This window comes from Chryseobacterium rhizosphaerae, assembly GCF_003385455.1.
GTDB classification, from domain to species: domain Bacteria; phylum Bacteroidota; class Bacteroidia; order Flavobacteriales; family Weeksellaceae; genus Chryseobacterium; species Chryseobacterium rhizosphaerae.
Genome location: NZ_QNUF01000016.1, coordinates 57,672 through 108,442, shown reverse-complemented (window position 1 = coordinate 108,442; position 50,771 = coordinate 57,672). Strand labels below are relative to the sequence as shown.

At 37.3% G+C, this 50,771-nt stretch carries 33 protein-coding genes and 6 tRNA genes (1 of these 39 only partly in view); 20 read left to right on the top strand and 19 right to left on the bottom strand.

Annotated features, from left to right (window positions below):
- Window positions 1–221: 221 nt before the first annotated feature.
- Entirely contained in the window at window positions 222–497 is a 276-nt protein-coding gene (locus DRF57_RS14365; protein WP_115919245.1) for a GIY-YIG nuclease family protein, read from the top strand.
- 227 nt (window positions 498–724) lie between these two features.
- Here the strand turns inward: DRF57_RS14365 and DRF57_RS14360 are convergent, their stop codons facing one another.
- Window positions 725–1,636 carry an alpha/beta hydrolase gene (locus tag DRF57_RS14360; RefSeq protein ID WP_115919243.1) on the bottom strand — a complete coding sequence of 304 codons (912 nt, stop codon included), beginning with the start codon at window positions 1,634–1,636 and terminating at the stop codon, window positions 725–727.
- Between the two features lie 63 nt (window positions 1,637–1,699).
- On the bottom strand, window positions 1,700–2,548 hold the full coding sequence (locus DRF57_RS14355) for a helix-turn-helix domain-containing protein (RefSeq protein ID WP_157969896.1): 849 nt from the start codon (window positions 2,546–2,548) through the stop codon (window positions 1,700–1,702).
- Between the two features lie 227 nt (window positions 2,549–2,775).
- Between DRF57_RS14355 and DRF57_RS14350 the strand changes: the two genes are divergently transcribed.
- Window positions 2,776–4,227 carry a serine hydrolase gene (locus DRF57_RS14350; protein ID WP_115919239.1) on the top strand — a complete coding sequence of 484 codons (1,452 nt, stop codon included), beginning with the start codon at window positions 2,776–2,778 and terminating at the stop codon, window positions 4,225–4,227.
- Between the two features lie 163 nt (window positions 4,228–4,390).
- On the opposite strand, the gene DRF57_RS14345 is transcribed toward DRF57_RS14350, so the two are convergent.
- Window positions 4,391–4,915, bottom strand: a complete 525-nt coding sequence (locus DRF57_RS14345) for a thermonuclease family protein (RefSeq protein WP_084087867.1) — start codon at window positions 4,913–4,915, stop codon at window positions 4,391–4,393.
- Between the two features lie 438 nt (window positions 4,916–5,353).
- On the opposite strand from DRF57_RS14345, the gene DRF57_RS14340 reads away from it, so the two are divergent.
- The 4 genes from DRF57_RS14340 (at window position 5,354) to DRF57_RS14325 (ending at window position 5,775) form a co-directional block, all read left to right on the top strand.
- Window positions 5,354–5,428 (top strand) — tRNA-Pro (locus DRF57_RS14340).
- 14 nt (window positions 5,429–5,442) lie between these two features.
- Window positions 5,443–5,516 (top strand) — tRNA-Arg (locus DRF57_RS14335).
- A 96-nt stretch (window positions 5,517–5,612) separates the two neighbouring features.
- Window positions 5,613–5,687 (top strand) — tRNA-Pro (locus tag DRF57_RS14330).
- A gap of 14 nt (window positions 5,688–5,701) precedes the next feature.
- Window positions 5,702–5,775: transfer RNA gene (locus tag DRF57_RS14325), tRNA-Arg, on the top strand.
- Window positions 5,776–6,060: 285 nt separating this feature from the next.
- Here the strand turns inward: DRF57_RS14325 and DRF57_RS14320 are convergent.
- Together DRF57_RS14320 and DRF57_RS14315 are read right to left on the bottom strand one after the other, a co-directional pair.
- A complete protein-coding gene (locus tag DRF57_RS14320; RefSeq protein WP_115919237.1) occupies window positions 6,061–6,744 on the bottom strand; it encodes an MBL fold metallo-hydrolase in 684 nt (227 codons plus the stop codon).
- A gap of 56 nt (window positions 6,745–6,800) precedes the next feature.
- Window positions 6,801–7,388, bottom strand: coding sequence for a Crp/Fnr family transcriptional regulator (locus DRF57_RS14315; RefSeq protein WP_115919249.1), 588 nt, complete (start codon window positions 7,386–7,388; stop codon window positions 6,801–6,803).
- A gap of 323 nt (window positions 7,389–7,711) precedes the next feature.
- On the opposite strand from DRF57_RS14315, the gene DRF57_RS14310 reads away from it, so the two are divergent.
- The 3 genes from DRF57_RS14310 to DRF57_RS14300 all read left to right on the top strand — a co-directional run bounded on the left by DRF57_RS14310 (window position 7,712) and on the right by DRF57_RS14300 (window position 10,216).
- On the top strand, window positions 7,712–8,308 hold the full coding sequence (locus tag DRF57_RS14310) for a TetR/AcrR family transcriptional regulator (RefSeq protein WP_047493374.1): 597 nt from the start codon (window positions 7,712–7,714) through the stop codon (window positions 8,306–8,308).
- A 61-nt stretch (window positions 8,309–8,369) separates the two neighbouring features.
- Window positions 8,370–9,650 carry an MFS transporter gene (locus DRF57_RS14305; protein ID WP_084084965.1) on the top strand — a complete coding sequence of 427 codons (1,281 nt, stop codon included), beginning with the start codon at window positions 8,370–8,372 and terminating at the stop codon, window positions 9,648–9,650.
- 5 nt (window positions 9,651–9,655) lie between these two features.
- A complete protein-coding gene (locus DRF57_RS14300; RefSeq protein ID WP_115919235.1) occupies window positions 9,656–10,216 on the top strand; it encodes a cysteine hydrolase family protein in 561 nt (186 codons plus the stop codon).
- 152 nt (window positions 10,217–10,368) lie between these two features.
- Here DRF57_RS14300 and DRF57_RS14295 read toward each other — a convergent pair whose 3' ends face one another.
- Both DRF57_RS14295 and prmA read right to left on the bottom strand, forming a co-directional pair.
- Window positions 10,369–11,208: an SH3 domain-containing protein gene (locus tag DRF57_RS14295; protein WP_115919233.1), complete on the bottom strand. Its 840-nt coding sequence runs from the start codon at window positions 11,206–11,208 to the stop codon at window positions 10,369–10,371.
- An 18-nt stretch (window positions 11,209–11,226) separates the two neighbouring features.
- Window positions 11,227–12,054 (bottom strand): 50S ribosomal protein L11 methyltransferase, encoded by an 828-nt coding sequence (gene prmA / locus DRF57_RS14290; RefSeq protein WP_115919231.1) that lies wholly within the window; start codon window positions 12,052–12,054, stop codon window positions 11,227–11,229.
- A 269-nt stretch (window positions 12,055–12,323) separates the two neighbouring features.
- Here prmA and DRF57_RS14285 point away from each other — a divergent pair, with 269 nt between their 5' ends.
- Both DRF57_RS14285 and DRF57_RS14280 read left to right on the top strand, forming a co-directional pair.
- On the top strand, window positions 12,324–13,202 hold the full coding sequence (locus DRF57_RS14285; protein ID WP_115919229.1) for a helix-turn-helix domain-containing protein: 879 nt from the start codon (window positions 12,324–12,326) through the stop codon (window positions 13,200–13,202).
- A 91-nt stretch (window positions 13,203–13,293) separates the two neighbouring features.
- Window positions 13,294–15,234, top strand: a complete 1,941-nt coding sequence (locus DRF57_RS14280) for an oleate hydratase (protein WP_115919227.1) — start codon at window positions 13,294–13,296, stop codon at window positions 15,232–15,234.
- 88 nt (window positions 15,235–15,322) lie between these two features.
- Here DRF57_RS14280 and DRF57_RS14275 read toward each other — a convergent pair whose 3' ends face one another.
- The gene (locus DRF57_RS14275) at window positions 15,323–16,996 is read right to left on the bottom strand and encodes a glutamine--tRNA ligase/YqeY domain fusion protein (protein WP_115919225.1); all 1,674 of its coding nucleotides are present in this window, start codon (window positions 16,994–16,996) and stop codon (window positions 15,323–15,325) included.
- 142 nt (window positions 16,997–17,138) lie between these two features.
- Here DRF57_RS14275 and DRF57_RS14270 point away from each other — a divergent pair, with 142 nt between their 5' ends.
- Together DRF57_RS14270 and DRF57_RS23645 are read left to right on the top strand one after the other, a co-directional pair.
- Complete coding sequence (locus DRF57_RS14270) at window positions 17,139–18,269, top strand: alpha/beta hydrolase (protein WP_157969895.1); 1,131 nt, start codon at window positions 17,139–17,141, stop codon at window positions 18,267–18,269.
- A gap of 582 nt (window positions 18,270–18,851) precedes the next feature.
- Window positions 18,852–19,001 (top strand): hypothetical protein, encoded by a 150-nt coding sequence (locus DRF57_RS23645; RefSeq protein ID WP_156126094.1) that lies wholly within the window; start codon window positions 18,852–18,854, stop codon window positions 18,999–19,001.
- Here DRF57_RS23645 and DRF57_RS14265 read toward each other — a convergent pair.
- Entirely contained in the window at window positions 18,994–20,013 is a 1,020-nt protein-coding gene (locus DRF57_RS14265) for an o-succinylbenzoate synthase (RefSeq protein WP_115919223.1), read from the bottom strand. The two genes, DRF57_RS23645 and DRF57_RS14265, sit on opposite strands and share 8 nt — an antisense overlap.
- 10 nt (window positions 20,014–20,023) lie before the next feature.
- Window positions 20,024–21,040 carry a class 1 fructose-bisphosphatase gene (gene fbp / locus DRF57_RS14260; RefSeq protein ID WP_047493402.1) on the bottom strand — a complete coding sequence of 339 codons (1,017 nt, stop codon included), beginning with the start codon at window positions 21,038–21,040 and terminating at the stop codon, window positions 20,024–20,026.
- Window positions 21,041–21,343: 303 nt separating this feature from the next.
- Between fbp and DRF57_RS14255 the strand changes: the two genes are divergently transcribed.
- The 6 genes from DRF57_RS14255 (at window position 21,344) to DRF57_RS14230 (ending at window position 27,403) form a co-directional block, all read left to right on the top strand.
- Window positions 21,344–22,582, top strand: coding sequence for an aspartate kinase (locus DRF57_RS14255; RefSeq protein ID WP_047493405.1), 1,239 nt, complete (start codon window positions 21,344–21,346; stop codon window positions 22,580–22,582).
- Between the two features lie 22 nt (window positions 22,583–22,604).
- The gene (locus DRF57_RS14250; RefSeq protein WP_047493407.1) at window positions 22,605–24,446 is read left to right on the top strand and encodes a lysophospholipid acyltransferase family protein; all 1,842 of its coding nucleotides are present in this window, start codon (window positions 22,605–22,607) and stop codon (window positions 24,444–24,446) included.
- A gap of 109 nt (window positions 24,447–24,555) precedes the next feature.
- Window positions 24,556–24,628: transfer RNA gene (locus DRF57_RS14245), tRNA-Phe, on the top strand.
- A gap of 256 nt (window positions 24,629–24,884) precedes the next feature.
- Window positions 24,885–25,595 (top strand): potassium channel family protein, encoded by a 711-nt coding sequence (locus DRF57_RS14240; protein WP_115919221.1) that lies wholly within the window; start codon window positions 24,885–24,887, stop codon window positions 25,593–25,595.
- 6 nt (window positions 25,596–25,601) lie between these two features.
- The gene (locus DRF57_RS14235) at window positions 25,602–26,618 is read left to right on the top strand and encodes a bestrophin family protein (protein ID WP_115919219.1); all 1,017 of its coding nucleotides are present in this window, start codon (window positions 25,602–25,604) and stop codon (window positions 26,616–26,618) included.
- A 50-nt stretch (window positions 26,619–26,668) separates the two neighbouring features.
- Window positions 26,669–27,403 (top strand): hypothetical protein, encoded by a 735-nt coding sequence (locus tag DRF57_RS14230; protein WP_115919248.1) that lies wholly within the window; start codon window positions 26,669–26,671, stop codon window positions 27,401–27,403.
- Between the two features lie 217 nt (window positions 27,404–27,620).
- Here the strand turns inward: DRF57_RS14230 and DRF57_RS14225 are convergent, their stop codons facing one another.
- Both DRF57_RS14225 and DRF57_RS14220 read right to left on the bottom strand, forming a co-directional pair.
- Window positions 27,621–28,607 carry a terpene synthase family protein gene (locus DRF57_RS14225; protein WP_084084980.1) on the bottom strand — a complete coding sequence of 329 codons (987 nt, stop codon included), beginning with the start codon at window positions 28,605–28,607 and terminating at the stop codon, window positions 27,621–27,623.
- A 55-nt stretch (window positions 28,608–28,662) separates the two neighbouring features.
- Entirely contained in the window at window positions 28,663–29,676 is a 1,014-nt protein-coding gene (locus DRF57_RS14220; RefSeq protein ID WP_115919217.1) for a terpene synthase family protein, read from the bottom strand.
- A gap of 446 nt (window positions 29,677–30,122) precedes the next feature.
- On the opposite strand from DRF57_RS14220, the gene DRF57_RS14215 reads away from it, so the two are divergent.
- Window positions 30,123–30,195 (top strand) — tRNA-Phe (locus tag DRF57_RS14215).
- 131 nt (window positions 30,196–30,326) lie between these two features.
- On the opposite strand, the gene DRF57_RS14210 is transcribed toward DRF57_RS14215, so the two are convergent.
- From DRF57_RS14210 to DRF57_RS14180, 7 genes are all read right to left on the bottom strand, one after another.
- Window positions 30,327–31,787, bottom strand: coding sequence for a hypothetical protein (locus DRF57_RS14210; protein WP_115919215.1), 1,461 nt, complete (start codon window positions 31,785–31,787; stop codon window positions 30,327–30,329).
- 2 nt (window positions 31,788–31,789) lie between these two features.
- On the bottom strand, window positions 31,790–33,064 hold the full coding sequence (locus tag DRF57_RS14205) for a hypothetical protein (RefSeq protein ID WP_115919212.1): 1,275 nt from the start codon (window positions 33,062–33,064) through the stop codon (window positions 31,790–31,792).
- 2 nt (window positions 33,065–33,066) lie between these two features.
- Entirely contained in the window at window positions 33,067–34,878 is a 1,812-nt protein-coding gene (locus tag DRF57_RS14200) for a hypothetical protein (RefSeq protein ID WP_115919210.1), read from the bottom strand.
- A gap of 2 nt (window positions 34,879–34,880) precedes the next feature.
- A complete protein-coding gene (locus DRF57_RS14195) occupies window positions 34,881–36,341 on the bottom strand; it encodes a hypothetical protein (RefSeq protein ID WP_115919208.1) in 1,461 nt (486 codons plus the stop codon).
- A gap of 65 nt (window positions 36,342–36,406) precedes the next feature.
- Entirely contained in the window at window positions 36,407–38,077 is a 1,671-nt protein-coding gene (locus DRF57_RS14190) for a hypothetical protein (protein WP_115919206.1), read from the bottom strand.
- Between the two features lie 83 nt (window positions 38,078–38,160).
- A complete protein-coding gene (locus tag DRF57_RS14185) occupies window positions 38,161–44,382 on the bottom strand; it encodes a hypothetical protein (RefSeq protein WP_115919204.1) in 6,222 nt (2,073 codons plus the stop codon).
- An 11-nt stretch (window positions 44,383–44,393) separates the two neighbouring features.
- Window positions 44,394–50,771, bottom strand: the 3' portion of a protein-coding gene (locus DRF57_RS14180; protein ID WP_115919202.1) for a hypothetical protein. Its footprint extends 510 nt past the window's final position; only the last 6,378 of its 6,888 coding nucleotides appear in the window; the start codon falls outside the window, past its right edge; the stop codon is at window positions 44,394–44,396.

The window sequence follows — 50,771 nt, the reverse complement described above, 5'->3', positions numbered from 1 at the left end:
GATCGTTTATCATGAAGCTTTTGATTCTAAATCTGCGGCATACAAAAGAGAACGAGAAATAAAGGCTTGGAAAAGCAAATCTAAAATACAAACACTCATTAATCAAGCTGACAATATAGAGCATCCCGATTTGTAATCGGGACGGTCAAAGGTTCGAATCCTTTCGCGCTCACAACGAACTCACAATTTTTATTGTGAGTTTTTTGTTTTATATTAGTTTCATGTGTTGCTGCTGCGACCTACTTTATTCTCAATCCTTAGAAAAATATTACATTGGTCATTCTTGTGAAGATATACAGGAAAGGCTAAGAAAACATCTATCTGAACATAAAGGATTTACAGCAAAAGCCAAAGACTGGACGATCGTTTATCATGAAGTTTTTGATTCTAAATCTGCGGCATACAAAAGAGAACGAGAAATAAAGGCTTGGAAAAGCAAATCTAAAATACAAACACTCATTAATCAAGCTGACAATATAGAGCATCCCGATTTGTAATCGGGACGGTCAAAGGTTCGAATCCTTTCGCGCTCACAACGAACTCACAATTTTTATTGTGAGTTTTTTGTTTTATATTAGTTTCATGTGTTGCTGCTACATACTTTATTCTCAATCCTTAGAAAAATATTACATCGGCCATTTTTGTGAAGATATACTGGAAAGGCTAGATTACTGCATGTAAAAATTATCAATCAATAGCTATTTCCAAGTAGTAAGAAGCCATCTTAGTCTATTGGCGTATTTAAAAAATATTTTGAAAACCAATCAACGGCAGCATTCGATGCGATGTCAAAATATTGCAGATAAGGCGTAAAGTGTCCCCCTGGAATAGTGATCACACCTTTGGGCTGTAATGCATCTTCATAAGCTTTCATCGACAGATCGGTCGGGGTCACCTCATCATTTAATGCAACAACAAATAAAACGGGTATAGGACTTATCCGGGATACATAGATCCCCGGTTCATACATACGGGTGTATTCGGTGGTCCGTAGCGTTACTTCGTTGCGAAAGGTTGGTGACAGCTTCAATGCCCCTGTATAATAGGCTTCAGCATCTGACATTGGATAAAGCGGGTTTTCTGAAGCCTCTCCAACAATTGTTTTCATCATTGGTTCCCTTCCCTGTAAACGGTTTAACCTATCTTGTTTTATATTTTCCTGACGATCATGTTCCTGTCCGGCAGACATTCTCCTCAATCCGGATGTAAACCCACTAATGGTAGGTACTTGAGAGACTACGCACTTTACCCTGCTATCTGTTGCTGCAGTTACCAGGACATGTCCACCTGAAAAACTGGTTCCCCATATTCCGATTTTTTCAATATCCACTTCAGCTTGTGTACTGGCAAAAGTGATACTGTTTTTATAATCATCAATTTGCATAAAAGGATTAACCTCCTGGCGTGGAAATCCTTCACTTTCCCCAAGATTTCTATAATCAAAGAGGATAACTACAAATCCATTTTCAGCAAATCTCTCTGCAAATTTATCAATATACGCTTCTTTGGTAAGGCCAAATCCATGAGCCATCACGATAGCCGGACATCTTCCTTCTTTTTCCGGTGTATACTTTAAAGCGGCTATCTTTACCCCTTCACTTAGGTAGTATACTTTTTCTGTTTTGTATTTGTGCATTTTAAGGTATTATTACACCGCAAAGTTAGAAGGAAAGAAACAGATTGGTTTGCCTTAAAAGGCCTAAGGTTTGTCGATTTGGTTCACTGCCGACAGGTTACGAAAAGCGGAAGGCGTGATACCATATAGTCGTTTAAATGATTTATCGAGATGGGATAATGATTCAAAACCAGTTTCATCCGCTATTTCAGACATATTTTTATCGGTATTCACAAGGTAGAAACGGACATCAGTCAGTTTACGGGAAAGAATCCATTTTGCAGGAGAGCATTGAAATTTACTTTTAAAATCTCTTTTAAACTTGGACAAGCTGCGATTGGAAAAATAAGCTAATTGGCTGATGCTGTAATTCTCTTTGTACAACTTTTCCATCAAACTTCTCAAATCACTGCTCTGTTGAATGATACTGGTAAAAAAGCGCTGGGTTTGCGGATATTTTTTCAAAAGAAGGTGCGTCAGTTCCACAACCTTTAGCTCCATGATGAGAGCATCATTTTCATTTTCAAGAATGTAATTACAATATTGTACCACAAAGCTATTGATCATCTTATCCGTCCCCACGATCATTATATCTTGGTTTACAATACCTGATTGAGAAGGATCTACATTATCAAACAATCTTGAATGTTTAATAAAGGCATCTGTAAAGTATATGACAATTGCTTCGAAGGTACCATCTTCCGCAAGATATTCTGTCATTTTGTGAACGCCTTTTTTTAATATTAAAAGCTGTTGATTGTTTATTTCTAAAATATCCCCATCCTGAACTATTACCTTTTTACCTTTCAGAACAAATACAAAAGCATTTTCCTGCATCAATATAAATTGCTTGGTAGAGACGGTATTTGTTTTCCATTTAGCGAACAACAGCTTATCATCTTTTAATATCTTTTCCTGCGGAAATGTTTTCATTCTATCTGTTACGTTTTTTAGAAATACAATATTGCTATCATTCATTGATAATATACGCAAAGTACTTTAACGAATATACAAAATGTATATAAAGTATCCGATAACCGATTCACGTAAGGTCACCTATCTGAAGATCCCATAAAGCAAGGTAATGATATACTAGTGTTAACTGTATTACATTGATGTAATAGATTTCATTCCACAATGGTCTTATATATAAATTAAAAATGAAGATCTACCTTTTATGTATTGTGGTACTCCTCTCGCAATATTCTTTTGCCCAGAATACCATTTCCAATATTGATATAATCATTAACAGGGAAATGAAAGAAAAACAGATTCCCGGATTACAAATCGCCATAGTTCAAAATGGAAAACTGGTTTTAAATAAATCATATGGTATCGCCAATGTGCAGGATAATATACCGGTCACAAACAACACAATCTTTCCTATTAATTCCTGTACAAAGGTATTTACTGCTGTAGCAGTTATGCAGCTGGCAGAACAGGGGAAAGTTGATCTGTCCGCCCCTATAGGCAAATATCTCGATCATCTCCCTGCAGAATGGCAAACAGTAACTATTGAGCAGCTGCTCACCCATATTTCAGGCTTTCCGGACATCCAAAAACTATTTGATCCCATTACAGGTAATATTGGTGTGCTGAAAACTGAAGAAGCCGTCTGGGAAAAGCTCAAATCCCTTCCGATGGATTTTAAAACCGGAGAACAATTCAGTTATAATCAGACCAATTATTATTTACTGGGCAAAATCATTGAAAAAGTAAGTGGACAGTCTTTTGCTACCTTTTCCAATGAAAAGCAATTCAAGGTAGTGGATATGAAGCATACGATATTTGGTGATTCCAGAGATGTTATATCTCATTATGCTCCCACTTATCATTATAAAACCAATCTGGACGGGCAGAAACTCAATACAGAAAAATTAACGAATGGCTATTATGAATTTCCTGATTTCACCAGAACGGCAGCTGGTCTTAACAGTACAGCAGAAGATATAGCCCATTGGATCATAGCATTACAAAAAGGAAAGCTTTTGAAAAATGCCGCAACAATAGACAAAATGTGGTTACCAGCAAAGTTTAATAATGGAACACCAACCAACTGGACACGAGGCTGGGGATTGGCAAAGCTTCGTTCAATGCATAAAGCCGTAGGGATGTCTGGAGGGAGCAGGGCTGCATTTTTGGTATATCCGGATGATGGTTTGGCCGTTATTGTCCTTACCAATTTGGGAGGCAGTTATCCGGAAGATTTTTTAGAAGAACTTGCCGGCGTTTACAATCCGGATATTGTTAAGGCTGATCCCATAACTTATCTTAGAATAAACCTAAGAAAAACGGGTTTTGCCAAAGCTATTGAATTAGTAGATACCGAAAAGAAAAAGAATCCTGATTTCAATCCGAATGAATTTGAACTCAATGAGTGGGCATACCGATTGATGGCAAAAAAACAGCTTAAAGAAGCCTTAGAAATTTTCAAGCTCAATATACATCTGTTTCCTGAGAGCTGGAATGCATATGATAGTTATGGTGAAATATTATTAAAAACTGAACAAAAAGATCAGGCTATCAAGATGTATCAAAAATCAATAGAGCTAAATCCTGATAATAAGAATGGAAAAAATATACTAGAGCAACTATCCAGACCTCTACCCTAGCCCCGATAGGAACGGTTACCCCGCAACATGCTATGCTTTTTAGGGAGACGTGAGGAGTATGAGTGGATAGTGGGATAAAGCTCCTTATACTTTTTTATATAGAACTGCTATATGTATTAAAAAAGCCTATGAATCAAAAATTCTTAGGCTTTTCACATTATTTTCAGGCAGCTTCTTTAGGTTTTATTTTAGTTTGGGAAGCTTCATATTTTCTGTTTTTCGATTCTTCGCGTTTCATTTTTCTGTATTCCCAGGGAGCCATAGCACGGGTATCCTGCCAAAGACCAACTTTTTTCTGTTGCGCACGATCCTGCAGCTCCCCCAAAGTAGCATCCTTCGAATAGGAAAAATACCACCATCCGAAACCTGCTTTTATCAGTTCTTTTGAAAGGTATTTACCGTTGTCATAATACACTTTGGCAATAGAACGTCCGTAACGGTCCGTATTGGTTTCAACAAAATTAACAGTCTTTCCAAACACCTGATCTGAGGTAAATTGTCTTGCATTTTTACCAAAAGGCTGTCCTTTCTCCGGACAGTCCACCTCAGCGAGCCGAAGTTTTTTTTGCTGATTTCCTTTTAGAAGTATTGTGATGGTATCTCCATCTGAAATTTTTATTACTTTTCCACTGTTTTGAGAAAAACTAAATAGTGGAAAAAAGAGGCATGCCCATATCAATCGTTTCATGGAGTAAAGATAAGAATTAAGAACTCTGAAAACCTATAATCCATCGCATTTTGAGCCTTTTTTCCAGAAAAAAATTCCCAGATTTAATCCTGAAGTTATTTTTCATACCCAGGCAAAGAACCAGGATTTATAAAACACCACTATTCTGAAGGATTTTTCTGATGCCAGGGGCTATATTTCTTATAACTCCATTTTTAAGTATATCCAATTTTTCTATTGGTCAAAGTGATTTAAGTCACACAACGAAGGGGAAAATATAAAAAAAACTGTTTTTTTTCAATCAATATAACTCAATGGTTATTAGTAATCTAAAATAAATAAAAAAGTGAGCGTAAAAATTAATGAAAATTTATCCTTCATTTTATTTTTTTATTTGAGAAAGTATTGTACCTTTGCAACCGCAAAAACGAAGTAAAATTCGTTATGATGACTATCAATCGGGGCGTAGCGTAGTCCGGTCATCGCGCCTGGTTTGGGACCAGGAGGTCGCAGGTTCGAATCCTGCCGCCCCGACTTTTTAAAATCAAGGGTGCGTAGCTCAGCTGGATAGAGCATCTGCCTTCTAAGCAGACGGTCAAAGGTTCGAATCCTTTCGCGCTCACAACGAACTCACAGAAAATGGAGGGTTCTTTTATTTCACAAAAAAGCTTTGTATCTTTGCAACTGCAATCACAAAGTAATTATGATGACCATCAATCGGGGCGTAGCGTAGTCCGGTCATCGCGCCTGGTTTGGGACCAGGAGGTCGCAGGTTCGAATCCTGCCGCCCCGACTTTTTAAAATCAAGGGTGCGTAGCTCAGCTGGATAGAGCATCTGCCTTCTAAGCAGACGGTCAAAGGTTCGAATCCTTTCGCGCTCACTTAATGAGACAACTTTTAAAAAGTTGTCTCATTTTTTATATCCATAAAAATCTGTGGCCCAAACTTTTACAATTGGGATATTTAGAGTTCGATTTTTGAAGCTGGAATTCTTCTATTACTTATTTGAAATTATCTAGAAGTACCTCAATATATTTTCTACAAGACTTCTTCGCAAATTCGAAATCCCTAAGGTGATAGTGTCTTTTTTTCGGTTTTTTGTAGTTTTTTGAGATGAGATCTACATTGCATCTTCTTTTAACCCGTAATTACAGTACGATCTATCTTTAAATAGCCGCACTGCATTTAGCCACAAATTGTTCAAACTTCCGGTCTGTATTTCGCAGGATCGGTCCGTGACCGAAACAGATAATGGCAGGATTCAGTTTTGCTAATTTCTGGAGCGATTTGATATTGCTCTGTTGATCCGAGGTGAATATGTTTGGCGGAAGCCGCAGACCGGTCGCCGTCGTGATTAGGTTCATGTTGGTCGCCACATCTCCGATGATCAGTACACCATCCCGCTCACGGAATAAAGAAATATGACCTGCCGAATGTCCGGGCGTCTCTATTACCCGAAAATTTCCGATCCTATCGTTTTCAACGACTGTCCGTTCTACTTTATGTCCCTGACCAGCCCAGTATTTCTGCTGAAGCTTTGCTACCCAATGTTGTGGCGTTGGATAATCGTTGGTGACCATACCTGTTTCGGTCCTAAAAACTTCATCGGGATGACAGAGTAAGGGTATCGCGAACTCAGCGCATATCTGATCGCTACAGCCCTGATGATCCGCATGCGCATGCGTCAGTACATGCTGATAAACAGGGACTTTATGGAGAGCTTTTTTTACAGTGGTATACGAACTCCTTATTCCGGAGTCTACCAATACACCTTCAATAATATAGCAGTTGATACTGTTTCGTGGCATCAGTGAAATCTGGAACACTTCGGGAGCAATTTGACGTAACATCGTTTTTTTTTATGCAAATCTACATCACTGATCAGGCCTGCATAAGGACATTTGTCCTATAATACGTTGGGTCTATGTATTTGTCTCTTCACCCGTGTAAGCGATCGCTGCGTAATGCCCAGGTACGATGCCAGATCCTGTGTCGCTATACGCTGGACCAGCATCGGTTCGCTAGACAGAACATGACGGTATTTATCCAGAGCCGATCTATTATTGTAATTCAGAAGATAACGTTCCTTTTGATTATACTCCTGCTCCATCACCGATTTTATAACTCCGTTCCAAGCGGTTACCTGCCCAAGCAGATGCTGATAGTCCGGATAACTTATCCTATAGATTACGCTATCTTCCATAGCCATGATACTTCTTCTGGATTTTTCCTGTTTCACAAATTCCGGAAACGAGGTGACAAATTCCTTTTCAAACTTGAAGCAGGTTATATTTTCCTTTCCTTCTTTGTCGGTAGCGTATGCCTTTACAGCGCCACTAGCGATAAATCCAACATGACCGCAGGATTCATCCTCACGAATAAAAAAATCACCCTTTTTTAAGCGGATCGGTTTGAAGAATTGCGCAGAAAAGTTGATTTCCTCAGCGGATAATCCTCCTGTTGAGGATAGGTAATTTTCAAATACATCCGCCATTTCGCAATTTTTTTGTCCTTTTATTTTCTTCTTAACCATGTATGGATTACATCCCAAATTCGGTGTCCAAATCTAACAATTATTATACATTCAAAAAAGTATTAAAGTTCAACAAAATACCCGTTTGCAATACAGGCAGTCATAGATTAGAATTCTTTCTCAACTTAATGCAAAAATTCATCCGCAATTATAATTTTTTTATTGACTCAATGTCATCTAAAAGCAAGTTGTTCATGGTGTTTGAGTAACAGAATAAGTTTTACAATTTGACAAAATTTGTTTTTTTGTCAGAATTTATTTATTTTTGTACACAAATTTTACTCATGTCATCTACAGAACAAGACCAACTTTCACAACAGATCCTTGAAACTGCTTCAGGGTTGTATCTGAAATATGGTTTAAAGAAAGTGACGATGGATGATATTTCTAAAGCTGTTGGTAAAAGCAGAACATCTATTTATTATTATTATAAAAATCGTGAGGAGGTATTCCAGGCGGTTTTGGATAATTTAATTAAAGAAGTTATCTCCGAGATTGATCTTAGCATGAACAAAAGAAAATCTTTTGAAGAAAAGATTAACGAATTCTGTATCGCTAAAGTAAAAACATCTCAGGAAAGAGCATCATTTTTCAGAGCTATTGAAACCGGAATGGATGCAGAAGAAAAATCAAAACACATGACTGATGCTCACGACAGGATGATGGAAGCAGAAAAAAATCTTTTATTAAAAGTATTTGCAAAAAGCATTACTGATAATGAAATTCCTAAAGTAAGTCTTAAGGAACAAGAAACCGTTATTTTCATCCTGCTAAGCAGTATCAGAGGGATAAGGCGTGAAATGGTTTTAAAAAACAATTTCAAAAATCTGAACCCTATAGTAAACACCTTAACATCAATGGTTATCAGGCATATCAGCTGATTTTTTTTATTTAAAATTTGACGTTTTTACGTTTTTTGTCAAAAAGTTTATTTCAAAGAGCATGAATAAATTAAGTAATATCAATGCATTCCAGGCTTTTAAAAGCACTAATTACACATTATATTTTTTCGGGCGTTCCGTATCTCAATTGGGAACATGGATGCAGCGTACCGCTGTAGTATGGGTCGTATACAGCATGACTCAATCGGCTTTTATGCTGGGGCTCACCATCTTTGCAGAACAATTCCCTTCATTTTTGTTTTCTGCTCTGGGAGGAGTTGCCGCAGACCGGTACAACCGATATAAAATTATACAGATCGCCCAGATTTTATCTTTAATCCAGGCTTCTCTACTTGCTTTTTTGGTTATGACAGGACACCAGAACATATGGAGTTTTTTAATATTAAGTGCATTTCTCGGAATTATCAACGCTTATGATATTCCGGCACGGCAGTCAATGATCAACGAAGTAATTACCAATGATGAAGATTTACCAAGTGCACTCTCTCTAACGGCTGCAATGGCAAGTATTGCAAAATTAGCAGGTCCGGCCCTTTCCGGAATTATTATTCAAAAGTTTGGAGCAGGAACCTGTTTTCTGATTAATGCGGCCAGTTTTGCGGCAGTTATGGGATCTATTTCCATGATGAAAGTGAAAGTCATTCAAAAAAAATCAAACAAAAAAGGAACTTTTACTGAATTGGCAGAAGGTTTCAGATACCTCAGAACGGTGCCCTCAATTAATTTAGTCATCATTATGCTAAGTATTACCGGTTTTTTGATTCTACCTTATGACACGTTAATTCCTGTTTATGCCAAAGAAATCTTTAAAGGGGATGCAAAAACTTTTGGTTATATCTCAAGTTTCATTGGAATAGGGGCAGTTCTTGGGACAGTATTTCTGGCTAGCTTAAAAAAAGGAGCTTCTATGAGAAGTATTCTTATTCTGAGTACAGTCGTCCTGAGTATTGGACTCATATGTTTTTCATATACGACTAACTTTTACTGGTCTATGTTTTTTGCTACCCTTACCGGATTGGGAGGTGTTGCACAGTTTACAACCTGTAATATCATCGTGCAATCTGAAGTTGTTCCTGAAATGCGTTCAAGAGCCATCAGTATCTTATTGACTGCAATATTCGGAATGCTGCCTTTGGGAAGTATATTCATTGGATTTCTTTCAGAAAAAATAGGAGCTCCAAAGACTTTACTCCTGGAAGGGATATCAGGAATCTTAATTGCTTTCATCTTTAGAAACTTATTATTCAAGAAGAGAAAAACCAAACCTGTCAACGAACAGTTATTAGAAGAAGCTGAAGAACAATTTATTAATAAAATATAATTAAAATGGAAAAAGCAAAAACAGCCCTATTGGTGATGGATATGCAATCATCTATTCTAAGCAGGCTAGCTGATGCAACAAAATTGATTTCCAATACACAGGAGGCTATCAAAACGGCAAGAAAGCTACAAATCCCGGTTATATATATTACCGTAGGATTCAGACAGGGAATGCCGGAAATCAGTAAAAATAACAAAGCGTTTTCAGCCATAAAACAACATATGGTTCATGTAAATATGAAAGAATGGGTTTCTATCCATCCTGATCTTTTACCTGATGAACAGGATATCGTTATCACCAAAAAACGTTTTAGCGCTTTTACAGGAAGTGATCTTGAAGTTGTGCTTCGGGGGTTGAATATTGAACATCTGGTATTGACGGGTATATCAACCAGTGGCGTTGTTTTATCCACATTAAGAGAAGCTGCAGATAAGGACTATACATTGACTGTCATTGAAGACTGCTGTAAAGATGAAGATGAGGAAGTGCATCGTGTATTAATGAGTAAAATTTTCCCCCGACAAGCTGATGTCATTACACTCAGCAATTGGACAGAAGGAATTTAAACTCAATCTGGAGTAGGTTGTTTTCAATGTACGTTGGAATTCCTTGCTGAATAAGATAGGTTGGTTTCCGTCCTATTTTTTTTGTGTGTCCAATTATAGAAAAAGTCCTTACTTCATCAGTAAGGACTTCTATTTTTTAAGACCAAAAAAGTTTATTTCAACCTATAAGAACTTCCATTCCAAAGATAAGTTTTGGAAGAACGTTTCTTCTTTTCCCGATCTTTGTCATCTTTTTCCATTTCCTCCACTTTAAAAATAAAAGCATCAGGAATCCCCCCTTTATCATTAGGGAAAATATATTGTTCACTATGGTAAAAAACATCTGCATCCCCTACATTCATCAGCTGTGGAAGAGCAATGAGTTTCTTATCCTTAAAAAGAACATATTGATCATAGCTAGCAATACCACAAGCTTCACCGGAAACCAATGCCTTTAAAGTAAGTTCCACATTCTGCAGTTTATGATTGCTTTCAATATTGAATGTAGCATAGCTCAGCTCCTCTCCTTTTCCGGTATCAAAATAAACCTCATCCACAAGCATATTACCTTCCATTACTTTGATTCCCGCAATATTCTGTTTCTCAAAAGTAGTAACCTCTTTGTTTTTTCTGTCTACAGTTTTTGAAAGTCCAAAAAGAAAATCATATCCGTTTTTATTACGGTATCCTACAGAAAGGTTACCTCCCCAAACATATCCTTCAGAGGTTACATCTCCTTTCTGATAAGAGATCCTGTACCAGTTGGCACCTCTTTCCCCCAGTCTTAGTATGGTTTCTTCTTTTTTAAGGATTAACACCTGTTGATTAGTCTGCAATGAGTCTATAACCTGCGATTTAACATTAGGCTCTTTTCTGATTCTTGTCCAATCTGTAAAAATCTTTTGGCTTTTATTTTCTTCAAAACCAAAAATCCCATCCGCATACACTTCATTTTCCTGTGCTGAAAAAAATTGCAGCATCAGTAATAATAAAGCCGTCCATAAAGTTTTCATATTCGTATTTGTTTTTATTTATTTTTCCAACAGCAGGCTTACCCACTCTTCACGCTGTATCTGTTTTTTAAGTTCAAGACCACTTTCTTTACACACTTCAAGAATATCATCTACATCAAAGAAGCAAAGCCCGGAAAGCAACAGTTTTCCACCTTCATTCAATACGGAAACATATGTTGGAATATCTGAAATCAGAATATTTCTGTTGATATTCGCTAAAATAACATCAAAATTTTCTTTTCCTAAGTTTTCGGCTGTTCCCAGTTCAATATCCAGTTCAACACCATTTCTTACCGCGTTTTCTTTTGAATTTTCTACAGACCATTCATCAATATCAATAGCTTTTGTATCTGCGGCACCCTGTTGTTTTGCATAGATAGCCAATACAGAAGTCCCACAACCCATATCCAATACTTTCTTTCCAGTAAGGTCAAGATCCATCATCTGCTGGATCATCAGGTGTGTGGTAGGGTGATGCCCTGTTCCGAAAGACATTTTGGGCTGAATAATAATTTCATGCATTCCCGGTACAGACTCATGAAATTCTGCTCTGATCAATACTTTATCATCGATATTGATAGGAGAAAAATTCTTTTCCCATTCTTCATTCCAGTTGATATTAGGCATTTCCTCGAAAGAGTACTCAATCTTTACATTTTCATTTTCAAAAATAGGAAGTGCTTTTAGCTGTTCTTCATGAAACAGATCTGTCTGGATATATCCTAAAATTCCGTGAATTTCTTCTGTAAAGCTATCAAAACCTATCTCGATAAGCTCTGCCATTAATATCTCATTCCAAGGTTGCAGTGGAGAAATTTTGAAATTGAATTCTAAATAATTTTGCATGTGACTAATTTGCTGCAAAAATACTAATGTTATTATTGTTAAAAAAATTGAAGCATTAAGTTTTACTCTTACTCAAGAAATTATTCAGCTTTAAAAGGTTGGCATCACGTTCTCTCATTTGTAAAATTTCTTCTATAATATGCTAAAAAGTGAATATTTTTGATATACAAAACATAAAAAGCTCTTATAAAATTTGTAAATTGCAGTAAGAGTCAATATCTCCGGGCCGGAATATCTAAAAAACAACAAAAACTCAAGCAATCCGTAACATGGTAACCTACGAAAATTTACATGATACCCTTTCTTTTTACAGGATTGATTGCCGCCAGTCTTATTATATTTCCTCCGGGAATCCTATTTTCAATTTTCCAAAAGCGCCGTTCAGAATGGATTATTATGCTCTCTGTATTTGTACGGCGGGAGAAATCAGTATTGAAATAGACAGTAAAAAATATAAAGTAACTACCCACAGTTTTTTTATAGCTGCTCCTTCTACCATTGTAAGATTCCTGGAAACCAGTAAGAATTTTATGATGAAGCTCTTATTTTTTGATAAAAATTTTCTCATCAAAAATATATCCAACCCTTTTATCATTGAGAAAATGAATCTCTTCTCTAAGGGCTCCTACAGCATTATAAAAACAACAGAAAAAAATTCTCTGCAGTTACAGAACCTACTGGACTACCTTAAGAAAAAATCCAGAAAACAGGGGAAATTTACCGAAGAGATTATCCGTACCATTATTTTCAACCTGTTGCTTGAGACTGCAGAAATCATAGAAAAAGAAATCAATACGGTTTCTCAGAAAGAGGAAGGAAAAAAAGATCTCTTTCTGAAGTTCAGTAAACTGATCCGGGAAAATATCAGACAGCAGAGAACGGTTCAGTTTTATGCTGATGCGCTTTGTATTTCCAATAAGCACCTTATAGAGATTATTAAAAAAGCCAGTGGAAAAACTCCTCATGAAGTCATTGATGAGACTTTGCTGAAAGAAGCTTATGTCATGCTGGGAAATCCCGACATCACCATTTCAGAAATTGCCTTTGAGCTTCAGTTTAATTCAGTATCAGCTTTCGGCCGTTTTTTCAAAAAACAGACTTCATATTCGCCCTCAGAGTATCGGACAAAAGAAAATATTCAGTCATAAGAATTTGGGGATAATAATTCCGACATTGGGGATATGTACCGCTTTTTGAATAGGTGTACCTTTAACCTGTTAATTAAAAACAAAACAAAAAATGAGTACGATCAATTCAAAATTCGAGAAAGTTTTAAATGCTTCTGAGCAGTTTGGAAAAGTAAACCACGAACCGGATTCAAGTAAAGAAGTTCAGATTAACACTCCTGAAAAAACGATGCCTTTTTCTGACCAGATCGGAAACTATCAACGTAATAAAGGGATTCCTTTACAATCTTATGAAAACAGTAAAATCTATATTGTAGGAAGCGGAATTGCAGGGATGTCTGCCGCTTATTATTTCATCCGTGATGGCCGGGTTCCGGGTAAAAACATCATTTTCCTTGACCAGCTGAATGTTGAAGGAGGTTCTTTGGATGGAGCAGGAAACGCAAAAGATGGCTATATCATCCGTGGCGGAAGGGAAATGGATATGACCTATGAAAATCTATGGGATATGTTCCAGGATATCCCCGCATTGGAATTACCCGCTCCATACAGTGTATTGGATGAGTACCGTCTTATTAACGACAATGACCCTAATTATTCTAAAGCAAGATTGATTCATAACCAGGGGCAGATCCAGGATTTCAGTAAATTCGGACTTGAAAAAAAAGACCAGCTGGCAATTGTTAAGCTTTTATTGAAGAAAAAAGAGGAGCTTGATGATCTGACTATTGAAGATTATTTCGCAGAATCTTTCCTTAACAGTAATTTCTGGTTTTTCTGGCGTTCCATGTTTGCATTTGAGAACTGGCACAGCTTACTGGAACTGAAACTGTATATGCACAGATTCCTGCATGCCATTGACGGGATGAAAGACTTCTCATGTCTTGTATTCCCTAAATACAATCAATATGACACGTATGTGACTCCTCTTAAAAATTTCCTTGTTGAGAAAGGAGTACAGATCCAGTTTAATACATTAGTAAAAGACCTTGATATCCATATTAATACTGAAGGTAAAACAGTAGAAGGGATTACTACTGAACAAAATGGCGAAGAAGTAAAAATACCTGTTGGTAAAGATGATTATGTGATCGTTACCACAGGTTCAATGACTGAGAGTACATTCTACGCAGATAATAATACGGTTCCTGAAATCACTATAGATAACAGCAGTGCGGGACAGAGTGCAGGATGGAAACTGTGGAAAAATCTTGCTGCCAAATCGGAAGTATTTGGTAAGCCTGAAAAATTCTGTAGCCATATTGAGAAATCTTCGTGGGAATCTGCTACATTAACCTGCCGACCTTCTGCTTTCACAGAGAAACTGAAAGAACTCTGCGTGAATGATCCTTATTCCGGAAGAACAGCTACAGGAGGTATTATCACCATCACAGATTCCAATTGGGTAATGAGCTTTACCTGCAACAGGCAGCCACACTTCCCTACCCAGCCGGATGACATCCTTGTCGTATGGGTGTATGCCTTACTGATGGACAAAGAAGGGAATTACATCAAAAAAACAATGCCTCAATGTACCGGAAATGAAATTCTTGCAGAGTTATGTCATCATTTGGGAATGACAGACCAGCTTGATAATGTTATAGAAAATACAATCGTTCGTACCGCATTTATGCCTTATATTACCTCTATGTTTATGCCTAGAGCTCAGGGTGACCGTCCGAGAGTTGTTCCCGAAGGCTGTACCAATCTAGGTTTGGTAGGACAGTTTGTGGAAACCAATAATGATGTTGTATTTACTATGGAAAGTTCAGTAAGAACAGCCAGAATAGCAGTATACAAACTTCTGAACCTCAACAAACAGGTTCCGGACATCAATCCGTTACAATATGACATCAGACATTTACTGAAAGCTACCCAGGCTCTTAATGATTATAAACCATTCTTAGGAGAAGGCATTTTAAGAAAAGTACTGAAAGGAAGTTATTTTGAACACATTCTGGTCAACCGTCCTGAGGAAAAAGAGGAACATGAATCTTTCTTTATGGAACAGGTAGGTAAATTCCAGGATTGGATCAAAGGCGTAAAAGGGTAAATACGTTCTTAACGGTTCACATATAAAAAACGAAAAGCAGGACTTCAGTGAAGTCCTGCTTTTATATAATATTGATCATCACCTGAAATTATTCAGGCTTATAAGAATCTTTTAGGGTTACTGTACGGTTGAAAACCAATGTAGCATCTGTAGAATCCTGGTCTTTGGTAAAGTACCCGATTCTCTGGAACTGAAGAGGTTCTCCCACGGCAACATCTTTAAGGCTTGGTTCAGCAAAACCTTGAATAGTACTTACCGATTCAGGATTAATAAAGTTCAGGAAGTCAACATCTTTTTCAGCATCCGGCTGCTCCACTGTAAATAATTGGTTGTAAACCCTTACTTCTACAGGGATAGCATGTTTGGCAGATACCCAGTGTAATGTTCCTTTTACTTTTCTTAAGCTTTCTTCTGTCCCACTTCCGGATTTACTCTTTTCATCGTAAGAAGCATAGATCGTAGTGACCTCTCCATTTTCATCCTTCTCTACTCTTTCTGCTTTAATAATATATGCAGACTTTAAACGAACTTCCCCGCCTAACTTCAGTCTGAAGAATTTATTATTAGCTTCTTCCTTGAAATCCTCACGTTCGATATATAGTTCTCTTGAAAAAGGAACTTCTCTGGTTCCTGCATTTTCCTGTTCAGGATTATTTTCAGTTTCCAACCATTCTTCCTTGTCTTCAGGATAGTTTTCGATCACTAATTTAACAGGATCTACGACCGCCATTACACGTTTAGCTACTTTATTAAGGTCTTCACGTACGCAGAAGTCAAGTAATTGGATCTCAATCAGATTTTCTCTTTTTGCAACTCCCACCTTTTCAATAAAGTTTCTGATAGAAGCCGGAGTGTATCCTTTTCTTCTCATCCCTGAAATAGTAGGCATTCTAGGATCATCCCATCCTGTCACAGCGCCTTCAGCCACAAGTCTTTGCAGCTTTCTTTTGGAGGTGATCATATAAGAAACATTCATCCTTGCAAATTCTCTCTGCTTAGGAGCTACTTTAGATTCATCGGATACCTGCTCCAGATACCAGTTGTAAAGGGGTCTGTGGTTTTCAAATTCCAGTGAACATAAAGAGTGTGAAACCTGCTCCAAATAATCTGATTCCCCATGTGCCCAGTCGTACATCGGATAGATTTTCCAGGCAGTTCCTGTTCTGTGGTGTGGTCTTTTCAGAATTCTGTACATCACAGGATCACGCATATTCATATTGGGAGAAACCATATCGATTTTTGCACGAAGTGACATTGTCCCTTCCTCGAACTCACCGTTTTTCATTCTTTCAAATAAATCCAATGATTCTTCAACCGGACGGTTTCTGAACGGAGATTCTACTCCTGGTTCCGTAGGATTTTTTCTCTGTTCGGTAATCACTTCAGACGGCTGCTCATCTACATAAGCTTTTCCTTCTTTAATCAGTTGTACTGCCCATTCATAAAGCTGCTGGAAGTAATCTGATGCATACAATTCTTTGTCCCATTTGAAACCTAACCATTCAACATCTTTCTTGATTGAATCTACGAATTCCTGTTCTTCTTTCTCAGGATTGGTATCGTCAAAACGAAGGTTTACGGGTGCATTGTATTTTTCTCCCAGGCCAAAGTTGATGCAGATCGCCTTTGTGTGGCCTACATGCAGATACCCATTCGGTTCAGGGGGAAAACGGAAACGAATCTGATCTCTTTTCAGACCGTTTGCCAAATCATCTTCTATAATTTGCTCAATAAAATTGAGTGATTTTTTTTCTTCTTCCATTAAATTAGCTTTTGTTTTTAGCAAAAAAAGTTGCACAAAGTTACGGAAAATTTGGGGCTTACGAAAGTGATAATTAAAAAGTGCAATGCTTAGTAATTCGGTATTTTTCTGTATCTTAGGGAAAGTTACAAACCTGACTATCATGGCTGTTTATATCTTAAGCAATCGAAAGATTGTGCGTCATAAAGGTGAAAGAGTGGACTCTTTTTCCAATGAAGAATATTCAATTCCTAATTTCAGAATTGCCAAATGTGATTTTGACGGTTATAAAGAACCTACTGCACAGGCCAAAAAGAAGAAAGATTACACGAACAGGAACATCCTCAACTACCAACTGTTTTCGGAACCCGAAAAACAAGGCTACGAAGAGGTTTTGGAAGTCCTTCTGAGTGAAAAAGGCATCAAAAAATCATCTTTAACAGCTCAGAACCTCGGTGGCACCCAAAGAATGTTCTACGAGCTATACAAAAATATGTCTTCCACCAAAGAACGGAGTGATGTACTCATATTCATTCATGGATATGCCTATGATTTTGATGATGAATTAAAAGCTATGATTGATCTTAAAAAGCTGTTTATTGATAATCCGGAATCTCCTGTTGAACATATTTTATTTGTAAGCTGGCCGGCTTCAAGCAGTATTGTTCCCTTGACTTATTTTGATGATAAAGCAGCAAGCATCAATTCCGGAACCTCATTATTAAGGCTCTTTTATTTTTACACTCAATTTTTAAAAGATATTTTTTCCAATCGGGACCTTATCCCATGCAACCAAAGAATCCATATTATGACTCATTCTTTGGGAAACAGAGTCCTTCAGAGTATGTTGTACAGTCTGAAAAAAGAAAATATCCTGAGAGTGATTGATCAGGTAATCCTGCTGAATGCAGATGTTACTTATAAAGTATTTGAAGACTCTGAAGATTCTTTTAATAAACTTCCTTTGCTTGCAAACCGCATTTCTATTTATCTCAACCGTCAGGATGTCATCCTTGGTATTTCTCAATTTACCAAAAACATCCTCACCCCCCGACTTGGAAAAAATGGTCCCAGTGATATTGAACGCTTTAAAGATATCGTCTCCGTTATCGACTGTACATTCGTTAAAGATGATATTTTAAACAGTTTTAAATTTGAGATTGGAAAGCATTGGGGATACCTTTCCAGTTCACAGGTTCAGAGGGATATTTTCCAAAATCTGTACGGAATAGACCGAAATCTTATCACCAACAGAACAAAGAATAACGAAAATATTTTCACAATTATTTCTTAATAAGAAATTAAAAAAATACTATAAAAATGAGCATGTGTTAAAGTTGCTAAGGTTTAAGAGAATGGCATAATGATTGCCAACTCAAATAGTAGAGAATTACACTTTTATTATGAAAAAATTTAAAGCCAAGTTTTCTTCTATAGTAGAATATATTAAGAAAGCAATTTTCGCAAAGAATGTGATTTAATAAAAAATAACGCCAAAAAAAGCAGAATATCCGAACCTAAAATTACTTTATCCCTTAAATAGAGTCGAAAATATTATCCTGTTCCTACAAATGTATTGGAGGAATGTGTTTTTATGTTCTAACCTGTGAGGACACAAATATCTCCATCGATCGTTCGGATTGAAATCGGAAAACATGCAGAATATTTCATTCACGTAATAAGCACTTCTTACTCATCTTTGTCATTCTGGAAAAGTTCAAATATGATCATTGAATAGTACAGAACAAATGCCATCATATCAATAATTCACACAATACCAACAATATAGATTCCATAAAATTGTTCAGGTGGAAAAAATTTTCGATATTTATTGACCAAACCATTACTATCAATTATGAAAAATCAACAAGACCACATGAAGAAATTGGGCAAGAGGGCATTAAGAACAATTAATGGCGGTAATCCTCCTCCCATTCCCATAGGCTGCAACAATTGGGATGCGAAAAACAAATGCTGCAGAGCCTGGGATAATGATCACTGGGATAACCCGACCTGTCCTAATTAATTTTCTTTTCAGTTTTGAACCACAGCAACTCATTTCTGAGATCCAGACTTGATTCAAAATTATTAACAAATAAAGATCCGGTGCCCAACCCTTGAGGCATTGGATTTTTTTTAGTTACTGTATATTGAGCAATGGCGTTCAATCCTATATTACTTTCCAGTGCGGAGGTAATCCACCACCCTATATTTTGTTCTTCCGCCAGAGAAATCCATTCATCAGAACCGGCGAAACCTCCTACTAAAGCAGGTTTCAAAATAATATACTGTGGTTTTACTGTTTCTAGCAGAAGCTTCTTTTTATCGGGATCAGTTATGCCTATCAACTCTTCATCCAATGCAATTGGTGTAGGTGTTTTTGAACATAATTCTTTCATACCATGCCAATTTCCCGCTTTGATAGGCTGCTCAATAGAATGAATATCAAGATCTGCCAGCTGTTGCAAAACAAGTACTGCTTCTTCTTTATTAAATCCTCCATTCGCATCTACACGCAGTTCCAACTGATCTTTAGAAAATTTCTCTCTAAGCTTCTGAAGAATGATATGTTCTTCTTTCCAGTTGACACCGATTTTCAGTTTGATGCAATGAAAGCCTTTTTCAAGTTTCTCTTCAATCTGTTCTTCCATATACCCGATCTCCCCCATCCATATCAAACCATTGATGGTAATAGCAGATTTCCCTTCAGTAAATTCACTTGGGAAATAAAGACTGCCTTCATACTTCAGATTCAAAATCGCCTGCTCGTAGCCAAACCATATTGACGGAAAGTCTTTCAGTTCTTCTTTTAGATCAGCAAAATCCTTTTCAATGTTTTCACAAAGCCATTTTAGCTTGTCTTCATAATCCGGTCGGTCATCAAAACTCAATCCTCTGAAAATGGCACACTCTCCTACTCCTTTTTTTCCATTTTCTGAAATTTCAAGAATAAAGGTTTCCTTATCAAGCAAAACGCCACGAGATGTTCCACTCGGGCGTTTAAATTGTAATAGATATCTAAAATAAGACGCTTCCATACTATGCTGTTTATTTCACACTATCGATACGCATAAATTCTTCTGCTTTTTCTACCATGTCTACACTTCCGCAGAAAAATGGAATTCTTTGGTGAAGTTCTGTTGGCTCGACCTCCAAAATTCTTCTGAATCCGTCTGTTGCCTTTCCACCTGCCTGCTCAGCAAGGAATGCCATAGGATTACATTCGTATAATAATCTCAGTTTACCGTTCGGAGCCTGAGAATAAGACGGATAAATATAGATTCCACCTTTCAGCATATTTCTATGGAAATCGGCAACCAAAGAACCGATATACCTTGAAGTATAAGGACGGTCTCCTTCTTCCATCTGACAATATTTAAGGTAGTTTTTCACTCCCTGAGGGAATTTGATATAGTTTCCTTCGTTGATAGAATAGATTTTACCTGTTTTTGGGAAAGTCATATTGGGATGAGAAAGGTAATAAGTTCCCAAAGAAGGATCCAGTGTAAATCCGTTTACTCCATTTCCGGTAGTATAAACGATCATTGTAGAAGAACCGTAAATAACATATCCTGCTGCAATCTGATTAATCCCTTTCTGTAAAAAGTCTTCCAGCTGTACAGGAGTTCCAGGTTCAGTAACTCTTCTGTAGATAGAGAAGATCGTTCCCACAGAAACATTTACATCAATATTGGAAGATCCGTCCAACGGATCAATAAGTACTACATATTTACTTAAGTGACCGTTCTCCCCACATTTAATATCAATAAAATCATCATTTTCCTCAGACGCAATACCACAAACAACCTCTCTTTGAGACAAAGCCGTAATAAAAATTTCATTAGCGATCACATCAAGCTTCTGCTGTTCCTCACCCTGAATATTCTGGTTGCCGGCAGCTCCTGTTATATCTACAATTCCGGCTTTATTTACTTCTCTGTTTACCACTTTCGAAGCCAATCTTATTGCGCTCAGAAGACGAGAAAATTCACCTGTAGAATATTGAAAATCGTCCTGTTTATCTATAAGAAATTCTCCTAAAGTCTGTAATGGTTGATTTGACATATTTTTCTTTTTACGTTTTCCCCAAATTTCGGAAAATTTATCGCATTAGGAAAATTAAATTACAAAAGACGGTACTCGCTGTTTTTCAACACTATACATCTTAAAAACAATATAACATTGAGTAATAACAGCTCATTCCCTATCCAAATTTCTGTCATTAAGGCCATATTATTCTCATTTTAAGGAAATCTTAATTTCATCACATGCCCAGACTATTTCATATCTCGTTGTAAATTTATAATTTTGACGTCCGTAAAAAACTCATGTAATTTTTTATCTAACAATTTTATTTTTAACAATTTAATGAAAATTTTCAAGTTTGGTGGGGCATCGGTAAAAGATGCCGAAAGTGTAAAAAACGTGTCTATGGTTCTAAAAAGCCAGGGATTTGCCAAATGCTTGCTGGTAATTTCAGCAATGGGCAAAACGACGAACGAGTTGGAAAAGGTTGTAGAACTTTATTTCAAGAAGGATAACTATCAAACAGAGATTGAAAAGATAAAACGAAAACACATTGAGGTAGCGGAAGGTCTCTTTCCTGAAAATCATGCAGTTTTTGCAGAAATCAATCTCTTTTTTGATGATATAGATTCATTTTTAAGAAGAAACAAATCTCCTAATTACAGTTTTGTATATGATCAGGTGGTGAGTTGCGGAGAAATGATTTCAACTAAAATTGTAAGTGAATACCTGAATGAGATCCAGTTTACCAATCAATGGCTGGATGCCAGAGATTACATTAAAACAGATAATTCTTACAGGGAAGGTAATGTAGATTGGACAAAAACTGAGGATTTTATTTCAAATTTAAATCCTGAAATCTGCTATGTTACCCAAGGATTCATTGGTTCAGATGATAATAATTTCACGGTAACTTTAGGAAGAGAAGGTTCTGACTATTCTGCTGCTATTTTTGCATTCTGCTTAGATGCAGAAGCAATGACGATCTGGAAAGATGTACCGGGTGTAATGACCGGAGATCCAAGAAAATTCAACGATGTAACTCTTCTTTCCAATATTTCTTATGAGGAAGCTATTGAGATGGCTTATTACGGAGCGAGTGTAATACACCCAAAAACATTACAGCCGCTACAACAGAAAAACATTCCTTTTTATGTAAAATCTTTCGTAGATCCTACAAAAGAAGGGACCAAAGTAGGCGCTTCAGACAAAAACCAACAGGAAGAAACTTATATTTTAAAAGAAAACCAGGCTCTATTGAAGATTTCAACAAGAGATTTTTCTTTCATCGCAGAGGATCATATGAGCCTTATATTCGGCTATTTATCCAAGTACAAAATTAAAGTTTCCTTGATGCAGAATTCTGCTATTTCATTGGCTTTATGTCTGGAAGATAAATTTAACCACATTGAAGAACTTAACGAAGAGCTTCATAAAATTTTTAAAACCGAAGCAATTAAAAATGTATCTTTATTCACAGTAAGAAATGCGAAGATGGATCATATTGAAAAATTTTACCATGAAAAAAATGTATTATTGGAGCAAATTTCCAAGAATACACTTCAAATGGTAACACAATAATTTTAATTGCGACTAAACACACATGAGTTTAATTTCGAAAAACGATCTGATCAAAGCTTCCGGCTTAAGTAAAATTGGATTTCTAAAGAATCCAGTAGCATCTGCTGTGATGAGCATTGCTAAAATAAACGAAGTAAATAAACTATACGACAAACTAAAAGATAAGGAAGGTAAAGACTTTTTCGACTCATTTGTGAGAGAAAGAAACCTAAGCTATGTAGCTTTTGAAGAAGATCTTGCAAAAATTCCCAAAACGGGACCTTTTATTCTGGTGTCCAATCATCCACTGGGTGCTATTGACGGAATTTTAATGTGCAAGATCCTTACAGAGGTTCGTCCGGATTTCAAAATCATGGGAAATTTCCTTTTGGAAAAGATCAAGCCTATGGAACCGTACGTAATTCCTGTAAATCCTTTTGAAAACAGAAAAGAAGTCTACAGCAGTTCTTCGGGAATGCGTGAAACGCTCAAGCATATCCAAAACGGAGGCTGTGTAGGTATTTTTCCGGCAGGGGAAGTTTCCAATAAGAATAACCCTTACGGAGAAATCTTAGATAAAGACTGGGAAAAAACGGCACTTAAGCTTATAAGAATGGCTAAAGTGCCGGTAGTTCCTATGTATTTCCATGCTAAAAACAGCCGTCTTTTTTATCAGGTTGCCAAACTTCATCCGAGTTTACAGACCCTGATGCTGCCTGCTGAAATGATGAATGACAGGGAAAGACCTATCAGAATCAGAATCGGGAGGCCTATTACATTAAAGGCAATGGACGAAATGGAAACGATTGAAGAACTGGGAGAGTTTCTGAAACGTAAGGTTTATATGATGAAATCTTATTATGAAAAAAGAAAATCTCTGGCCCAAAGCATCAATCTTCAGAATCTGTCCGTAAAGTTTCCTTTATTAAAAGAAGAAAATATTGTTCAGAACATTATTGATGAAACACCTAAAGAGGACATTATCAAGGATGTTGACAAATTAAGAGGTACTGATAAGATGTTATTCAGTAACGGAAATTACGAAATCTACTTTACCACTTATGAAGAGATACCTTCTATCATGAGGGAAATAGGACGTCAGAGAGAGCTTACGTTCCGTGCCGTAGGTGAAGGGAGTAATCTTCCGTTTGACCTTGATGAATATGACAAACATTACCATCACCTTTTCCTTTGGGACAATGGTGAAAAGAAACTGGCGGGAGCTTACAGAATGGCTCTGGGTAGAGAGGTCATGAAAAAATATGGCATCAAAGGTTTTTACACCAGTTCTTTATTTGAATTTGAGCAGGACATTCATCCTTTCTTTAAAAAGGTGATTGAAATGGGACGTGCATATATCTGCCAGGAGTATCAGCAAAAACCACTTCCTCTTTTCCTTTTATGGAGAGGGATTGTACATGTCTGCCTGAGAAATTCTGATCATAAATTTCTGATGGGTGGGGTAAGTATTTCGAATAAGTTTTCGGAGTTTTCCAAATCTCTGATGATTGAATTTATGCGTTCCAATTATTTTGACTCGGCGGTGGCTCAATATATCACTCCAAGAAATGAATATAAGGTAAAGCTACGTGACAGGGATAAGAATATCTTCTTTGAAGAAATGGAGTCTGATCTTAATAAGCTTGATAAGATTATTGATGACTTAGAGCCTGAATTAAGATTGCCTGTTTTGATTAAAAAATATATTAAGCAAAACGCGAAAGTAATTGCTTTCAACGTTGACCCTAACTTCAATGATGCCATTGATGGATTAATGTATATCAGGATCAGTGATCTTCCGGAAAACACCATTAAACCGGTATTGGAAGAGATGAGTGAACAAATCAGAAAAGAGCAGGAAAATAATCCGGCTGATAATCAGTAGGTTTTTAACTTTAGTGAAAAAAAGTACGATGAATACTTGCTTTGTATACTAAAACTTACTACTTTTGCATCACTTTAAAACAACGAAGTAAGACACACAAAAACATAATGGTTTCTTAGCTCAGTTGGTAGAGCAATGGATTGAAAATCCATGTGTCCCTGGTTCGATTCCTGGAGAAACCACTTTAAAACCTCTAAATTATTTAGAGGTTTTTTTGTTTTTTATATTCAGCAATGGAACACCTGAAAATCCAAATTTCACCCCCTCTCTTCGTCTTTATCATTTTATAGGTAACAATTCTTGTGATTTCTCGATTAATCAGCCATCTCTTCATAATCGGATTCAAATAATCAGGGAACTGAAAGTTCAGAAAAATTCACCATGTTATTTTAATTTTAATAGTTCACTTTTGTATTTTGATGATATTAAAAAAATACAATGATTACCATACATGGTGAAGATCCACAGCGGAGTCTGGGTTTTATAAGAAAGACCAGCCAAAAGTTACAGGAAAGAAAATATGAGATCCTTCTATTCGCTTTGCTACAGCATTTATTTGTGGGAGTATTTCTTACAGACATGGACTTTTACACCCATGTCATATGGCCTATTAATATGTTGATTCTAGGTTTGGGGTCTGTTTTCTTATTTATTGGAAAGCATAGCTGGAAACACTGGTTCAGAAATCTACATTTTATTGTTATTTTATTACTGCCTATTGGCATTCCATTTTTTAAAGACATTTCCTGGTATTTTACATTTTTGAACATTAATTATGTAGTCTTCTTCTGTTTTCTTTTTATGGAAGTTTTACGGTTTCTTATAAAACCGGGATACATCAATACGGATATTATCTCTGCTTCCATCTGCGGCTATATGCTGCTGATTGAAATTGCAGTTTTTTCCCTGCAGTTTTTCCAATATCGTAACCACGCTTCTTTTAAGGGGGTTGATATATCTTCTCCTGCTCTTACTTTTATTGATCTGGTGTATTTCTGCTCTATAACATTTACAAGTATTGGGTTTGGAGATATTACCCCCAATACCCATGTTACAAAACTGATAACAGCTTTTGTGGGTATAGCCGGGCAGTTCTATACGGTAGTGCTCGTGGGCATTCTGATCAGTAAATTTTCATCAAAAAATTAATTTGTTATGAATACAGGCTCACATTACAAGCTTTATCACTTCATTCCATGGACAAGGAAAAAAATCTATAAAATGCTTATTGTAAGCATTATTCCTACAGCTTTATTTTATTTTCTCGGATGGAAGTGGCTGGCCATTCCATGGGTTCCTGTAGCACTGCTGGGAACCGCTGCAGCATTCATTTCGGGGTTTAAAAACACCCAAACCTACAACCGAAGCTGGGAAGCCCGGCAAATTTATGGGGCAATCATCAATAACAGCCGTAGTTTCGGCATGCTGGTAAAGGATTTTATAAGAGTTGATGATAAAACACAAGAAGCAGCCATACATCAGCAGATTATCTACCGTCATTTTGCCTGGCTTACGGCATTAAGATTTCAGCTCAGAGAAACCAAGAGCTGGGAACATGTAAAAACAAAAAGCTATAACAGAGAATATTTAAAATATTATACAGTTCCGGAATGGGAAAATACTATTGAGGAAGAGCTGAAACCTTTTTTAAACAAAGCTGAGCTGGACTATATCCTTACAACAAAAAACCGGGCGACTCAAATCATTTCTTTACAGTCTACTCATTTGAGAACCTTGAATGAAGAGGGCAAGATTTCAGATTATAATTATACAGCTCTGGAGAATCAGTTTAAAGAATTATATGATCAGCAGGGGAAATGTGAAAGGATCAAAAACTTTCCTTATCCACGGCAATTCTCCAGCATTAATCTGTATTTTACAAATGCTCTGTGTTTTCTATTGCCCCTGGGGTTTATAGGCGAATTTTCAAAAATGGTAGAAAAATTTGGTGAAGGCATCATCTGGTTTACAGTTCCTTTCAGTGTATTGCTGGGCTGGGTATTTTTGGTTCTGGAACAGATTGGCGAAAATACAGAAAACCCATTCGAAGGAAATGCAAACGATATTTCAATTACACAAATCAGCAGGAATATAGAAATTGATTTACGTGAAATGTTTGGAGAAAAAGAACTGCCTCCTGCTATACAGCCTGTTAATAATATTTTAATGTAAAAATCAGGAATATATCGTTGGTAAAAGTTAGTACAAAAAAAAACAAAAATATGAGTATAGAATCTGTAAGAAAATGGTACCCAAAAGCTTTAACATCTATTGATACAGTCAACCGACTATTAGATACCCTTGAAAAGCATTTAGAACTAAAACCTAATCAGCTGATGCATGCCGATAGTATGTGTTGTGATGATGTCAATGCAATACAGTATCCACCGAGGGCTTATGAAATGCTTGGCCCGTTTCATCTGGGAGGACTTGATGGTTTCCCTTTTGCCGGCCTTACAGGAATGGGAGCTTTTGCTCATCATGTTCCTGAGGACGGTGCTGTAGTCATTTTTTACGCCCCTCATATTGGGATTACCAAAAGCGGGCAAATTGGAGAAATAAACAGAATAGGACAACATAATAATTCTGCCTGCTGTGGAGCAGCAAAAGGAGCATTGGGAAAGTTGGAAGCCGGGCAAATCATTGAGGGCAATATCACTTCACTGGATTTTCAGATGAATACCATTGAGCAGATATTCCTCCACAAGAAAGACAGAATCCTGAATGCAAAGAATCAGATTTTCGAAGCTACCGAAGTGATGTATGAAGCTATAGATGAACGTATCGAGGTATTGGTAAAAGAAACCAGCTATCCCTGCAAGTATATCATTTTGGTAGGGGGCATTTTTATTAATGGCGATAAAGATATGGGATCATTCTGCCAATATAAAAAGTTTGAATATATCAATCTGGAAACTAAAGAACGGAAAAGCCTTATGAAAGAATATTATGAATAATCCTTTTCAGTAATATCTTTTAACAGATTGTTTAAAGTGCTTATCATTCAGATTCTCATCCAGGATATGAGATGTAAACAATCTGCTATAGCCAGCTTCAATATAAAACCCCTCAAAATTTAATTTTGAGGGGTTTATAAAATAATATCAGTAGTTCTTATAGTCTACCCTATCAGCATTCACCAACAAGGTCATCCAGATTTTTGGATTCCGGTCGTCATTTGCTGATTTCCGGCCAGGCAAAACCCACCCCTCCATGCCGGTACCTTTCGGTTTCCAGATAAAAGGAATTCACTCCCTGAAGGCCCACTCCCGCATAATAAACGAATTGATCTACATGCTCCTGATACTCTCCAAACTCACGATATTCAGCATGTAAGGCAAGTAATTTTGCCAGTTCTTCATTATGTATCCGAAATGCCTGGTCACAAGCATCCTTTAGTGAAAGATTATACTCCTGCTGGAGTACAAAAACCAAGTTAAAAACCTCAGTTCCCTTTGCCATTTCTTTTGGCAGAGAATGAATGTCATTTTGCCAGGCAACTACCAGAGTCATATGCGATATCATTTTTTGAACAACAATATGCTCAAAAATATGCTCCGGAAGAACAAGACCTGATTCAATTTCACCTAAAATCAGGTATGGACGCATCAGAACGGAATACTCGCGAATGGTTTTAAAAAGGGTAAGTGACGGTGGACGTTGTGCTATTTTATAAGGATACTCCAATTCAATCCCATATCTGAAAGACTGGTAGAAATAATAAATAAAACGTTCAACCCACAGATCAGGCATTAGCGCACGGAACTCATCCCTTATGAGCGCCATATGCTGATAAAGTGCATTTTCATCTGCTCTTGGCTGATCCCCCTTAAGGATATCAACACAACGAATCCGTAACTGCTGAATCTCTTCCAGAGAAGAATTTTCCACCTGATCGTCAAGAGCCACATACTGAAGCATAAATCTGTTGCATGGAATGGTCTGCTCATAGGTTAGATCGGGCCACATACGTGCAGTACACATATGCAGTCTCATTTTTTTGTATGTTTCACGCTGTTTTTCTGTCAGGAAAGTATAGTCATTATCAATCCATCCATCCATATCTTTCCCCATTTGTTCTGCATGTGGATTGATAAGGTCCGGCCATGGATAATGGCCACGTGGCAAGTAATCTTTTGAATGATATTCTTCGGGTTTCATCTTGTTTTAGTTTTTGTATGATATAGTAATGGTTAAGTTTATTCCTCGTTCTTATTTATATTTTGTTCAGCTTTTCCCGGAGTTCAGCAGCATCGGGAAACTCCATGCTATTGTAGCGATCCAGTTTGGTAGAAATATTTTTCCAACCGCTGAGCACCATACTCATATAATGCACCCAGTTGACCACAGCTTCCTGCCATATCCCAAAATCAGGAAGAGAAGCTTGTAGTTCTAAAAACTCTTTCAAGTCCTTATTATGCAAGCGCAAATCTTCAAGACATGCTTCTTTCAAAGACATTTGGTGTTCGTTCTGGATTACTTTTACAATATTGTAATAAATACTGCCTGTTGCTTCATCTTTTATTACGGACTGTACTTCATTGAAAAAAGTAACCAAATGACAGGCTAAGGCCTGCAAGCGTTGGATCACCGGATGATTGTGGATCTCCGAGGGAAGAGTGACACCTGTTTCTACTTCTGTAAGCTGAAGAAACGGATATAAGCATATGGAATTTTCACGCAGTGCAATGCATTCTGACACGCTAGGATACGTTTTATTTTTCTTGTATTTCAACTCAGTTTCTAAGCCTATAAAATATCTACTGATCATTTGTGTGAAACGGAAGATTGATTCCTCCGGAATAAACTGCAGCAGTTCCAATCTTAGAGAAGCCAGCATCTTTCCTAAAGGAATTCCTGAATCTTCACCACTTACTTCTCCTTTTAATACTGCTATTGACTGTGCATGGACATATCCAATATCTTCAGGTTCACTTTCTTCGTACAAATCATCATTATAAAGTGTCCAAAGCATCAATCTGCAGATAGGCTTGAATCGTTCGGGGGTTGCGGTGGGAAACCACTGAGCAGCAATATGAGCTGTTTTAGTCTTCTTATACTTTTTGCGAAGATCAGGATTCTGCTCATAAAGCCAGAGGTATTCACCATCAATCCATTGACTTTCGGTAATTTCCTGCAGCTGTTCTGCATAGGGATTTTTTAACGTTGGGAACGGGTACCTGAACTGTTTATGGAGCAGCTCAAGTGTACTAAATTTTTCAGTATTCATGATTATGGTTTTAGTATTAACTTACTGATTACTAATATAAAAATATTACAAATACAAATTTAATTTATTTCACAATATTTTGATCATTAGCATTAAATATTCTGCATTTTGTAATATTTAACCCCAATAAAACCACCATAAACAGATTATATAGAATATAATAAAACAATCGCTTGAAGTGATATTTACTCTTGAAATAATTGCTGTTTTTAGGGGCTTCACACCAAAGAGTCTCACTAAATATTTTCCCGATTAGCTATCCTCAGCTTGTAATTAATAAGTTTCTTAGAAAAAATAAATCAACTGTGCCTCAACTCATTAAAAAAAAGATCTACCCATAAATATCTTTTTTTGAAAAAATAACCTAAAAAACTTGCACGGTATTACAAAATATTATACTTTTGCATCACTTTAAAACAACGAAGTAAGTCAAACAAAAATATAATGGTTTCTTAGCTCAGTTGGTAGAGCAATGGATTGAAAATCCATGTGTCCCTGGTTCGATTCCTGGAGAAACCACTTTAAAACCTCTGATTAGTCAGAGGTTTTTTTGCATTTATGATAAGCAATCCTGATAAACTATAAACTCCCTCAAATTAATTTGAGGGAGTTCTTATTTTAAATACTGTTAAACATTACATTGAATAGTACTATTTTTTAATAATAGCTTTCAGATCTTCTATTTCTTTATTCTGAGAAATGACATAAAGAGTCAGCTCTTCAATCTTCTGAAGTAATTTCATCTGGAAATCTCCTAAATTGACACCATCTTTCATGATAGCCTCTCCTGAAGGAATTTCCGGAAGGTGTTTATTCTCTCTTACAAAAGATTCCAGTTCACTGATGGTTGGCATCTGATAGTCTGGTCTGATAGAAGATTCACCATCAAAATATTTTTGAAACACATAATCTGCCGGAACATTCATATCCACAATAACATCTTCAGCATGGATCTTTCCTTTTACAGTAAGTTTCTGATCCGGATTGTTGGTTCCTATTCCTACATTTCCTGCATCTCTGTTTAAAATAAGATTGTTACCAATCGGATTAATATGCAACGGCATTCCTGCATGCCCCTGTATCCAGGTATGATTTTCGCTGCAACCCAATCTTAAATTAGCCTGGTTTACATCTCCTATTATCAATGTCCCTTCCTGATCCGCAGTATGCATTGGTGAAACAATGTTCATTCTTGCTTGCGGCGTTGAAGTTCCCACACCAATATTTCCGTTAGGCATTACGCTTAATCTTGTTTGCCCGTTGGTTACCATATTAACAGCACCATGAACACCACCATCAATATTATTAACAATATTGAAATCACCATACGAGCCATATCTGAAATTAGTTCCTGTAAAAAAGGAGTTCAGTTCAAGATCGGCAGTGGAATGATACTTCAATTGTACGATATTACTTCCCCCGGCAGCTTCACTTCTGTCAAACAGCCCGCCTACAACATTGGAATGTCCCCGATCTTTTGGTGCCTTTACATGAAGGCTTGTTTCCGGTAATGTGGTACCCACTCCCAGGTTATCATTATAATGGATATAATGCACCCTCTGCCCTATAAGAGGATGGGTATAGACATCTGAGATTTTTACCTCACTAAAATCCTGTGTATTAAATGGGCAATGATAAGTAATTCTGACATCATATATATTCCCTGTATCATGAGTGTGATAAATAATTATCTTATATTGATTAGTATTAGCATCCCAAACCAGATCCCCAATATAAATATGATTAAGAATAGGTCCTGCCGCTTCCACAATTCTTGACGTCGGCGTATACCACACTGAATTATCAGGATTGAATCCCACCTGAAACAGTTTTTTTATATTACCGACAGTATTTGTGTACATCCATGTTCCCACAATTTCTACTTCAACCGACCCTGACATTCCCCTATTTCCAAGCAGGATGTCAACAGCCTGATCAGATACCTGATGAGGAAAGTCAATACTTAGTCCTTTTTTAATGTAATTCTTAGGAAATAGCTGTGGATCTTCCAGATTGGCCAAACTATCCATTACGTCACCAAACTGTGCCTCCGTGGGTCTTTTCCCTGCTTTAAAATATTCTTTTAATTCTGTACTTGTTTTTTTTGCCATGATTAATTTAGTTTTGAATCCATCTCCTTCTTCAGAGAGATGATATAAAGTGTCAACTCTTCAATTTTCTGAAGTAATTTCATCTGGAAATCTCCTAAGGTAACACCATCTCTTGCGATTTCTTCTCCGGAAGGAATTTCCGGAAGGTGTTTATTTTCTTTTACAAAAGACTCCAGTTCACTGATGGTCGGCATTTGATAATCCGGTCTGATAGAAGATTGTCCGTCAAAATATTTTTGAAAAACATAATCAGCAGGAACATTGGTATCAACGATAACATCTTCAGCATGGATTTTTCCTTTTACAGCAAGCTTCTGATCAGGATTCTTTGTTCCTATTCCGACATTTCCATTAGGAGTGATTCTCATCGATTCGTTCATAACAACGGGTGAATTGATAGCGCTTTGTGCACTGGCACTTCCCAGGAACTTTATTCCTTCATTTCCCAGAGTAACCGCGTTTTTATAATTGGAAAAACTTCCGTTGCTTGATACCCATCCATAAGCTGTGGTAGATGATGCCTTTGCCCCGTAACTCATATAGGTTTCTGCCCCGCTTCTTAAAGAACCCCAGTTATTAAAAGATCCATTTTCATATCTTATAGAAAAAGCATTTACTCCTTCTGTTGCAGATTTGCTTCCGGACAATATTTCTCCAACAACATCTAGTTTTGACTGGGGAGCTTTCGTCCCTATTCCAACACTATCATTGTAATTGACATAGTGTTTATTCTGACCGATAAGGACATTCGTATAAACGTCAGATAACACTGCCTTATCAACTACAGCTGTTGAATTACAATGCTGTATCAACCTGATTGCATATACATTTCCAGACTGACGTGTATGATGTAGCGTCAGTTTATATTGTGCAATAGTACTATCCCACACGATATCACTGAGATAAATATGATCTGTAATAAGTCCGGATGCTTCTATAATTCTTGATAAAGGCTGATACCAGATACCACCATTAGGATTTGCACCAACGATAATTTGCTTTTTGATAATCCCTACGGTGTTTTCACTATTCCAAGCACCTACAACATGTATTTCTATATTTCCATTGATTGTAGCTCCCAACAATATATCTACCGCTAAGTTACTTTCCATACTGGGAAACTTAACAGATAAGTCTTTATGCTTAAAACTATTAGGAAATACGCTAGGGTCATCCAAATGTACATAACTATCCAAAAGATCCCCAAACTGGTTCTCCGTAGGTCTTTTACCTGCTTTAAAATATTCTTTTAATTGTGTAATTGTTCTTTTTGCCATGATTAATTTGATTTTAAAACATCAATCTCTTTTTTCATCGAGATCATGTATAGGGTTAATTCTTCAATTTTCTGAAGTAATTTGATTTGAAAATCCCCTACTGACAATCCACTGTCTGTCATTTCTTTAGCAGAAGGGATTTCCGGAAGGTGGCTTTTTTCAGAAATAAATTTTTCAAGATCGCCGATCTCTCTTAAGTTATAATCGGCTGCAAAAACATGATCGGCAGTAGGCGTGGCTGTAATCACTACGTCTTTTGCTTCAAGCTTACCATAGAGTGCCATATTACCGGCATCTGATAATACGAGTTTGGCTCCACCTCCACCATCGTTAAGATAACTCCAGAATTGTAAACTATTGGTGTATTGTCCTGTCATATTATAGATAGCCCATCTGTTCGCACTACTTGGCGCTGTTTTAGCCTTGTTATCCAAATAGATAGCCCCTCCTTCATTGCTACTGATTTGTGACATGATTGCTCCCTGTACATCAAGTTTCTGCTGCGGACTATCTGTACCAATTCCTACATTTCCATTGGGAACTATTCTCATAAGTTCTGACATAACCACTGGTGAATCCTGGGCAACTTTCTGATAATTTGAAGCTAAAAATCGGATCCCCTCATTACCAGCAGTGACCGCCGTTTTATAACTGGCATAAGAACCACTACCTGATAACCAGCCTGAAGCAGTCTTATTGTCTGCTTTAGCACCATAACTCATATAAGTCTCCGCACCACTTCTTAATGAGCCCCAGTTATTTACCGAACCATTTTCGTAACGAATGGAGAATGCATTGATTCCTTCCGTAGCATCAGTTCTACCCGCAAGGACATTTCCCCAAACATCTAATTTGGATGTTGGATTAGCTGTCCCAATTCCTACATTCCCACCAGGTCTTATGGTCATTTGAATATTCTGACTTGTCACGAAATTGATAGACCCAAAATTTGGATCATAAGAATTATCATTTTCTATATTAAAGTCAAAGTAATCCCCGTATCTTCTTCCTAAGCCTGAAAATCCAGAATTTAATTCCAGATTGGCTTTGTTATGGTAAGAAAGGCTCACAATATTACTACCTCCTGTCGCACCATTTGTAGTAAATTTAGCAATCGTCGAATTTTGATTCAACGAGTTTTCATGCACTACATTCAGCTTTGTCTCAGGATTGGCTGTTCCTATTCCAACATTTCCCTGTGCATTTACTTTCAGTCCTATTTTGGCTGTTTCTGCAGAATTCAGATTTCCCACCCAGACGTTCCACTCATTGGTCATGGGCTGAAGAGGAACAGCGGCAAGACTATTACCTCTGTTATCTGTTACTGTCCATGAGTCATTTTTATTAATAGATCTTATTTTAATATAAACTTTTAGCACCTGATCTACAGATCCGTAAGTATGGATTGCCCGGACACGAAATTTACCTATCCCACCATTGACATCAACCGTAAAACTATAGTTAGGTTCACTGTCGATATAATTATTTTTATTGATAGCACCACATTCTCTCCAGATATTAGGATTTGAATGCGAAACTGCAGCAATATGAGTTGCTCCACAAGCAATATTTCCTCTGGTGTATGCCAGAGATATTTCATAAAAACCACTTGCCTGGGCATTCGAAGGTGTAAAATTTAAAAATTCTACATAGTCTCCTACCTGATAATTTGCAGGAAATTCTACAATAGTTGAAAGCTCAGATGAACTATCTAGATGCACATAGCTATCTATTAAGTCTCCAAACTGATTTTCAGTGGGTCTTTTCCCTGCTTTAAAATACTCTTTTAAAGCAGCAATTGTTTTTCTTGCCATGATTATTTTGATTTTAAAACATCTATCTCTTTTTTCATTGAGATCATGTATAGGGTTAATTCTTCAATTTTCTGAAGTAATTTGATTTGAAAATCCCCTACTGACAATCCACTATCTGTCATTTCTTTAGCAGAAGGGATTTCCGGAAGGTGGCTTTTTTCAGAAATAAATTTTTCAAGGTCTCCGATCTCTCTTAAATGATAATCGGCTGCAAAAACATGATCGGCAGTAGGCGTGGCAGACACTACAAAATCTTTAGCTTCTACCTTGCCCTGGATAGCCACATTACCATTTTCTTTCCAGCTCAAAACATTGAATTCATTATCATCTTTCTTAATTCCTAAAGCACCTCCTGTCCAACCATAAAGAAAAGGGCCGTCCAGCAAAGAGTTATCACTGTTATACCTTTTATATTTCAAACCGTGAGATGAAGCATGTCCGGCTAATTGGATAGGAAATCCAGCTGCAATATTGACCCCTCCTACAACATCTAATTTAGCCAGAGGATTATCTGTTCCAATACCTACATTTCCGTTGGGAACTATTCTCATAAGCTCTGACATCGCCACCGGTGAATCCTGGGGTACTTGCAGATAATTAGAAGATAAAAATTTAATCCCTTCATTACCAAGGGTTACAGCAGTCTTACATCCAGCGAAAGTACCATCACCTGAGACCCAACCATAAGCAGTCTGATTATCAGCTTTAGCGCCATAGCTCATATAGGTTTCTGCACCACTTCTTAATGAGCCCCAGTTATTTACTGAGCCATTTTCATAACGGATAGCAAATGCATTAATACCTTGTGTACCATCACCCTGGCCTGCAAAAACGGTTCCCCGTACATCTAATTTGGCCTTAGGATTATCTGTTCCAATACCTATACTTTCATTATAATGTACCGAATGTTTCTTTTGTCCAATAAGTGGTTTATGATACACATCAGAAAGTCTCGCCTGGTCTACAAATGCTTTATCATAAGAAAACTGTGTGATTCTTATAGCATATGGATTCAGTCGGTTGCTTGTATGGTAAATAGTTAGTTTATATTCATTTCTTGCTGAATCCCATACAAGATCTCCAATGTAAATATTATATAAAATAGTTCCTTCCGCTTCTACAATTCTGGAAGTAGTGGGATACCAAAGATTTCCATCAGGATTAAGCCCGATCTCAAATTGTTTTTTTATAATACCAACACTTGTCTGATATGCAAATGTACCTGCAACTTCAATTACTAAACTTCCGTTCAGATAGTTATTTCCCAGAAGGACATCTATTGCCATATCGGCTTGTTGATCAGGAAATTCGAAATATAAATCTTTATGTTTATAATTATCAGGGAAAATAGTCTTATCCTCTAAATTGGCATAACTATCTATAAGATCGCTAAACTGGCTTTCTGTAGGCCTTTTTCCGGCTTTAAAATATTCTTTTAAAGCCATAATTACTTTTTTTGCCATAATTTGTTGTTTTTTGATGATTGTTCTTTCCTTTTATTGGCTTAACAGGAAAGATTTTAATTTATTTAAGCCAAAACTTCTACAGCAAACTGTCCAAGATTAATTACTTTTACATTCCCAGTGATATAGATTTTCATGTATTTCATTGGCTCTATTACAACCGCTGAACTTCCTTTTATCTGAAGTTTAATCAAAGAAGAAGTTGATAGATTGATAATTTTAATGTCCTGTTGAGAATATACTTCCGTTATATTACAAATCATATCGGACGGCTGATTACCTGTAACAGTAATGAATTCTGTTTCATCGTTTATTTCCTGATAAAAGGCTGAATCAATTTCATATTCTTTCTTAATAGATATACTCGTTTCCCTGACTGGTGCGGAGGATATTTCAGCTGATGACATTTTGGCTTTGGATGCCGAAGCTAGCTGGGTAATAACCCAATCTCTTGATGCAAGTTGCCTCCATGCTCCTTTGCCATCACCTGATTGAAACCACAGATTATCTGAGTTATCCCTGGCTCCTAGTAATCTTGTTGAAAGAGCTGTGTTACCAAAAGAAATTAGACCTCCTACCTGTGCAAAAGGCAAATTAGAAGAATTTGAGTTAACCGTTGCAACATAGGTCCCTACCGGTACTGCTAACATATCATTTTGGTAAAGTAATGCATTAGCCGGAGTAGCATGATTTATGGGTACATATTTTCCTGCGTGATTTCCCCAGCCGTAAGCTGTATTCCATTGGTCAGAACTTCCATTATTTAATGTGCTGATCACCCCTGAACCTGATATTTTCACCAATTCAATAAGTGGTACCACTGATCCATTTGCTGCACTGGTGTTTGCCTTGTTAAATGAAAAACCTTTATGATTATTGACTGTGAAAGCCCAGGAGTTCAAGGTTCCTCTTGGCTGAATAAAGTCTGTTCCGTTAAACTGAAGATTGTGTGCCATCCATATACCATAACCAGATGTATTACTTCCTGAAACATTAGTATGAAAAATAGATGATCCTGTAGCTGCTTGAGATCCAAAAAGCAGATTATAATTATCTACATACTGTGTTCCATTTGCATTAATAATAATTTGGTTTGTAGCAACTGTATCTCCTGCAGGTCTTAAAAATATTCCACTTGTACCACTATTGGATGATGCTGATAATATAGTATTTACACTGTCTGCCCTTAATTTATTAACATTTAAATGTTGAATCTGCAATGAACCCTGATAGGTATTCAGTCCTCCAGCAAAAGCTACATCTCCTCTTATATATGCATTTCCTATTACATCTAATGCATATCCTGTAGTAGGAATTACCGCAGCACTACCTCCTATCGCAACTCTCTGATCCGGAGTCCATCTGATGGCATTTTTCCCATTATAGGCAATTCCACCAATAAACCCCCAATTCATCGTTACCGAGCCAGTATTTGTTACGGCTCCATAATATCCAAAACTGTCAATATCTCCATTAGAACCCGTTAGCTTTGTAAAATATCTAGCAAAGTTGCTATTAACTGATATATCTGACAAATCTCTGGAAATCCACGTTGCACTACTACTACCCAAACTTAAGACTCCTGACATTTTTCCTCCCGAGAGTGGCAGATAAGCATTAGGATTAAAAGCATCCATATGTACATAGCTATCAATCAAATCACTAAACTGGCTTTCTGTTGGTCTTTTTCCTGCTCTAAAATATTCTTTTAAAGCAGCTATTGTTTTTTTTGCCATAATTTGTTGTTTTTTGATGATCGTTCCTCCTCACCAAATAGGAAAGGAGGAACTTTTTCATCTTATTAATAAATAGGATTTAGTTAGGGCCTTACAATGAATGTTCCCTGTAAGATCATTCCGTCTGTTCCGTCATGTGAAATACCTCCGATATCCGTCCAGGTTTCTTCTTTATAGATCGTAAGGATTTTTTCTTCGGTACTGAACATATTGGAAGTATTCTGAGATACCATTTTGAAATGATGGTAAAGTACTCTTCCTTCTGCATCCTTAATTTTCATAGGGTCCAGTCCTAATTTTTCAACAGGAAGGAAAAACTCGTTTCCTGTCATATCAAATGCTTCCTTAAAGAACCATTCTTCTTTATTAGTTGCCGGATTATTACCGTACAGATACAATTTTGCTTTTGAAGTATCTTTTTCATCTGTATCTATTCTGGCCATTTCTTTCCAGTTCCCCTGAGGGCTCATTTTATAAAGGTGATATTTCCCTTTATAGCAAACCTGATCCCAGGACAGAATCACCCAATTGATCACATCAGAGTCTACCGGCTCAGAATGATATCTCAATACTGGTGCTGGAGGGTTATAATTTTCTACCAGCATCGTTACCGTAGTTTTTGAAGGTAACGACGGAGCCTGTTCCTGTACATTTTTAGTCGCCGGAGGTGAAACAGCATAATTTGTGGTTGTGTACTCTACTTTTCTTGAAGCAACGACACGATAGAAAAGAGGATCACCATAAGGTTTTTCATCCAGATCTTCAAATTCATCATACACTGTCCATGATCCGTTTACAGGATTCACTTCTACATCAGTAATCTTCACTGTCTTAATGTGTTTCATACTTAATATTGAATCTGCATCCAGTTTATTGGTTGCCCTGTACACCGAAATCTCATTGATCTTGTGTACATCTGTATAAGAATTGACCTCAATTCTTACTTTGGCAGAGATTCCTAATGTTGCATTGTCTACAACCGGCAATAAGCTTAAGATCTTTGGTGGTTCAGCAGGGTTGGTATTCACCAGTTTAATTGGTCCCTGGAATTTACTGAATTCGCTCATCTGCATCTGATTTCCTAATTCTCTTACTCCATAGAAGTAGAAGTTATCCGAGGCCCCGTCAAGGGTAAAATCGGTAAACAATGTCGAATGGGCAGTACCTCCCTGGCCTTGGCTGTATACAGCTGCCATTGGAGCCATGTCAAAATCCGGATGAGTAGTAGGTAATAAATACCCCGAAGCGTCCCTGATACTCTGTTTTTTATTTTTAGGTCTGTGACCTGTCATATCATTGAAATCAAAATTATGAATCTGCTGATAAATAATAGGCACCTCCGTAAGTGGCAGGAAGCAGTTGACAATCGCTTCTTTGATGAAATGCCCTAAATACAATACTGAAGAAACACCTGGAAGCTCTTTAATGATAGGCTCATTAAGGGATATTTTTCCTATTGCCGTATCCTCAATCGGGTGGGAATAAAGCGGATTACCAGGGGTTAGTACATAATGGGAATTATGTTCTTTAATAAACGCATTAATGGCAGCAAAGAAAACTATATTGTCTGGCAATGGTAAAGTATCATCCATAATGTCAGAGAAAGTTTCATAGGCATCTTTTTCACCCTTTGTAAGCATATCGAAATCCACAAAATTCATCCATCTGTTATTGAAAAAGACTTCATCATTTCCTCCTAAGCTTTTCAGCATTTCTTTAATGGTGATAATCGTGTTAGATTCGTATAATGAGGCAAGTAATACTGCATTATTCGCTCTGAAGAATTGTACTGAATATGGTTTATGATCATATTCCGTGATAAAACTATAAGTAGCCTTTCCATATTTATCCGGTCTGGTCGCATATTTAGAACCTTTTGGCTGTTTTGGTGGCTTAGGTTCAACAATCCTGTTGGCAAACATCACAGCAGGAACACTGAATTTAGATTTATACTGAGCCCCCTGCATATCCACATTGTCATGATCTACACTCTTAAATCCAAAGATCGAATATCTTACATCAACACCTTCTGGTGGTAACACAGCATCTTCAATGAGATTATTAGCTGCGTTTTTATACAGATACACTCTGTAAGAAGGATAGTAATTTACCTTAAGATTAGCTCCCATTACCGGCTCAGAAGGTTTTATCGAAGTGACATTATCATATATGAATTTTGGCTGCTTATTAGCATCTTCCTCTATTCTGAAGTTTTCATCATAAACATATACTACCAAATCATTATTGGTTCCTATATTTTCTGTAAGCACAACTTTAAAAATAGATCTGGATTCAATAGGCTGATTATTATTGTAATGCTCATTTGTAAATAATCTTACAATTCCGTTTACCCACTCTACAGAATCCAAACCAGGTGAATACTGAGAATGCTGAGCCAGTTTGAATCCTGGGAATGTGATTTTATAAACTCCCTGATGGACCATAGGATAAGGAGATGGAAATTTGATAATTTCCCCCTTACTATTCTGGTATTTTTCAATTTTTTCAAAATGTCTTTCCACTGTTGCTGTTTTCCAGAACCCTCTACTTTTTTCAAGGAATCTCTGAACAGATCCGTCCGATTGCTGCGTATTAATAACTTCCCTGTGGATTCCCCAATCATTGGTTCCAATCTTCACTTTCAATGAATTTGGGTTTTTCACGCCCCAGGTTGATGTATTCTGCATATTCTCGGTAGCATTGAACAACCCTTCAGTCTCAGGACTGAATGTAGGCAGTACCAGACTGCTCTGGTCAATTACCGGTGACGTTCCTGAAATAATAGCCGCACTTGGTGCTTTTTTGAACACGGTAAATTTCAATCCCGAGGGCTCCACTTCGATCCCGTTAATGATATAACTTACAGAATCCAATAAGAAAATTCCTCCGATAAAATCATTAATGGTAGTTCCTGCCGGAATTTCTGATTTTAAAATATGGGTTGGAATTGAAGGCTGAGCAGGTGTTCCTGATCCTGAAGGAATAGTTCCACCTGAACTTGGAAGAATATAATCTGCTGTTCTTATATCCGCCAGAAGCTGGTTAACAGGATGATGCTCTATGTTTACAACCTTTGCAGAAATCTCCTTCATGGTGTAATTCCTGTAGAAGATCTCCACTTCATCCGCCATTACTTCTTTATCATCCGGGAAAATTGTATTCGGATCCAGATAATAATCATTTGGCAATGTAGAGTCAAATGAAATAGGATATACGACTTCATCCTGATAAATATGATGATCAAAACCAAGTCTTACCAACGTCTTATCTGTACCTGCAATCACGTTTCTGCGGTCCTGCTCTCCCTGAGAAGTTAAAGTTACAGGATATTCTTTCTGGATAAGGAAAGCTGTGGTTGCTGTAGGAGGTAATAACCTGTTGTTAGGTTTAATCTTCGTATCAATTGACAGTTCTTCTCCGCCAATCTGAGCTCTTGAGAACCAGTTGATCCCATATCCTTTATAAAAATAGGTTCCGCTCTTATCCTGCTTATGCATATACAGTGGTGCATAGGTATCTGGAATCTGAAGAGGTAATGTTTCCCAAGAATTTGCTGCATTCGCTGAGTTATCTACATTCAGATACTTGGTATCATGGCACAACTCCGGTTTAATCCAGATATAATCATCTGTTTTACCAGGTTCTACGACACGATACTCCAAACCTCCGTATACAGGAAATGTGAATGAAGATGCATCAAATTTCTGGTACAACCCCATAAATGCTGGGTTTACTTCAAGCTCAGAAACCTGTTGGTTATAGATACTGATATAACGGTATTTTCCATTATGAGAATAGCCTTCTGCATCGTATAAGCCTGCAGACTGTGGATTATCGGAGTCCATTCCCTTATTCAGCTTCATCAGCTTTACCGGCAATGAAAGTCTTTCGATTTCAGTAGAAACAGGAAGAGACATTGAAAGTAACTGATACGTTTTATCATCCGAATTGATATCCAGGTCTTTATTGGTATAATATTCTGTGATATAAATATATTCGTTTCCGAAAACTTCATCCTTGATATCAAGATATCCTAATCCCAGCATTCTTGCCACATGATAATCCAGAGCGGCAATATTTAAAATATCCAAATTGGAAACCTGCATATCCCCTTCCTGAGGAAGATTCGTGCTAATATCAACCACCTGTTGTGAACCGGTAGGCGAAAGGTTAATTGAAATCGTTTCATTCCCTTTTGGATTCGGCTGATCATCACTGAGCTCTACATATCTTTTGACTACCGTCTGAATATCCCTGTCTAAAGGTCCAATAGATGGATGTTCCCATTTTTTATGATAATTTTCAACATTGACATAGGCTTCATCATTGTATCTTAACCATGCTCCATGAACAGGATTTTCCTTAGGTAAAGGATCTAATCTTTCAAAAGCAGTGTCTCTTTCAGAAGTGAGGGAGAATTCACCCATTAGCTTCCATGCGTTAGCATTATTTCTACTGATGATAAAATCTGAATAGAATTCAAATTGAACTCCGGCGACAACACAGGCGGTAGCTCTGAAACGCAGTGTCTTTCCGTTCTCAGCATTAAAATAAGTATTAGCGAGATCATTACCGTAAGGCATTGCTCTATACGAAAGCTGCTGTTGGGATAAGTTATTGGGTTCTGCTACAGAAAGTGCCTCCAATTCAACTTGTGAATTAGGATTCTGATCATTTACATTTAATTCTGCAGCAAAGAAAATATCTGTCTTACAAAGAACCTCTACAATCTCATTACCATATAGCTGCATGAATTTAAGTGGATCAGCCATCGGATTAACAGATTGTCTTACCTGTGTGTATTTTGTTTTATTTTTGAAATAGACATAAAAAATTCTATTGTCATTATTAAACTTATACATCCACATCTTCTTACTTTCATCAATAAGCTGAGGAGCCTGTTTAAAGTCTAGGGTAAAAATTTCCTTTGTATAAAGGGTTCTGTATACTTTTACAAAGTCATCAGGTTTGTTGAAATTATTTTTAGTAGATGCCAATTTCCCTTTAGGAAGATGATTTTCTCCTAATTTTCCTCCGAATCCCCATCTCAGGTGAATTCCTTTTGTACTGTCGTCTCCTTTGGATCCGGCAGCCTGAAGATATAAATTAGGGGTTTGCAATCCTGAAAATTCATTGAAAGTAACTGTCGTTCCATCACCTCCATCTGAACCACACGCATTTGTACTGGTATAAGGTTTATCGGTAATATTAAAATTGATATACTCTTCCTTAACATCTACTCTGGAATAGTTGTAGGGAGCTTTTTCTGTTTGAAGATCCTTTTTTGACAATTGGAAATTACTGATAGGAGAAGTGTTACAGGTATTAATTGTATTGGCAACAAGCCCCGTATAATAAGAGTTATACAAACCTCTAACCGTTACCTCATTACCTACAATCTGATCAATCACAAACTCTTTACCTTCTGATTTTTTTACCCATTGAGGAATATAATCATAGGAAGAGAAACAAAACTTCTGACCAGCACCTGTACGGGCATAGAAAAAGTCTTTTCCATAGGTAAATGTTACCAGCTGACCTTCCCAGGCTTCATATAAAAGCACTTTTTTATCAGCTCCCACTAAAACAGGAGTTGTATTTAACTTACCGGACATATGCAGCTGGTATCCGCCCTGAGTAGGGCGGCAATACACTCCATTCAAAACAATAGGAGTTCCTCCGGCTGATACATAATCAGCAGTGTCTGCTGGTGAATATACCTGCCCTGCTAATAATACCCCACGCTTTACTCCATTAAGGGTTTCATTCGCACTGATGAAAACCAATTCACTGTAGGTACTGATTCCGGTAACTTCCAGGGTTGCCCCTGGAGTACCGTTATTAATAATATCTGTTCTTGACTCTACTTTTCCATCCCAGCCTAACAGAAGAGTTCCGCTGGTCTTTGTGTTTACATTATAAAAAGTAAGATAAACCATTGAATCGATAAATATATCAGCATAAATGCGTTTTTCATCGGTTTCAATCGATGGAAAACTTTTACACCATAGTATTTCTCCATTTCCTTTGATTCTCATCACAACAGGAGTTTTATAGGAGGTCATTCCCAAAACCGCAAACTCACCGTTTGTAAATGGCATTACCTTGATAAATTTGGTATCTCCTCCCAGAAGAGAAGTAAACACTTTATTCCATTTCAGGCTACCGCTTTCATCCAGAACTGTAATCAATCCTGATGTGTCCATCGCTCCCACCTGCATTACATTTCCCTGGTTCTTTGTAGAAGAACTGATTCCTGAATTGGCACTGGAATTGAAATAATTATGATATTTAAAAAAACTCATTTTAGATTTAATTAATTGTTTAGTTGTAATTCATTGATTGTTACTGGTAATCCCTGTTTAGCGTATTTTACTCCATCCCAGGTCTTATAGATAAATTCCAGTTTTAATTTTGGATCTCTGATCTTTTTGCTTTTGTGCATCACTAAAATCTGAGAATAATCTTTAGCATAGATTACTTTGAAATTGTCATCATTATTACCCGCAGCGTTAAGAACCTTAAAGCAGTCTGTCATATCATCCAATGGAATTTTAGGATCATTGAATGGTTCCGGATTTCTAATCAGTAAGGCAACTACGTCATTATTGGTATTGACAATCTTAACAAATTCTGTATTGGTAGGTGGATTTAATGGTTTTAATCCCATCACACCTTCAAATGCACGGTCAAATACTTCTGAATAGGTATTGGCAAGCCCTTTTAAATATGGGTTTTCGGTACCTTTTGAAGCTAATATATAAAGGTCGTCCAGCTGCTGTTGCTTAAGATCTGCTTTCACTTCATATATTGCATCCTTCTGTCCTATTACGACAAGTCCTTTATCATCATATTCTTTCAGCTTATAACTTTCCACCTGTTCTTTAAAGTCTTTATATCTCGAAGTTCTAAATACAAACTCGTGGATCTTCTGGTTTTCTTCATATACCTTATCAGGTTTTCCCGGTACCGGTGTAATCTGTGGTTTATAATGTCCGTCTCCATCATCGTCAAAGGCATTGTATACAATAGCGGTATATAATTTTTCCGGATTCAGATTCGTGAGCTCAACTGAATATTTATATGATTTTGGCACAACAGGATCTCCGAGATCAATGTCACAAGCCATGCCTGTGTTCCCCTGATTCACATGGTTCACATAGTTAAGCATCTGCTGGATTCCCAACGGTAAGTTTGGATCATCTTCGGCCCAGCTTTCCTGAGTTACCGGTACTGTTTCCTGCGTTGTCCAGTTCTGAGGTAATGGATATTCAAGACTAACATTAGTTACAGGATCTTTAATCATGATATTAATACTTCCAATGATCTCCTTAACTCCCATTCCTGTATGGGCAGGCCATGTTTTAAGCATATTATAGATATAAGGCTTGGTAAAGAAAAATTCTATTTTACACTGCTCGTTACCATAGAATAATGGTTTTGCCATCAGAAGATCTCCGTCTGCATTCGGATATGATTTTTTCATATCGATATATGATTTCAGAGTGGTAATTGGGTATTCATCTGCATTTTTCTTCTTATCTGTCAGATTTCCATTGGCATCTTTAAGGTATTCGATATATTTCTCATTTTTCTTTTCAAAATGTCCGATAGGCCCTGCTGTTTTAAAGGCAAAGTAATAGTCAATAATCTTTGGTGTATCTCCGTTCACATTATCTTTCAGTTTAAGATTGATGTAATAGACACTGTTAGGTCTCCAAACCGGCTGTATCACTTTACTCATCGCTTCCTGCATCAGTCCCATATCTGCCTGTATGGCTGGTTGTGACGGAATCGTCTGCTGATATTCGTAGTCTGTAACAGTCATCCAGTTCACTCTATGGAATAAAGTATAGCATTGGGTAACTGTATTTCCGCTATCATCGTCATCACCACATCCACAGTTTCCAAGATTAAAGATAATTTCACGAATCTGTTCTGTTAACTGGAGTGCTCCTGATAATGTGGATCCTTCAGTATTAAGATAGTCAGTCAGTTTCTTTAAATGTGCTCTTACATATCCAATACCCTGAACCAGGTTATATTGTGGGAACTCTTTATCAAAACTATTGATCGCATCGATGAAGATTAAGAAACACTTCATATTATACCTCAGTTCGCTTACATCATCTACTCCATGATATTGAACACACTGTTTAAGATTATACATAAGCCCTGCAAGGAAATCACAAAGTCTCACATCTTTTGTACAAGGTTCTGGTTTTGCATCACAACCGCAATCAGGGGTAAACTTCAGATTAAGAGGCTTCTGAGTGGTCTTACTCACTTTAATGATCGCTACTTTGTTGGTACTCTCTTTCGGATAATCACTTGAATAGCAGATATCAATACCATCGGCTTTGTCTGTAATTTTCGATACAACACTATTATGCTTGATAAATTGAGCAAGAGGGCTGTCAGGTAAAAACAAGAAGATCACAGAATGGGTATTAAAGTCAACATATGGCGGAGTATCTCCTGTTACCATCATATATTGTGTTTCATAATCTGCCCACTTAGTGGCTACGTTAGACAGTCCAAAGTTTACAATACCTGATCCGAAAGCACCGTTATATCCATTTTCAACATGCATCACATCAAAGTCCAGTTCGTTGCACTGAGCAGTGGTACATCCTCCGGCTTTCAATTCCTTCATTATTTCGACAAGCTTATCGTATTCAGCCTGTTGCGTTGGAGAAAGAACTACGCTGGATACCTCACCTGTCGTGTTGGCTGTAGCATTCGCCCAAATCAGATCTATTTGTGCATTGATATCATCAATCTCCTGTTGATTGGCGTTGTATGGAATAATTTCAATCTTACTTACATACTGTCCTCCGAAATTAGCTGCATCATACATCAGCTCTGCTCCTAATTCTGCTTTTGTCTTCGTTACCTCATCAATTATAGCATAGTTCTGATAAATGGCAGTAGAGAATACATCTTTATAATATCTGATCGTCACCGTACTTGCCATTGTAGAAAGTAATAATCTTACTTTAGCAGAGGCTTCCGGAAGAAGAACAACCATGGTATTTCCATTGGTGATCTTCAATGACTTCGCATAATTATGTGGATTGGAAGCATTCGAAACAGCCATATAATCCGTAGCATCTGATACCGTTCCTAAGAGATTGTAATAAGCCCCATTAATGAAGTTAAACGGCGCTCCCGCCGGCTGGTAATATACCGTTCCTACTGTTTTATCCAGTACATTAGACTCATGCCATACAGGCTCAGTTTGTGTACAGAATAATGAAGAAGCCGTAATTCCATACTGTTCAGGAATAAACCATCCCGGCTGTGCAGAATCTAAGAATGAGAATGGTGTAGACGCCAAAATTCTGATCGTGTCATACTTATCATTGATTTTCTGCCAGAATCCTAATTTGAATTTATCAATATTAGCGATGCTGTTTGCTTCATCATTAGTCAATACTGCTCTGTAAGGATTATATTTATTCCATCCGTTTTGCTGTTGATTTAGAATCTTAATCTCTACATCTTCAATGGAATACTGGTGTTTCACTTGACGAAGTACATGTCCTCCCGGCTGAGTTTTCTGAGGCGGGATAAGATCTGTAAATTCAGTTGCTCCGCTGGTATGTCCTCCAATTTTCTCACCTGCAACCGGCGTTGGAATAAGTCCTTTTTCAATTTTAATATCGATGTAGGTATCCAATGGAATCGTTGGCAGTTTATCATCATCTTTAATGGATGGCTCCGGTGCATTGAAAACCTGAACGACAGGAAGGTCAAATGTCTCGTTGGTCAACATATGAACCCCTTTTACGGCATTTTTCAATCGCTCTTCTTTCGGATAATCGATTTCCGGGCTGTCTGATTTGTAAGTAAGAGGTGGTACAGCATCGGTATTTACTTGATTTTCCCCTTTCTCCCATTTAATACTTAAATGAACTTTAAGTTTAATTTTAAAGATCGCCAGTTTGATTTTGAGTTCGAATTTAAATTCTGCCAGGATCAGGAACGGGAATATAAGTTCCACTCTGAAATAGATCGAGATAAATAAGGCAACACTTACAATATAAAGGTTGATCTCTGCTCCTCCTTCCACGTAAATGTATCCTCCTACCTGAGGTCTTTCGAAACTGATATGGGCTCCTACTTCAATAGCCGCAAAAACTTTTACAATAATCAGGTTCAGGTTAAAATCTACCCTTGCTCCGGCTTCAATTCCTTTAGCTGCAATCATCAGATAAGATTCAGCCTTGATATTCACAGAATCTTTAAACAAGCTGGCCCTGATCGGTTTATCCCTTGTTCCGAAATTGACATACCATGGTCTTTGATTTTTAAAGAAGAAGCCCATCTGCACTTCAGCCTTAATGTCAATGAATGACCCGTTATTTTTGTTAAGCTGGAAGTTACCTCCTGCTCCAATTTCAAGTGAATTGTCACCTACGATAACGAATGCATAGAATGGCGGAACTTTAGGGTCATCTTCGGTAAGTCCGAGACGCTCACTGATGATCGTTAATCCGGCATCAATGGCGAACATACTTGGTACTGAAAGCAATACCATGGCACGTAATGAGGCAAGACGTCCGTCTAAGGTAGCCAGGGAAGCCCCCGCACCAAAGGAGAATGGTGCACTATATTGCTGAGTATGCTGCGGTCCGATAAATTTATCCGTGTTGATTCCTCGCTGCGGATGTACATAATAGTCGTACCAGGTATCATTTTCGGTCATTCCGATTGCTTCCTTATGGGCAATATATCGGTATCCTATTAATCCTCTGAATCCGAAAATACCAAACGAACCTAATGGAATGACAAACGGAAGTTCAACGCTTGCGTCTACCAGGAATCCCGGATATTTAGGGTCGAAAGCCATTTCTGCAGAACCGGAAATATTCATTTTCGGCAACTGAAGGGAAACTTTCCCTCTGTATTCTGTTGAAACACCAGGCTCTGGAATAGTAAGCGCTCCTTTAATAATCGCTACGGCAGCACTTGCACTTGCCGATCCTGGAATCACCAAATCAACTTCTAAGGTGGAGATATGGAAATAGTCGTCTTTACTTCCACCGTATTCATCGTTATCAGCGGTATAATAATATTTAACACCATTACCTCTTACATCAAGACCTAATGGGTTGATATTGATTCCACCATCAAATCCGATATAATTATAAGTACGCATTTTATCCTTATACATTCGCTGTATAGTCCCTATATGGATAGCTGTTACTGCCATACGTACAGGTCCTAAATTCAGGTGAAGGTTGATCGGAATGATAGAACTTCCACCGGCAATTTCAAATTTACCGCTGGCGTAATAGCGGACTGCCGGCAGATCAATTCCTTCTTCTCCTAAGAGTTTTTCTCCAAATGAACCTGTAGGGAAGGTAATTTTAGTATCTGCTTCAATAAAGAAGTTGTCATTTTTCTTACCAATTTCTATTCTTTGTAAGTTGAAGGTAAGGATATCGAAAAGGTTCAGTGGAAGACCAAATGGAAGGAAGGCAGCAGAAAGCTTGAAATTCTCTTTACTTTCCCATTCTCCGTTCACTTTAATAATCAGGTCTGTAGTACCATCATACAATTTAAATTTCTTGATTTTCAACCCCGCTTCCAGTGATGAACGCACGACCTGTCCCTGGTGGAAATCAATATCAAAATGGCTGAATCCTAATTCCCATGCTTTTTCAGGGTCTTTTCCAAGGTCGAACCATAATGTACGGTCTTTCTCGCCAAGACTGTCTAGTGATAGGCTAGCCAGGAATTTATAATAATCTTCTTCTTTCTGAAATTCCCTGTAATCTCCAGCCGCTGTTGTCAGTCCCATCGGATATACAAACTTAAGCTGAGACGGAGAGTCCAGTCCGTTCATAAAGGTAATCAGTGCACCTTTATCGGCAATGGCATGTTCTGTGGAATCAGACATTGATTTTACTTTTAGATTTTGATATCTAAGTGTAAAAAATTCACTGAAATAGTCTACGACCTGTGTCTGTGTTCCCACTGTTTTAACAGCATAGGTAGGCTTAATGGAAATATTTCCGGAGAGTCCTCCGGTTCCGATCAGCATATGATTCGCTGAAATACCAATGGTCTGTTTTTTGTCTACTGCAGGATCTTTCTTTTTAAACCATTTTTTCGGAAGGAAAATTTCGGTGTATTCCATATACACGCCCATAAATTCCTTGGGTCTTCCGTCTGCATCGGCTTCTGCAATATTTTCCGTTTTACTCAGGTCAATTTTCAGGTTGTGGATATCGATCACAAAACCTGTATTTCCAATCTGAGCAGGATGGTTCATATTCAGTACCAGGTCCATATTATATCCGAAACCTTTCTCCGTATCCGCATAGAATAAAGCTTCTCCAAAACTCATGCTTACTTTCTCATTTTCATCCTCTATTACTTCTAGAGGAGCAGTCGGGTGCTTGAGCGGATTTACCGGTTTTAAAATGCTTCTCGGAAATTCGATGGCTGCTGACAGCATCAGTGTTGCCTTAAATTTCGGAATGACCACTTCCTTGATGAACTCATCAATATCCTGTGGCATTAAAGCTTTGAAAAAGGTTTTTACCTTTTCCGCTGTATCCTGAAGGTTGTTGGAAAGCAAATAGGTTGCAAAAGCTACAAGCGAGGCATATTTATTATTTGATTTTGTGTAGATATCTTCTACAATTTGTGTTACTGTAGTCGTATCCGTTACTGTCTCAAG

Bases quoted from the DNA above. Each gene is read 5' to 3' on its own strand.
- DRF57_RS14365 (WP_115919245.1), top strand. From the start codon at position 222: ATGTGTTGCTGCTGCGACCTACTTTATTCTCAATCCTTAGAAAAATAT.
- DRF57_RS14360 (WP_115919243.1), bottom strand. From the start codon at position 1,636: ATGCACAAATACAAAACAGAAAAAGTATACTACCTAAGTGAAGGGGTA.
- DRF57_RS14355 (WP_157969896.1), bottom strand. From the start codon at position 2,548: ATGAAAACATTTCCGCAGGAAAAGATATTAAAAGATGATAAGCTGTTG.
- DRF57_RS14350 (WP_115919239.1), top strand. From the start codon at position 2,776: ATGAAGATCTACCTTTTATGTATTGTGGTACTCCTCTCGCAATATTCT.
- DRF57_RS14345 (WP_084087867.1), bottom strand. From the start codon at position 4,915: ATGAAACGATTGATATGGGCATGCCTCTTTTTTCCACTATTTAGTTTT.
- DRF57_RS14320 (WP_115919237.1), bottom strand. From the start codon at position 6,744: ATGTTACGTCAAATTGCTCCCGAAGTGTTCCAGATTTCACTGATGCCA.
- DRF57_RS14315 (WP_115919249.1), bottom strand. From the start codon at position 7,388: ATGGCGGATGTATTTGAAAATTACCTATCCTCAACAGGAGGATTATCC.
- DRF57_RS14310 (WP_047493374.1), top strand. From the start codon at position 7,712: ATGTCATCTACAGAACAAGACCAACTTTCACAACAGATCCTTGAAACT.
- DRF57_RS14305 (WP_084084965.1), top strand. From the start codon at position 8,370: ATGAATAAATTAAGTAATATCAATGCATTCCAGGCTTTTAAAAGCACT.
- DRF57_RS14300 (WP_115919235.1), top strand. From the start codon at position 9,656: ATGGAAAAAGCAAAAACAGCCCTATTGGTGATGGATATGCAATCATCT.
- DRF57_RS14295 (WP_115919233.1), bottom strand. From the start codon at position 11,208: ATGAAAACTTTATGGACGGCTTTATTATTACTGATGCTGCAATTTTTT.
- prmA (WP_115919231.1), bottom strand. From the start codon at position 12,054: ATGCAAAATTATTTAGAATTCAATTTCAAAATTTCTCCACTGCAACCT.
- DRF57_RS14285 (WP_115919229.1), top strand. From the start codon at position 12,324: ATGGTAACCTACGAAAATTTACATGATACCCTTTCTTTTTACAGGATT.
- DRF57_RS14280 (WP_115919227.1), top strand. From the start codon at position 13,294: ATGAGTACGATCAATTCAAAATTCGAGAAAGTTTTAAATGCTTCTGAG.
- DRF57_RS14275 (WP_115919225.1), bottom strand. From the start codon at position 16,996: ATGGAAGAAGAAAAAAAATCACTCAATTTTATTGAGCAAATTATAGAA.
- DRF57_RS14270 (WP_157969895.1), top strand. From the start codon at position 17,139: ATGGCTGTTTATATCTTAAGCAATCGAAAGATTGTGCGTCATAAAGGT.
- DRF57_RS23645 (WP_156126094.1), top strand. From the start codon at position 18,852: ATGAAGAAATTGGGCAAGAGGGCATTAAGAACAATTAATGGCGGTAAT.
- DRF57_RS14265 (WP_115919223.1), bottom strand. From the start codon at position 20,013: ATGGAAGCGTCTTATTTTAGATATCTATTACAATTTAAACGCCCGAGT.
- fbp (WP_047493402.1), bottom strand. From the start codon at position 21,040: ATGTCAAATCAACCATTACAGACTTTAGGAGAATTTCTTATAGATAAA.
- DRF57_RS14255 (WP_047493405.1), top strand. From the start codon at position 21,344: ATGAAAATTTTCAAGTTTGGTGGGGCATCGGTAAAAGATGCCGAAAGT.
- DRF57_RS14250 (WP_047493407.1), top strand. From the start codon at position 22,605: ATGAGTTTAATTTCGAAAAACGATCTGATCAAAGCTTCCGGCTTAAGT.
- DRF57_RS14240 (WP_115919221.1), top strand. From the start codon at position 24,885: ATGATTACCATACATGGTGAAGATCCACAGCGGAGTCTGGGTTTTATA.
- DRF57_RS14235 (WP_115919219.1), top strand. From the start codon at position 25,602: ATGAATACAGGCTCACATTACAAGCTTTATCACTTCATTCCATGGACA.
- DRF57_RS14230 (WP_115919248.1), top strand. From the start codon at position 26,669: ATGAGTATAGAATCTGTAAGAAAATGGTACCCAAAAGCTTTAACATCT.
- DRF57_RS14225 (WP_084084980.1), bottom strand. From the start codon at position 28,607: ATGAAACCCGAAGAATATCATTCAAAAGATTACTTGCCACGTGGCCAT.
- DRF57_RS14220 (WP_115919217.1), bottom strand. From the start codon at position 29,676: ATGAATACTGAAAAATTTAGTACACTTGAGCTGCTCCATAAACAGTTC.
- DRF57_RS14210 (WP_115919215.1), bottom strand. From the start codon at position 31,787: ATGGCAAAAAAAACAAGTACAGAATTAAAAGAATATTTTAAAGCAGGG.
- DRF57_RS14205 (WP_115919212.1), bottom strand. From the start codon at position 33,064: ATGGCAAAAAGAACAATTACACAATTAAAAGAATATTTTAAAGCAGGT.
- DRF57_RS14200 (WP_115919210.1), bottom strand. From the start codon at position 34,878: ATGGCAAGAAAAACAATTGCTGCTTTAAAAGAGTATTTTAAAGCAGGG.
- DRF57_RS14195 (WP_115919208.1), bottom strand. From the start codon at position 36,341: ATGGCAAAAAAAGTAATTATGGCTTTAAAAGAATATTTTAAAGCCGGA.
- DRF57_RS14190 (WP_115919206.1), bottom strand. From the start codon at position 38,077: ATGGCAAAAAAAACAATAGCTGCTTTAAAAGAATATTTTAGAGCAGGA.
- DRF57_RS14185 (WP_115919204.1), bottom strand. From the start codon at position 44,382: ATGAGTTTTTTTAAATATCATAATTATTTCAATTCCAGTGCCAATTCA.